The organism is Pantoea sp. BJFS-204 (assembly GCF_049310725.1).
Classification (GTDB): Bacteria; Pseudomonadota; Gammaproteobacteria; order Enterobacterales; family Enterobacteriaceae; genus Pantoea; species Pantoea agglomerans.
The window spans coordinates 228,456-269,213 of sequence record NZ_JBMOWE010000006.1 but is presented as its reverse complement, the minus strand read 5'-3'; the positions used below and the strand labels follow the sequence as shown (position 1 = coordinate 269,213).

Annotated in this window: 61 protein-coding genes and 1 rRNA gene (1 of these 62 cut by a window edge); 8 read left to right on the top strand and 54 right to left on the bottom strand. The window is 51.9% G+C overall.

Features of this window, described 5'->3' with window-relative positions; all coding sequences use genetic code 11:
• Nucleotides 1-45: 45 nt before the first annotated feature.
• Nucleotides 46-1,585 (bottom strand): 16S ribosomal RNA (locus ACO6VX_RS17640).
• A gap of 490 nt (nucleotides 1,586-2,075) precedes the next feature.
• Between ACO6VX_RS17640 and ACO6VX_RS17635 the strand changes: the two genes are divergently transcribed.
• Nucleotides 2,076-2,630 (top strand): gamma carbonic anhydrase family protein, encoded by a 555-nt coding sequence (locus ACO6VX_RS17635; protein WP_022625145.1) that lies wholly within the window; start codon nucleotides 2,076-2,078, stop codon nucleotides 2,628-2,630.
• Here ACO6VX_RS17635 and ACO6VX_RS17630 read toward each other — a convergent pair.
• From ACO6VX_RS17630 to dprA, 6 genes are read right to left on the bottom strand one after another with little or no spacing between them, the layout of a single operon-like run.
• Nucleotides 2,597-2,854: a DUF1488 domain-containing protein gene (locus ACO6VX_RS17630; RefSeq protein WP_061901994.1), complete on the bottom strand. Its 258-nt coding sequence runs from the start codon at nucleotides 2,852-2,854 to the stop codon at nucleotides 2,597-2,599. The two genes, ACO6VX_RS17635 and ACO6VX_RS17630, sit on opposite strands and share 34 nt — an antisense overlap.
• Nucleotides 2,851-3,669: a shikimate dehydrogenase gene (gene aroE / locus ACO6VX_RS17625; protein WP_422458239.1), complete on the bottom strand. Its 819-nt coding sequence runs from the start codon at nucleotides 3,667-3,669 to the stop codon at nucleotides 2,851-2,853. Before aroE ends, ACO6VX_RS17630 begins: the two co-directional genes overlap by 4 nt.
• A gap of 3 nt (nucleotides 3,670-3,672) precedes the next feature.
• Entirely contained in the window at nucleotides 3,673-4,245 is a 573-nt protein-coding gene (tsaC, locus tag ACO6VX_RS17620) for an L-threonylcarbamoyladenylate synthase type 1 TsaC (protein ID WP_010252735.1), read from the bottom strand.
• A gap of 3 nt (nucleotides 4,246-4,248) precedes the next feature.
• Complete coding sequence (locus ACO6VX_RS17615; RefSeq protein WP_010252738.1) at nucleotides 4,249-4,797, bottom strand: topoisomerase DNA-binding C4 zinc finger domain-containing protein; 549 nt, start codon at nucleotides 4,795-4,797, stop codon at nucleotides 4,249-4,251.
• Between the two features lie 24 nt (nucleotides 4,798-4,821).
• Nucleotides 4,822-5,295: a DUF494 family protein Smg gene (gene smg, locus ACO6VX_RS17610; protein ID WP_010252741.1), complete on the bottom strand. Its 474-nt coding sequence runs from the start codon at nucleotides 5,293-5,295 to the stop codon at nucleotides 4,822-4,824.
• A complete protein-coding gene (gene dprA / locus ACO6VX_RS17605; RefSeq protein ID WP_167423950.1) occupies nucleotides 5,267-6,391 on the bottom strand; it encodes a DNA-protecting protein DprA in 1,125 nt (374 codons plus the stop codon). Before dprA ends, smg begins: the two co-directional genes overlap by 29 nt.
• Nucleotides 6,392-6,506: 115 nt before the next feature.
• On the opposite strand from dprA, the gene def reads away from it, so the two are divergent.
• From def to mscL, 5 genes are all read left to right on the top strand, one after another.
• Nucleotides 6,507-7,019 (top strand): peptide deformylase, encoded by a 513-nt coding sequence (gene def / locus ACO6VX_RS17600; protein WP_010252747.1) that lies wholly within the window; start codon nucleotides 6,507-6,509, stop codon nucleotides 7,017-7,019.
• 20 nt (nucleotides 7,020-7,039) lie between these two features.
• A complete protein-coding gene (fmt, locus tag ACO6VX_RS17595) occupies nucleotides 7,040-7,984 on the top strand; it encodes a methionyl-tRNA formyltransferase (RefSeq protein ID WP_158131344.1) in 945 nt (314 codons plus the stop codon).
• 49 nt (nucleotides 7,985-8,033) lie between these two features.
• On the top strand, nucleotides 8,034-9,335 hold the full coding sequence (gene rsmB / locus ACO6VX_RS17590; protein WP_167423949.1) for a 16S rRNA (cytosine(967)-C(5))-methyltransferase RsmB: 1,302 nt from the start codon (nucleotides 8,034-8,036) through the stop codon (nucleotides 9,333-9,335).
• A gap of 18 nt (nucleotides 9,336-9,353) precedes the next feature.
• A complete protein-coding gene (gene trkA, locus ACO6VX_RS17585) occupies nucleotides 9,354-10,730 on the top strand; it encodes a Trk system potassium transporter TrkA (RefSeq protein ID WP_422458238.1) in 1,377 nt (458 codons plus the stop codon).
• A 124-nt stretch (nucleotides 10,731-10,854) separates the two neighbouring features.
• Nucleotides 10,855-11,265 carry a large-conductance mechanosensitive channel protein MscL gene (gene mscL / locus ACO6VX_RS17580; protein ID WP_010671590.1) on the top strand — a complete coding sequence of 137 codons (411 nt, stop codon included), beginning with the start codon at nucleotides 10,855-10,857 and terminating at the stop codon, nucleotides 11,263-11,265.
• Here the strand turns inward: mscL and ACO6VX_RS17575 are convergent, their stop codons facing one another.
• The 32 genes from ACO6VX_RS17575 to rpsJ form a co-directional block, all read right to left on the bottom strand.
• Nucleotides 11,266-11,499, bottom strand: a complete 234-nt coding sequence (locus ACO6VX_RS17575; RefSeq protein ID WP_010252762.1) for an alternative ribosome-rescue factor A — start codon at nucleotides 11,497-11,499, stop codon at nucleotides 11,266-11,268. It abuts the gene before it with no gap.
• A gap of 59 nt (nucleotides 11,500-11,558) precedes the next feature.
• Complete coding sequence (zntR, locus tag ACO6VX_RS17570) at nucleotides 11,559-11,975, bottom strand: Zn(2+)-responsive transcriptional regulator (protein WP_010252765.1); 417 nt, start codon at nucleotides 11,973-11,975, stop codon at nucleotides 11,559-11,561.
• Nucleotides 11,976-12,347, bottom strand: a complete 372-nt coding sequence (locus tag ACO6VX_RS17565) for a DUF1992 domain-containing protein (protein WP_010252768.1) — start codon at nucleotides 12,345-12,347, stop codon at nucleotides 11,976-11,978.
• A 96-nt stretch (nucleotides 12,348-12,443) separates the two neighbouring features.
• Entirely contained in the window at nucleotides 12,444-12,830 is a 387-nt protein-coding gene (gene rplQ, locus ACO6VX_RS17560; RefSeq protein WP_003850180.1) for a 50S ribosomal protein L17, read from the bottom strand.
• A 40-nt stretch (nucleotides 12,831-12,870) separates the two neighbouring features.
• Nucleotides 12,871-13,860 carry a DNA-directed RNA polymerase subunit alpha gene (locus tag ACO6VX_RS17555; protein ID WP_003850179.1) on the bottom strand — a complete coding sequence of 330 codons (990 nt, stop codon included), beginning with the start codon at nucleotides 13,858-13,860 and terminating at the stop codon, nucleotides 12,871-12,873.
• A 25-nt stretch (nucleotides 13,861-13,885) separates the two neighbouring features.
• Complete coding sequence (gene rpsD / locus ACO6VX_RS17550) at nucleotides 13,886-14,506, bottom strand: 30S ribosomal protein S4 (protein WP_008927131.1); 621 nt, start codon at nucleotides 14,504-14,506, stop codon at nucleotides 13,886-13,888.
• Nucleotides 14,507-14,539: 33 nt separating this feature from the next.
• The gene (rpsK, locus tag ACO6VX_RS17545; protein WP_004160563.1) at nucleotides 14,540-14,929 is read right to left on the bottom strand and encodes a 30S ribosomal protein S11; all 390 of its coding nucleotides are present in this window, start codon (nucleotides 14,927-14,929) and stop codon (nucleotides 14,540-14,542) included.
• A 16-nt stretch (nucleotides 14,930-14,945) separates the two neighbouring features.
• Entirely contained in the window at nucleotides 14,946-15,302 is a 357-nt protein-coding gene (gene rpsM / locus ACO6VX_RS17540; RefSeq protein ID WP_003850176.1) for a 30S ribosomal protein S13, read from the bottom strand.
• 146 nt (nucleotides 15,303-15,448) lie between these two features.
• The gene (rpmJ, locus tag ACO6VX_RS17535; protein ID WP_010252805.1) at nucleotides 15,449-15,565 is read right to left on the bottom strand and encodes a 50S ribosomal protein L36; all 117 of its coding nucleotides are present in this window, start codon (nucleotides 15,563-15,565) and stop codon (nucleotides 15,449-15,451) included.
• Nucleotides 15,566-15,597: 32 nt separating this feature from the next.
• Nucleotides 15,598-16,929: a preprotein translocase subunit SecY gene (secY, locus tag ACO6VX_RS17530; protein ID WP_003850175.1), complete on the bottom strand. Its 1,332-nt coding sequence runs from the start codon at nucleotides 16,927-16,929 to the stop codon at nucleotides 15,598-15,600.
• A gap of 7 nt (nucleotides 16,930-16,936) precedes the next feature.
• Nucleotides 16,937-17,371 carry a 50S ribosomal protein L15 gene (rplO, locus tag ACO6VX_RS17525; RefSeq protein ID WP_003850168.1) on the bottom strand — a complete coding sequence of 145 codons (435 nt, stop codon included), beginning with the start codon at nucleotides 17,369-17,371 and terminating at the stop codon, nucleotides 16,937-16,939.
• A gap of 3 nt (nucleotides 17,372-17,374) precedes the next feature.
• Nucleotides 17,375-17,554 carry a 50S ribosomal protein L30 gene (gene rpmD, locus ACO6VX_RS17520; protein ID WP_003850166.1) on the bottom strand — a complete coding sequence of 60 codons (180 nt, stop codon included), beginning with the start codon at nucleotides 17,552-17,554 and terminating at the stop codon, nucleotides 17,375-17,377.
• A 5-nt stretch (nucleotides 17,555-17,559) separates the two neighbouring features.
• Nucleotides 17,560-18,060, bottom strand: coding sequence for a 30S ribosomal protein S5 (gene rpsE, locus ACO6VX_RS17515; RefSeq protein ID WP_003850164.1), 501 nt, complete (start codon nucleotides 18,058-18,060; stop codon nucleotides 17,560-17,562).
• Between the two features lie 14 nt (nucleotides 18,061-18,074).
• Nucleotides 18,075-18,428 carry a 50S ribosomal protein L18 gene (gene rplR / locus ACO6VX_RS17510; RefSeq protein ID WP_003850163.1) on the bottom strand — a complete coding sequence of 118 codons (354 nt, stop codon included), beginning with the start codon at nucleotides 18,426-18,428 and terminating at the stop codon, nucleotides 18,075-18,077.
• A 9-nt stretch (nucleotides 18,429-18,437) separates the two neighbouring features.
• Nucleotides 18,438-18,971, bottom strand: coding sequence for a 50S ribosomal protein L6 (gene rplF, locus ACO6VX_RS17505; RefSeq protein WP_003850161.1), 534 nt, complete (start codon nucleotides 18,969-18,971; stop codon nucleotides 18,438-18,440).
• Between the two features lie 13 nt (nucleotides 18,972-18,984).
• A complete protein-coding gene (gene rpsH / locus ACO6VX_RS17500; RefSeq protein ID WP_003850158.1) occupies nucleotides 18,985-19,377 on the bottom strand; it encodes a 30S ribosomal protein S8 in 393 nt (130 codons plus the stop codon).
• Nucleotides 19,378-19,409: 32 nt separating this feature from the next.
• The gene (gene rpsN / locus ACO6VX_RS17495) at nucleotides 19,410-19,715 is read right to left on the bottom strand and encodes a 30S ribosomal protein S14 (RefSeq protein ID WP_008927132.1); all 306 of its coding nucleotides are present in this window, start codon (nucleotides 19,713-19,715) and stop codon (nucleotides 19,410-19,412) included.
• A gap of 14 nt (nucleotides 19,716-19,729) precedes the next feature.
• Nucleotides 19,730-20,269 carry a 50S ribosomal protein L5 gene (gene rplE / locus ACO6VX_RS17490; RefSeq protein WP_003850155.1) on the bottom strand — a complete coding sequence of 180 codons (540 nt, stop codon included), beginning with the start codon at nucleotides 20,267-20,269 and terminating at the stop codon, nucleotides 19,730-19,732.
• 14 nt (nucleotides 20,270-20,283) lie between these two features.
• Complete coding sequence (rplX, locus tag ACO6VX_RS17485; protein WP_003850150.1) at nucleotides 20,284-20,598, bottom strand: 50S ribosomal protein L24; 315 nt, start codon at nucleotides 20,596-20,598, stop codon at nucleotides 20,284-20,286.
• A 10-nt stretch (nucleotides 20,599-20,608) separates the two neighbouring features.
• A complete protein-coding gene (gene rplN, locus ACO6VX_RS17480) occupies nucleotides 20,609-20,980 on the bottom strand; it encodes a 50S ribosomal protein L14 (RefSeq protein ID WP_006120590.1) in 372 nt (123 codons plus the stop codon).
• A gap of 248 nt (nucleotides 20,981-21,228) precedes the next feature.
• Nucleotides 21,229-22,581: an 8-oxoguanine deaminase gene (locus ACO6VX_RS17475; RefSeq protein ID WP_172608575.1), complete on the bottom strand. Its 1,353-nt coding sequence runs from the start codon at nucleotides 22,579-22,581 to the stop codon at nucleotides 21,229-21,231.
• A 358-nt stretch (nucleotides 22,582-22,939) separates the two neighbouring features.
• Nucleotides 22,940-23,194, bottom strand: coding sequence for a 30S ribosomal protein S17 (gene rpsQ, locus ACO6VX_RS17470; RefSeq protein ID WP_003850147.1), 255 nt, complete (start codon nucleotides 23,192-23,194; stop codon nucleotides 22,940-22,942).
• Complete coding sequence (gene rpmC / locus ACO6VX_RS17465) at nucleotides 23,194-23,385, bottom strand: 50S ribosomal protein L29 (protein WP_003850146.1); 192 nt, start codon at nucleotides 23,383-23,385, stop codon at nucleotides 23,194-23,196. Before rpmC ends, rpsQ begins: the two co-directional genes overlap by 1 nt.
• Nucleotides 23,385-23,795, bottom strand: coding sequence for a 50S ribosomal protein L16 (gene rplP, locus ACO6VX_RS17460; protein ID WP_008927134.1), 411 nt, complete (start codon nucleotides 23,793-23,795; stop codon nucleotides 23,385-23,387). Before rplP ends, rpmC begins: the two co-directional genes overlap by 1 nt.
• A gap of 12 nt (nucleotides 23,796-23,807) precedes the next feature.
• Nucleotides 23,808-24,506 carry a 30S ribosomal protein S3 gene (rpsC, locus tag ACO6VX_RS17455; protein WP_009087585.1) on the bottom strand — a complete coding sequence of 233 codons (699 nt, stop codon included), beginning with the start codon at nucleotides 24,504-24,506 and terminating at the stop codon, nucleotides 23,808-23,810.
• Between the two features lie 17 nt (nucleotides 24,507-24,523).
• Nucleotides 24,524-24,856, bottom strand: a complete 333-nt coding sequence (rplV, locus tag ACO6VX_RS17450) for a 50S ribosomal protein L22 (protein ID WP_008927136.1) — start codon at nucleotides 24,854-24,856, stop codon at nucleotides 24,524-24,526.
• Between the two features lie 13 nt (nucleotides 24,857-24,869).
• Nucleotides 24,870-25,148, bottom strand: coding sequence for a 30S ribosomal protein S19 (gene rpsS, locus ACO6VX_RS17445; protein ID WP_001138115.1), 279 nt, complete (start codon nucleotides 25,146-25,148; stop codon nucleotides 24,870-24,872).
• Between the two features lie 16 nt (nucleotides 25,149-25,164).
• Nucleotides 25,165-25,986, bottom strand: a complete 822-nt coding sequence (rplB, locus tag ACO6VX_RS17440; protein WP_008927137.1) for a 50S ribosomal protein L2 — start codon at nucleotides 25,984-25,986, stop codon at nucleotides 25,165-25,167.
• A gap of 17 nt (nucleotides 25,987-26,003) precedes the next feature.
• Nucleotides 26,004-26,306 carry a 50S ribosomal protein L23 gene (rplW, locus tag ACO6VX_RS17435; RefSeq protein WP_003850708.1) on the bottom strand — a complete coding sequence of 101 codons (303 nt, stop codon included), beginning with the start codon at nucleotides 26,304-26,306 and terminating at the stop codon, nucleotides 26,004-26,006.
• Nucleotides 26,303-26,908, bottom strand: a complete 606-nt coding sequence (rplD, locus tag ACO6VX_RS17430) for a 50S ribosomal protein L4 (protein ID WP_003850711.1) — start codon at nucleotides 26,906-26,908, stop codon at nucleotides 26,303-26,305. The genes rplW and rplD overlap by 4 nt, the downstream gene beginning before the upstream one ends.
• A 10-nt stretch (nucleotides 26,909-26,918) precedes the next feature.
• On the bottom strand, nucleotides 26,919-27,548 hold the full coding sequence (gene rplC / locus ACO6VX_RS17425) for a 50S ribosomal protein L3 (protein ID WP_003850712.1): 630 nt from the start codon (nucleotides 27,546-27,548) through the stop codon (nucleotides 26,919-26,921).
• 32 nt (nucleotides 27,549-27,580) lie between these two features.
• Nucleotides 27,581-27,892 carry a 30S ribosomal protein S10 gene (gene rpsJ / locus ACO6VX_RS17420; RefSeq protein WP_001181005.1) on the bottom strand — a complete coding sequence of 104 codons (312 nt, stop codon included), beginning with the start codon at nucleotides 27,890-27,892 and terminating at the stop codon, nucleotides 27,581-27,583.
• 393 nt (nucleotides 27,893-28,285) lie between these two features.
• On the opposite strand from rpsJ, the gene ACO6VX_RS17415 reads away from it, so the two are divergent.
• Nucleotides 28,286-29,059 carry a prepilin peptidase gene (locus ACO6VX_RS17415; RefSeq protein WP_163799524.1) on the top strand — a complete coding sequence of 258 codons (774 nt, stop codon included), beginning with the start codon at nucleotides 28,286-28,288 and terminating at the stop codon, nucleotides 29,057-29,059.
• On the opposite strand, the gene bfr is transcribed toward ACO6VX_RS17415, so the two are convergent.
• The 11 genes from bfr to fkpA all read right to left on the bottom strand — a co-directional run bounded on the left by bfr (nucleotide 29,046) and on the right by fkpA (nucleotide 37,286).
• On the bottom strand, nucleotides 29,046-29,519 hold the full coding sequence (bfr, locus tag ACO6VX_RS17410) for a bacterioferritin (protein ID WP_010253012.1): 474 nt from the start codon (nucleotides 29,517-29,519) through the stop codon (nucleotides 29,046-29,048). The genes ACO6VX_RS17415 and bfr overlap by 14 nt on opposite strands.
• A 100-nt stretch (nucleotides 29,520-29,619) precedes the next feature.
• Nucleotides 29,620-29,814 (bottom strand): bacterioferritin-associated ferredoxin, encoded by a 195-nt coding sequence (gene bfd, locus ACO6VX_RS17405; RefSeq protein ID WP_010671585.1) that lies wholly within the window; start codon nucleotides 29,812-29,814, stop codon nucleotides 29,620-29,622.
• 171 nt (nucleotides 29,815-29,985) lie between these two features.
• Nucleotides 29,986-31,170, bottom strand: a complete 1,185-nt coding sequence (gene tuf / locus ACO6VX_RS17400) for an elongation factor Tu (protein WP_010253018.1) — start codon at nucleotides 31,168-31,170, stop codon at nucleotides 29,986-29,988.
• Nucleotides 31,171-31,238: 68 nt separating this feature from the next.
• Complete coding sequence (gene fusA, locus ACO6VX_RS17395) at nucleotides 31,239-33,353, bottom strand: elongation factor G (RefSeq protein ID WP_010253020.1); 2,115 nt, start codon at nucleotides 33,351-33,353, stop codon at nucleotides 31,239-31,241.
• A gap of 90 nt (nucleotides 33,354-33,443) precedes the next feature.
• Nucleotides 33,444-33,914, bottom strand: a complete 471-nt coding sequence (gene rpsG / locus ACO6VX_RS17390; protein ID WP_003852909.1) for a 30S ribosomal protein S7 — start codon at nucleotides 33,912-33,914, stop codon at nucleotides 33,444-33,446.
• A 96-nt stretch (nucleotides 33,915-34,010) separates the two neighbouring features.
• Nucleotides 34,011-34,385, bottom strand: coding sequence for a 30S ribosomal protein S12 (rpsL, locus tag ACO6VX_RS17385; protein WP_003852912.1), 375 nt, complete (start codon nucleotides 34,383-34,385; stop codon nucleotides 34,011-34,013).
• 124 nt (nucleotides 34,386-34,509) lie between these two features.
• The gene (gene tusB, locus ACO6VX_RS17380) at nucleotides 34,510-34,797 is read right to left on the bottom strand and encodes a sulfurtransferase complex subunit TusB (RefSeq protein WP_010253026.1); all 288 of its coding nucleotides are present in this window, start codon (nucleotides 34,795-34,797) and stop codon (nucleotides 34,510-34,512) included.
• Between the two features lie 9 nt (nucleotides 34,798-34,806).
• Nucleotides 34,807-35,166: a sulfurtransferase complex subunit TusC gene (tusC, locus tag ACO6VX_RS17375; RefSeq protein ID WP_010253027.1), complete on the bottom strand. Its 360-nt coding sequence runs from the start codon at nucleotides 35,164-35,166 to the stop codon at nucleotides 34,807-34,809.
• Nucleotides 35,166-35,552: a sulfurtransferase complex subunit TusD gene (tusD, locus tag ACO6VX_RS17370; protein WP_010253028.1), complete on the bottom strand. Its 387-nt coding sequence runs from the start codon at nucleotides 35,550-35,552 to the stop codon at nucleotides 35,166-35,168. Before tusD ends, tusC begins: the two co-directional genes overlap by 1 nt.
• Complete coding sequence (locus ACO6VX_RS17365; protein WP_010253029.1) at nucleotides 35,552-36,274, bottom strand: helix-turn-helix transcriptional regulator; 723 nt, start codon at nucleotides 36,272-36,274, stop codon at nucleotides 35,552-35,554. The genes tusD and ACO6VX_RS17365 overlap by 1 nt, the downstream gene beginning before the upstream one ends.
• A 166-nt stretch (nucleotides 36,275-36,440) precedes the next feature.
• The gene (gene fkpA, locus ACO6VX_RS17360) at nucleotides 36,441-37,286 is read right to left on the bottom strand and encodes an FKBP-type peptidyl-prolyl cis-trans isomerase (RefSeq protein WP_010253030.1); all 846 of its coding nucleotides are present in this window, start codon (nucleotides 37,284-37,286) and stop codon (nucleotides 36,441-36,443) included.
• 269 nt (nucleotides 37,287-37,555) lie between these two features.
• Between fkpA and ACO6VX_RS17355 the strand changes: the two genes are divergently transcribed.
• Complete coding sequence (locus ACO6VX_RS17355) at nucleotides 37,556-37,774, top strand: SlyX family protein (protein WP_010253031.1); 219 nt, start codon at nucleotides 37,556-37,558, stop codon at nucleotides 37,772-37,774.
• 95 nt (nucleotides 37,775-37,869) lie between these two features.
• Here the strand turns inward: ACO6VX_RS17355 and slyD are convergent, their stop codons facing one another.
• From slyD to kefG, 4 genes are all read right to left on the bottom strand, one after another.
• Nucleotides 37,870-38,436, bottom strand: coding sequence for a peptidylprolyl isomerase (gene slyD, locus ACO6VX_RS17350; RefSeq protein WP_010671583.1), 567 nt, complete (start codon nucleotides 38,434-38,436; stop codon nucleotides 37,870-37,872).
• 197 nt (nucleotides 38,437-38,633) lie between these two features.
• Nucleotides 38,634-38,828 carry a YheV family putative zinc ribbon protein gene (locus ACO6VX_RS17345; RefSeq protein ID WP_010253033.1) on the bottom strand — a complete coding sequence of 65 codons (195 nt, stop codon included), beginning with the start codon at nucleotides 38,826-38,828 and terminating at the stop codon, nucleotides 38,634-38,636.
• A gap of 23 nt (nucleotides 38,829-38,851) precedes the next feature.
• Nucleotides 38,852-40,657 (bottom strand): glutathione-regulated potassium-efflux system protein KefB, encoded by a 1,806-nt coding sequence (gene kefB / locus ACO6VX_RS17340; protein WP_010253035.1) that lies wholly within the window; start codon nucleotides 40,655-40,657, stop codon nucleotides 38,852-38,854.
• Nucleotides 40,658-40,758 carry the 3' end of a glutathione-regulated potassium-efflux system ancillary protein KefG gene (gene kefG, locus ACO6VX_RS17335; RefSeq protein ID WP_010253037.1) on the bottom strand. The gene runs 451 nt beyond the window's last position, so only the last 101 of its 552 coding nucleotides appear in the window; its start codon lies beyond the right edge, outside the window; the stop codon is at nucleotides 40,658-40,660.

The window sequence follows — 40,758 nt, the reverse complement described above, 5'->3', positions numbered from 1 at the left end:
TATCAGACAATCTGTGTGGACACTGCGCGGGAAGGTATCTTCAGGTAAGGAGGTGATCCAACCGCAGGTTCCCCTACGGTTACCTTGTTACGACTTCACCCCAGTCATGAATCACAAAGTGGTAAGCGCCCTCCCGAAGGTTAAGCTACCTACTTCTTTTGCAACCCACTCCCATGGTGTGACGGGCGGTGTGTACAAGGCCCGGGAACGTATTCACCGTGGCATTCTGATCCACGATTACTAGCGATTCCGACTTCACGGAGTCGAGTTGCAGACTCCGATCCGGACTACGACGCACTTTGTGAGGTCCGCTTGCTCTCGCGAGGTCGCTTCTCTTTGTATGCGCCATTGTAGCACGTGTGTAGCCCTACTCGTAAGGGCCATGATGACTTGACGTCATCCCCACCTTCCTCCGGTTTATCACCGGCAGTCTCCTTTGAGTTCCCGACCGAATCGCTGGCAACAAAGGATAAGGGTTGCGCTCGTTGCGGGACTTAACCCAACATTTCACAACACGAGCTGACGACAGCCATGCAGCACCTGTCTCAGCGTTCCCGAAGGCACCAAAGCATCTCTGCTAAGTTCGCTGGATGTCAAGAGTAGGTAAGGTTCTTCGCGTTGCATCGAATTAAACCACATGCTCCACCGCTTGTGCGGGCCCCCGTCAATTCATTTGAGTTTTAACCTTGCGGCCGTACTCCCCAGGCGGTCGACTTAACGCGTTAGCTCCGGAAGCCACTCCTCAAGGGAACAACCTCCAAGTCGACATCGTTTACGGCGTGGACTACCAGGGTATCTAATCCTGTTTGCTCCCCACGCTTTCGCACCTGAGCGTCAGTCTTTGTCCAGGGGGCCGCCTTCGCCACCGGTATTCCTCCAGATCTCTACGCATTTCACCGCTACACCTGGAATTCTACCCCCCTCTACAAGACTCAAGCCTGCCAGTTTCAAATGCAGTTCCCAGGTTAAGCCCGGGGATTTCACATCTGACTTAACAGACCGCCTGCGTGCGCTTTACGCCCAGTAATTCCGATTAACGCTTGCACCCTCCGTATTACCGCGGCTGCTGGCACGGAGTTAGCCGGTGCTTCTTCTGCGGGTAACGTCAATCGACGCGGTTATTAACCGCATCGCCTTCCTCCCCGCTGAAAGTACTTTACAACCCGAAGGCCTTCTTCATACACGCGGCATGGCTGCATCAGGCTTGCGCCCATTGTGCAATATTCCCCACTGCTGCCTCCCGTAGGAGTCTGGACCGTGTCTCAGTTCCAGTGTGGCTGGTCATCCTCTCAGACCAGCTAGGGATCGTCGCCTAGGTGGGCCATTACCCCGCCTACTAGCTAATCCCATCTGGGTTCATCCGATAGTGAGAGGCCCGAAGGTCCCCCTCTTTGGTCTTGCGACGTTATGCGGTATTAGCCACCGTTTCCAGTGGTTATCCCCCTCTATCGGGCAGATCCCCAGACATTACTCACCCGTCCGCCACTCGTCACCCAAGAGCAAGCTCTCTGTGCTACCGTCCGACTTGCATGTGTTAGGCCTGCCGCCAGCGTTCAATCTGAGCCATGATCAAACTCTTCAATTTAAGTTTGATTTGCTTAAACAAGTTAAGCGGTGCTCATCTGTAAAACGTCATAATGAATTTCATTATGTGTTCACTCGTGAGGCTTGATATTTTTTTACGTCCGGAGACGCTGATATCAATCCTGCGAGTGCCCACACAGATTGTCTGATAAATTGTTAAAGAGCAGTGCGAACAGTGCGTTAGCGTCCTGTCGCGAGGTGGCGTATATTACGCTTTCCTCCTGCAGAGTCAACCTCTATTTCAGAAGTTTTTCTCCGGCGGCGCAGTCTCCTGTGCCTCTCAACCCGCTTCCCGTTGCCGGTGTTCCGTGTCGATGGAGGCGCATTATAGGGATCCCGTTTCAGAGCACAACCCTTTTTTTGGATCTTTTATCTGAACGGTTATAAATGATCCAGATTGATGAGATCGCCAGCGATCCAGGCCAGAATTGGCTTGTCAGCTGCCTGAAATCGCATCAGGCTGCATTGAAAACAGAACAAAGGAGAACATGATGGCTTCCGCCCTACGTCCATATAAAGACCTTTTCCCGCAAACTGGCCAGCGCGTTATGGTCGATCCAAGCAGTGTTGTGGTCGGTGATGTCATAATGGGGGACGACGTGAGCATCTGGCCGCTGGTTGCGATCAGGGGTGATGTGAATCAGGTCCGCATTGGTGCCCGTACTAATGTACAGGACGGCAGCGTTCTGCACGTTACGCATAAATCAGCGTCTAACCCGCAAGGCTTCCCTCTTATTATTGGCGAGGATGTCACGGTCGGGCATAAAGCGATGTTACACGGCTGTACCATTGGCGATCGCGTGCTGGTCGGAATGGGATCGATTCTGCTTGATGGCGTAATAGTAGAAGAAGAAGTGATGATTGGTGCCGGAAGTCTGGTGCCGCCAGGTAAAAGACTGGAGAGCGGCTATCTCTATCTGGGTAGTCCGGTCAGGCAGATCAGGCCGCTGAATGACAATGAGAAGGAAGGTTTACGCTATTCCGCTAATAATTATGTCGCCTGGAAAGATGATTACCTGGCGGGAGATAACCAGATCCAGCCCTGAGCATCAATATTATCCTGACGGATAGCCGCTTCGGCCTCATCTTCCAGATCCCAGCGATGGTGCTGAAACAGCGCCATCGTCTCCCCTTCACCAAAACGTGAAGTCAGCGACTTCCCGCTGATTGCACAGGTCAGCCGCATGCCGTTGACCTGCACCGGGAAACAGACCGCGTTCAGTTCTGCATCGTAGGTTTCATCATCAGGAAACTGTATCGCCTGATTCATGGCTGCATGGCCTGTTTAAGCTGGGTAATCACCGGCGCGATTTCCGGCATCACACCGTGCCACAGATAGAAGGCATGAGCAGCCTGCCCCACCAGCATGCCCAAACCATCTGCCAGATGAGCCGAGCCCTGCGCCTGACACCAGCGCAGGAAAGGCGTCAGCCCGCTTTGATAAAACATGTCATAACAGCGCACATCAGCATGAATGACTGCTGCAGGTAAAGGAGGGGTTTCGCCATTTACACCGCTTGAGGTCGCATTAATGATCAGATCAAAGTGCTGATCTGTCAGCTGCTCAAAACCACATGCGCGGATAGTGCCGCTCGCTGCAAACAGGCCAGCCAGCTCTTCCGCCCGCGCGGCGGTACGGTTAACAACAGTGAGTGTCACGCCTGCTGAGAGAAGCGGCAGAATGACCCCACGTGCAGCACCGCCCGCCCCCACCAGCAAAACCTTGTCACCAGCATTGATCATCTTCAGCCGTTCAAGATCGCTTAACAGCCCGATACCATCCGTGTTGTCACCTAGGATCTGCCCATCGCTGAGTTTTTTCACCGTGTTTACCGCGCCGGACAGGGCTGCACGTTCGCTGAGCTGATCGGCAAATTCCCATGCCTGCTGTTTAAAAGGTAACGTCACGTTGGCGCCACGGCCTCCCTGTTCGAAAAAGGCAGAGAGCGCCTGAGGAAAACCATCTATCGGGGCACAAATCCGACCATAGCGATGTTCAACGCCCGTCTGTTCAGCGAAAGCCTGATGGATCAGCTGAGATTTACTGTGGTTGATCGGATTACCGAAAACGGCGAATTGATCCATGAATTAGCCCTGACGTATAAGTTCGCCGCTGATGACATCGCGGATTTCAGAGGGATTGAGCCGCCCACCCGTTTTTCCCGACAGAACCGGGAACTGCTCACCAAACTGCTGCTTCACTTCTTCAGCCGTTCGGCAGGGAGGCAGGCCTGACAGATTTGCACTGGTTGAGACCAGCGGTTTACCAAATGCGCGGCAAAGGGCCTGCACATCAGGATGGTCACTGACGCGAATGGCCAGTGAATCAAACTGTCCGGTAAGCCAGCGAGGCGTTTGTGGCGGAACGGGTACGACAAAGGTCACCGGGCCGGGCCAGCATGCAAACATCCGCTCACGCTGTATCACAGACAGTTCCCGAGCGGAGATGTAAGGTTCCAGCTGGGTGTAATCAGCCGCAATCAGGATAAGCCCCTTTTCTACCGGACGCTGTTTCAGCGCCAGTAAAGCCATGACGGCAGATTCACTGTCAGGGTCACAGCCCAGACCAAATACGGCTTCAGTAGGATAGGCGATGACCGCCTGTCGATTCAGCTGCTCTAGGCAGGTTTCAAGTGAATCGGCGAGGTGTTGATTTTCCATGGTCTATGAATTCTCTTCAGCAATGGCTTTGCCACAACTTTTACTGGCGCAAAAGCGTTTGATCCCTTGGGCCGTCTTTTTTTCAACTAATAGCGGATACTGGCAATAAGGACAGATTCCGGCAACGGGTGTCAGATTCACAACAAACTGGCAGGCTGGATAGCGATCACAGGAGTGAAACGTTTTGCCGTAACGGGAGCGCCGCTGAACTAACCGGCCTTCATGGCACTGTGGACAGGCCAGCGAGGTTTCATCTGGTTTGTCGATGGTTTCGGTGTATCCGCATTCCGGATAGAGGCTACAGCCAATGAACATGCCAAATCGCCCCTGCCGCAACACTTTATCCGCACCGCATTCGGGACAGGCGTGGCCTTCCAGCACTTTGACCACATGACCATCGGCCTGACCCTTTAAGGGTCGAATGTAGTCGCATGCCGGGTAGTTCGCGCAGCCCAGAAAAGGACCGTGTTTACCGGAGCGGATAACCAGTTCTGCCCCGCAAGCGGGGCAGGGATCCTGTTTACGCACGGTGAAGAGTGCAGCTTTACTCATAGCGATCAATGCATGAAAGGAAATTTAATGCAGCATACCTTCATTGGCGTCGAATAGCAGTTCTTCCATCTGCTGATAGGCATTTTCACATCCGGGAATGTTGAACAACACCATCAGTACCACCCATTTGAGATCTTCCAGGTCAAACTCAGAGGTATCCAGCGCCATAATGCGTTCGATGACCATTTCACGCGTTTCCAGGTTCAACACCTGAATCTGCTCCAGGAACAGCAGGAAACCACGGCTGTCAGCATCTAAACGTTTGCTCTCTTCATCGGTATAAATACGCATGGAGAGCGGATCATTTGTCAGTAAAATTGGCGCAACCAGTCCTTCCTGATAGTCAGCCAATCTTTCTAACCAGTTCAGCGCACTGTAAATATCTTCACGATGGAACCCGGCATCCGTCAGGTCGTCTGTCAATCTGTCCTGATCAACACCCATTTCTGCTTCGTTGTGGATATATGTCTCAAACAAATACATCAGTACGTCGAACATGGCATGCCCTCCTCAATCGGACATAGCCGCCGGGTACAGCTGCGATCCATCCTGCTAACTCCAGTTCCAGCAACTGAGCTGAGATAACTGGCACAGATTGGCCGGCACGTTCAGCGACAACGTCAACAGGTGTAACATCATCACCTACGTTAGCCAACACATCAGCAAATGGCAATGGAGCATCGTCACTCACCTCAGAATAAATTTCACCGCCCGGTGTCATCGGCAGCCAGTTAAGTGCACTTGCCAGATCTTCCACGATGTTATGGGGATGGGCCACCAGCAGCGCCCCCTGCTGAATCAGCCAGTTTACGCCTTCGCTTAACGGGTTACCGAGCGCGCCAGGTAAGGCATAGACATTACGATTTTGCTCCAGCCCATACCGCGCCGTTACCAGGGAACCACTCTTCAGCGAGGCTTCTACCACCAGCACCCCATGGCTCAGGCCGCTGATAATACGATTACGGCGCGGAAAATTAAGCGGATGCGGCAGGGTCGTCAGCGGAAACTCAGAAACTACCGCACCACCCTGTTCAACGATCTCTGCGGCAAGATGGGCATGATTGCTGGGATAGAGCCGCTGCAAACCACTACCTAACACGGCCACCGTTTTACCGCCTACGTTGAGTGCTGCCTGATGCGCAACACCATCAATACCCCTTGCCAGTCCGCTGGTAATGGTCAGACCGCTGAGGCTTAAGTGCTGGGTAAACCAGTCGCACCAGTAGCGGCCATAGTGTGAACAGTTTCGGCTGCCCACCACCGCTAACTGTGGTGTGCTGATAAGCGCAGGATCGCCATCAATATAGAGCAGCGGCGGAAAGCGGTTGGTTTCTTTAAGACGGGCAGGATAGGCCGCGTCCAGAGCAGTCACCAGATGATGAGCCGGACTCTGATCCAGCCAGGAATAGACTTCTGTGAGATTATTTTCATTAAAATCATCATATTGCTGGCACTGGCTCTCATCTAAGCCAAGCCGGATAAGCTGCTCCCTGTCTGTCTGTCCGGCACCTATTTGCTGCGCCACATCAACCCAGCGTTTTCCTGTCATTCCAGTGACGGCGGCCAGCCGTACAGACTGCGCTATTTTGTCCATCTTCAGCTCCCTGATCGCCCTTGCTTCCTGCCGCAGAATGCTGTCAATCAGGCCTCGAAAAGTCTACAATATAAGGTAGTAATCTTTTCTTAACCGAATACAGATCTGGATATTTATGTCAGTTTTGCAGGTATTACATTTCCCTGACGAGCGTCTTCGCAAAGTTGCTGCGCCCGTTAAAGAAGTTAACGCAGACATTCAGCGTATCGTTGATGATATGTTCGAGACGATGTATGCCGAAGAAGGTATCGGTCTTGCGGCTACGCAGGTCGATATTCATCAGCGCATTATCGTGATTGACGTCTCTGAAAGTCGTGAAGAGCGTTTAGTGCTGATTAACCCTGAGCTGCTGGAAAAAAGCGGTGAAACCGGCATTGAAGAGGGCTGCCTCTCTATTCCGGAACAGCGCGCATTTGTTCCGCGTGCCGAGCGGGTAAAGGTCCGTGCACTGGATCGCGAGGGTAAAAGTTTCGAACTGGAAGCCAGCGAGTTACTGGCCATCTGTATCCAGCATGAGATCGATCATCTGGAAGGCAAACTGTTTATCGATTATCTGTCGCCTTTAAAGCGGCAACGGATCAAAAATAAATTAGAGAAACTGGCGCGTCAGAACGCGCAGGCTTCCTGAGATCTTAATAAGGGATAAACGTGTCTGCCCCGCTAAAAATCATCTTTGCCGGCACACCTGACTTTGCAGCGCGTCATCTTGACGCGCTGCTTGCTTCTGAACATCAGGTTATCGGCGTATTCACCCAACCCGACCGTCCTGCTGGTCGCGGTAACAAATTAACGCCAGGCCCGGTCAAAACGCTGGCGATGGCACATGACATTCCGGTTTATCAGCCTAAGTCACTGCGACCTGAAGAAAATCAGCAACTGGTTGCTGACCTCAAGGCCGATGTGATGGTGGTTGTGGCCTACGGATTAATTCTGCCCAAGGCCGTGCTTGATATGCCACGTCTGGGATGCATCAATGTCCATGGCTCACTGCTGCCACGCTGGCGTGGAGCTGCGCCTATTCAACGTGCGCTCTGGGCTGGCGACAGCGAAACCGGCGTGACCATCATGCAGATGGACGTGGGACTGGATACCGGCGATATGCTGCATAAGCTGGCCTGTCCGATTACTGCCCAGGATACCAGTGCCACGCTGTATGACAAGCTGGCACAGCTTGGCCCACAGGGGCTGCTGGATACGCTGACATTACTGACCACTCAGCAGGCTTCACCTGAAAAACAGGATGAAACGCTGGCCAACTATGCTGAGAAACTCAGTAAAGAGGAGGCACGTCTTGACTGGACACTCTCTGCAGAACAGCTTGAGCGTTGTATTCGCGCTTTTAACCCGTGGCCGATGAGCTTTTTCACCATTGAAGATCAGCCGGTTAAAGTCTGGCAGGCAAGCGTTCTGCCCCACAGCGATCGTGCGCCTGGTGAAATTATTCATGCTGACAAGCATGGCATCCAGGTGGCGACGGCTCAGGGCGTACTGAACCTGCTCCAGTTGCAGCCCGCCGGTAAAAAACCGATGTCGGCTCAGGATCTTCTCAACTCGCGCCGGGAATGGTTTGAACCTGGAACCCTTCTGGACTGACTCTCAGGCCCGGTCCCTCACCGGGCCTTTTGTTTGATGACAAAACCCTATGACTAAATCTATCAACCTGCGTAGCCTCTCGGCTCAACTTATTGAGCGTGTGGTCGACAAGGGCGAATCCCTGAATACGGCACTGCCAGCCGCCCAGAAAAAGCTCTCTGACAAAGATAGCGCATTAGTGCAGGAGATCTGTTTTGGCGTATTGCGCACATTACCGCAGCTGGAAGCGCTGATTGGCAAACTGATGGAGCGTCCACTTACCGGCAAACAGCGGGTTCTGCACTATCTGATCATGGTCGGGCTTTATCAGCTGGAATATACCCGTGTGCCTGCCCATGCCGCACTGGCAGAAACCGTCGCGGGCGCCGAAGTACTGAAGCGCACCAGTATGAAAGGCTTATTAAATGGCGTATTACGCCAGTTTCAGCGTCAGCGGGAAGAGCTGCTCGCCACTGTTCAGGATGGCCCGCAACGCTATCTGCATCCCGGATGGCTGCTAAAGCGTTTACAGCATGCCTGGCCGGAACAATGGCAACAGATTGTCGAAGCAAATAATCTGCGTCCGCCGATGTGGCTGCGGGTTAATCGCCAGCACCACGATCGTGACACGTGGCTGGCTATGCTGGCCGAAAGCGGCAGGAATGCACAGCCTGCTGTCGATGTGCCGGATGCGCTGCGGCTTGACGCCCCTGCCCCGGTCAGCCAGCTACCAGGCTTTGATCAGGGTTGGGTTACCGTGCAGGATTTATCTGCTCAGCGCTGTGCCTTGCTGCTTGAGCCCCAAAACGGCGAACAGATTCTGGATTTATGCGCTGCGCCCGGCGGTAAAACGACCCATATCCTTGAAATCGCGCCTCAGGCCGAAGTTATGGCCGTCGACGTGGATGCGCAGCGTCTTAAACGCGTAAATGAGAATCTGCAGCGACTGGGTATGAAAGCAGACGTGAAACAGGGTGATGGACGAACGCCGCAACAGTGGTGCGGCGTTCGTCAGTTTGACCGTATTCTGCTGGATGCGCCCTGCTCTGCTACCGGTGTGATCCGACGCCATCCTGATATTAAGTGGCTGCGTCGCGATCGGGATATCGCCGAGCTGGCAAAGCTTCAGGGTGAAATTCTTGATGCTATCTGGCCGCACCTGAAACCTGGCGGTACACTGATTTATGCCACCTGCTCCATCCTGCCTGAAGAGAATCATCAGCAGATAGATGCTTTCCTGCAGCGCCAGCATGATGCGCAGGCAGAGCCCCTCAGAGATGCGCCCGCGAACGGCTTACAGGTATTCCCGGAAGCCGAGGGCGGAGATGGTTTCTTCTACGCTAAGCTGATAAAAAAATCGGGTACAAACTGAAATGAGTATTGATAAGCGATGAAAATAATCATTCTGGGCGCAGGACAGGTTGGCGGAACCCTGGCAGAAAATCTGGTGGGTGAAAACAACGATATCACGGTGGTTGATACCGACTCTTCACGCCTGCGTCACCTGCAGGATAAGTTCGATCTTCGCGTCGTGCAGGGTCATGGTTCTCATCCACGCATTTTACGTGAGGCGGGTGCAGAAGATGCCGACATGCTGGTTGCCGTAACCAACTCCGATGAAACCAACATGATTGCCTGTCAGATTGCTTATTCGCTTTTCAATACGCCGAATCGTATCGCCCGTATTCGCGCGGCCGATTATCTGCGTGATGCGGACAAATTATTTATTCCTGAAGCGGTGCCTATCGATCACCTGATCTCGCCTGAACAGCTGGTGATCGACAATATCTATCGTTTAATCCAGTACCCTGGCGCATTGCAGGTCGTCAACTTTGCTGAAGGCAAAGTCAGCCTCGCCGTGGTGAAAGCTTATTATGGCGGGCCACTGGTAGGAAATCCGCTATCGATCATGCGTGAGCATATGCCATACATTGATACCCGCGTAGCCGCTATATTTCGTCAGGATCGCCCCATTCGCCCGCAGGGTTCAACCATCGTAGAAGCGGGTGATGAAGTCTTTTTCATTGCAGCCAGTCAGAACATTCGTGCGGTAATGAGTGAAATGCAGCGGCTGGAGAAACCTTATAAACGGATTATGCTGGTAGGTGGCGGTAATATCGGTTTCGGTCTGGCACAAAAACTTGAGAAAAATTACAGCGTGAAGCTGATTGAACGTAACCCCCAGCGCGCAGCAGAACTGGCAGAGCATCTTCACGACACAGTCGTCTTTTATGGCGATGCGTCAGATCAGGAACTTCTCGCTGAAGAACATGTTGATCAGGTTGATCTCTTTATCGCCGTCACCAACGATGATGAAGCCAATATTATGTCAGCCATGCTGGCAAAAAAGATGGGGGCGAAGAAGGTTATGGTGCTGATTCAGCGCCGCGCCTACGTCGATCTGGTACAAGGCAGCGTTATCGATATCGCTATTTCACCTCAGCAGGCCACGATTTCTGCCCTGCTGGGTCATGTGCGCAAAGCGGATATCGTGGGCGTTTCATCGCTACGACGCGGTATTGCAGAAGCGATCGAAGCGATAGCGCACGGAGACGAATCAACTTCACGCGTGGTCGGCCGCTCCATTGATGATATCAAACTACCGCCAGGCACCATTATTGGCGCAGTGGTTCGTGGAGACGATGTGATGATTGCCAATGATAACCTGCGAATTGAACAAGGTGATCATGTCATCATGTTCCTGACCGACAAGAAGTTTGTATCAGATGTGGAACGTCTCTTCCAGCCGAGTCCATTTTTCCTGTAAATGCCGCGTTTATAGGCGAACAGAACACAAAGAACGCAAAACTGCCGCTTAATTCGCTGTGTTGATGGCAAAACCAGTAGGGTTTGTTAGACTTTATGGCATTGGCTTGGGCAAGGAGATAAGTATGAGTTTAATCAAAGAGTTTCGCGATTTCGCAATGCGCGGCAATGTGATGGATTTAGCCGTCGGTGTCATCATCGGTGCTGCATTCGGTAAAATTGTTTCATCGTTAGTCGCCAACATCATTATGCCGCCTTTAGGCTTACTGATTGGTGGTGTCGATTTTAAATCATTCGCCTGGGTACTTAAGCCTGCAGTTGGTGATGCTCCAGCCGTTGTAATGCAGTACGGTATCTTCCTTCAGACCATCTTCGATTTCGTCATCATCGCTTTCGCAATCTTTATGGCGATCAAGCTAATGAATCGTCTGTACAAGAAAAAAGAAGTAGAGAAGCCAGTGGCTAAACCGTCAAACGAAGAAGTTCTGCTGACTGAAATCCGCGATCTGCTGAAACAGCAGAATAGCCGGGTCTAGTTAATAAGCCGCCGCACAGGCGGTTTTTTTAACCGTAAAAGCAGAAGGGCAGTGATAAGACGCTTTCTTATCACTGCCCTCCCATCCAGTCCCCTTGCCATGTTTCTCTTTCCGCTTGAAACTACCTTTACCCTTTTGCTTCTGCTCTATGCGTTGCCGAAATAGTGGGTCGTGTAACAGAGCCTGAATCGCGTTATCGCGGATTTGCCCTTTGGTGTGCTGATATTTACTCATGACGCCTCCTATTGAGATGGTCTGATACTCTATTCCTTTGCAGCAAAATAACAATATGCTTATTTGCTCGAAGCCTCTCCCCGCTCCAGCGCCTCAAGAATTGAGCACGAAATGCTACTGTGACTGTCACCACAACAGGCATCGGAAAGGTGTCGCAGGGAACGCTGCATCGTTTCTAACTCTGCGATCATCTGAGCAACTTCACTCAGCCGTTTTTCAACGATCGCTTTTGATTCCTGACAGGTGTGATGCGCAGGATCAACCCGGATCGAAAGTAGCTCTCTGATCGCTTCCAGACTGAAACCCAGTTTACGACCATAACGAATAAATTTCAGACGCTGAAGATCGCCCTCGCTGTAAAGGCGAAAGCCACCTTCAGTACGACCATCATGATCCATCATCTGCTGCTTTTCATAAAAACGGATAGTGTCTGGCGTCACCTCCGCAAGCTTAGCTAACTGACCGATGCGAAACATTTACTCCTCCTCGCGGAAACGATGCTGAATAGCAGTGGAATAACTGCCATGGAGAAAATCGGTACTGATACCCGCCTGGCGTAATCTTAGCTCCAGCACCTGAAGCCGATGGCAATGATCCTGATAATTTTGATCCGCAGGATCGAGGTTGCGAATAAGATCGTTCACTTCCATGGCTTCACGTCTGAGCTCAAGCTCCGGCGGCAGAAAGCCCGCATTTTTCAGTAAACGGTAGCCCGCTCTTAACTCAGGCGGAACATGACTGTCATCATCCAGCTGCAGCGGCTTACCGGAGCCGGGAAGATTACTCAGCTCGCCTTTTTCCAGCGCCGCTTTGATGTGCTGTTCAGCAAGTTCATCAACCAGCCACATAGTTGGCTCCTTTGAACATGAAAAGAGTAAGTTCTAAGGTAGTAAATTTCAGGCAATAAAAAACCCGCCGAAGCGGGTTTTTTACGTTGCTACAGATTACTCTGCGGCTGCTTCTGCTTGAGCTTCTGGACGATCAACCAACTCGATGTAAGCCATCGGAGCGTTGTCACCAGCACGGAAGCCACACTTCAGAATACGAGTGTAACCACCGGCACGGCTCGCGAAACGCGGGCCCAGCTCATTAAACAGTTTTGCCACGATCTCGTTATCACGAGTACGGGCGAATGCCAGACGACGATTAGCTACGCTGTCGGTCTTGGCAAGAGTAATCAGCGGCTCAACTACGCGACGCAGTTCTTTGGCTTTCGGCAGAGTCGTTTTGATGATCTCATGACGAACCAGAGAACCGGCCATGTTGCGGAACATAGCCTGACGATGGCTGCTGTTGCGGTTCAGTTGACGACCACTCTTACGATGGCGCATGACCTTATCCTTCTCAGTGAAACCTTAACCTGTGATCTGATTATTCATCAGCAATGCTTGCTGGCGGCCAGTTCTCGAGGCGCATGCCCAGAGAAAGACCACGCGAAGCCAGCACATCTTTAATCTCGGTAAGAGATTTTTTACCAAGGTTAGGCGTTTTAAGCAGCTCAACCTCGGTACGCTGTACCAGATCACCGATGTAGTGGATAGCTTCTGCCTTAAGGCAGTTAGCAGAGCGGACAGTCAATTCCAGATCGTCAACAGGGCGCAGCAGGATCGGATCGAATTCTGGTTTCTCTTCTTTAACTTCCGGCTGACGTACATCACGTAAGTCAACGAAAGCTTCAAGTTGTTCTGCCAGAATGGTTGCCGCACGACGAATCGCCTCTTCAGGATCGATTGTGCCGTTGGTTTCCATTTCGATGACCAGCTTGTCCAGGTCGGTGCGCTGCTCTACACGCGCTGCTTCAACATTGTAGGCGATACGGTCTACAGGGCTGTAGCAAGCGTCAACTAACAGGCGGCCGATTGGGCGCTCATCTTCTTCCGAATGAATTCGGGCAGAAGCCGGCACATAGCCACGACCACGCTGAACTTTGATACGCATGCTGATAGCAGCGTTCTCATCGGTCAGATGGCAAATGACATGCTGAGGCTTGACGATTTCGACATCACCATCATGGGTAATGTCGGCTGCAGTCACAGGGCCAATGCCAGATTTATTCAAGGTCAGAATAACTTCATCTTTCCCCTGAACTCTTACCGCCAGCCCTTTCAGGTTGAGCAGGATTTCCAGGATATCTTCCTGTACTCCCTCTTTGGTGCTGTACTCATGAAGTACACCATCAATTTCAACCTCGGTCACCGCGCAACCCGGCATGGATGAAAGCAGAATACGGCGCAGTGCGTTACCAAGAGTATGGCCAAAGCCACGCTCTAAAGGCTCAAGGGTCACCTTGGCGTGCGTCGAACTCACTTGCTCGATATCTACCAGGCGCGGTTTTAGAAACTCTGTCACAGAACCCTGCATTGTGTCCTCTCTTTGGTACTAAGCCTTACTTGGAGTAAAGCTCGACGATCAGGTGTTCGTTAATGTCCGCAGACAGATCAGTACGTTCAGGAATACGCTTGAACACACCTTCCATCTTAGTCGCATCAACTTCCAGCCAGGTTGGCTTTTCACGCTGCTCAGCCAGCTCCAGAGCGGCCTTCACGCGAGATTGCTTTTTGGCTTTCTCACGGATGCTAACGACATCATTCGGAGATACCTGATAAGAAGCGATGTTAACAACGCGGCCATTTACCAGAACAGACTTATGGCTAACCAGCTGACGTGCTTCTGCACGAGTGGCACCAAAGCCCATACGATAAACTACGTTGTCCAGACGACCTTCCAGCAGAGCCAACAGGTTTTCACCGGTGTTGCCTTTCAGACGAGCTGCTTCTTTATAATAGTTACGGAACTGACGCTCCAGCACGCCGTAGATACGACGAACTTTTTGCTTTTCACGTAACTGACCGCCGTAATCAGACAGACGCGGTTTACGCGCACCATGCTGACCAGGGGCTTGTTCAATCTTACACTTGGAATCAATCGCGCGAACGCCAGACTTAAGGAATAAGTCAGTGCCCTCACGACGGCTCAGCTTGAGCTTAGGACCCAAATATCTTGCCATTTTCTTTCTCCAACTATCCTAAAAAAACGGGCGTTATACGCGACGTTTTTTCGGCGGACGACAACCGTTATGAGGGATCGGAGTCACATCAGTAATATTAGTGATGCGGAAACCAGCGGCGTTCAAAGCACGAATCGTAGATTCGCGACCTGGACCCGGACCCTTTACCATAACTTCCAGGTTCTTAATTCCGTAATCTTTTACCGCTTCTGCACAGCGCTCTGCAGCGACCTGAGCAGCAAACGGAGTGGATTTACGTGAACCGCGGAAACCGGAACCACCGGCGGTTGCCCAACCCAGTGCGTTACCCTGACGATCAGTAATGGTAACGATGGTGTTGTTAAAAGAAGCATGGACATGAGCCACGCCATCTGAGACTTGTTTTCTTACACGCTTACGTGCACGAACTGGTGCCTTTGCCATTATTTACTCACCCCGATTATTTCTTGATCGGTTTACGCGGACCCTTACGGGTACGTGCGTTGGTCTTAGTACGCTGACCGCGAACCGGAAGACCACGACGATGGCGCAAACCACGGTAGCAACCAAGGTCCATAAGACGCTTGATGCTCAGGGTGATTTCACGGCGCAGATCACCTTCTACAACGAATTTCGCAACTGCATCACGCAGCTGATCAATTTGTTCTTCAGACAGCTCACTGATCTTAACATTTTCAGCAATACCCGTTGAAGCGCAGATGGCTTTAGAACGAGTTTTACCGATACCGAAGATCGAAGTTAATGCGATAACGGTATGTTTTTGATCAGGAATGTTAATGCCTGCTATACGGGCCACTATGCACTCCTATAATTAAACAAGCACGTCCCATGCTGAAAAGCCCGTTTTCAGGATACTCAAATGGAAACGCACTGACATACAAAAGATTGGCTGGCTAATCTAGCCAGCTCAACCCGACTTTGCAAGAAAAATATGTGACAAAATCAGCCTTGGCGCTGTTTATGCTTTGGCTCGGCGCTGCAGATCACACGGACGACACCGTCGCGACGAATGATTTTGCAGTTACGACATAATCTCTTGACGGAAGCACGAACTTTCATTTTTACTCTCCGTAACTTCTCAACCAACTGAATTAACGGCCGTAGCCTTTCAGGTTAGCTTTCTTCAGTGCCGACTCGTACTGACTTGACATCATCAGAGTTTGCACTTGAGCCATAAAGTCCATGATGACGACAACTACGATAAGCAGTGAAGTACCGCCAAAGTAGAAGGGGACCTTCATCGCATCACGCATGAACTCCGGGATAAGGCAGATAAACGTAATGTAGAGAGCGCCGATTAAGGTCAATCGCGTCATTACTTTATCAATATACTTCGCCGTTTGCTCTCCCGGACGAATTCCCGGTACGAATGCACCAGACTTCTTCAGGTTATCTGCTGTTTCACGTGGGTTGAAAACCAACGCCGTATAGAAGAAACAGAAGAAGATGATTGCAGTCGCATAGAGTAGCACATAAAGCGGCTGTCCTGGCTGCAAATACAGCGAAATTGTTGTCAGCCAGTTCCAACCGGTACCGCCCCCAAACCACGATGCAATCGTTGCCGGGAACAGAATAATGCTGGAAGCAAAGATGGCTGGAATGACGCCTGCCATGTTCACTTTCAACGGTAAATGTGTGCTCTGTGCAGCGTAAACGCGACGACCTTGCTGACGTTTTGCGTAGTTCACCACAATGCGGCGTTGACCACGTTCAACAAAGATAACAAAGAAGGTCACTGCGAATACGAGTACTGCAACCAACAGCAACAGAAGGAAGTGCAGGTCGCCTTGCCGCGCTTGCTCGATGGTATGGCCAATGGCCGGCGGGAGACCCGCAACGATACCTGCGAAGATAATGATCGAAATACCGTTACCGATACCACGTTCAGTAATCTGTTCGCCCAGCCACATCAGGAACATCGTTCCTGAGACCAGACTCACAACAGCGGTAAAGTAGAAAGCAAAGCCTGGATTCATTACCAGGCCTTGCATCCCTGGCATATTCGGCAGACCGGTAGCAATACCGATCGACTGAAATATGGCCAATACCAACGTACCGTATCGGGTGTACTGGCTAATCTTACGACGGCCAGCCTCCCCTTCTTTCTTAATTTCCGCTAACGCTGGATGAACCACCGTTAATAACTGGATGATAATCGATGCCGAAATATACGGCATGATGCCCAGTGCGAAAATAGAAGCACGGCTCAGAGCACCACCAGAGAACATGTTAAACATTTCAATGATGGTGCCACGCTGTTGCTCAAGCAGTTTGGCAAGTACAGTGGCATCAATACCAGGGATTGGAATAAAAGAGCCAATACGGAAGACAATGAGTGCGCCGATTACAAACAGCAGTCTGCGTTTCAGCTCACCAAAGCCACCCTTGGCACTTTGAAAATCTAATCCCGGTTGTTTAGCCATCTGCTACTTATTCCTCGATTTTACCGCCAGCAGCTTCGATTGCAGCACGTGCACCTTTGGTGACACGCAGACCGCGAACCGTTACCGGTGTAGAAACTTCACCAGACAGAATTACTTTAACGAATTCAATCTGAACACCGACAATGTTGGCTGCTTTCAGCGCGTTCAGGTCGACGATACCGCCTTCAACTTTCGCCAGATCAGACAGACGAATCTCTGTGGTGATCATTGCTTTGCGAGAGGTGAAACCGAACTTCGGCAGACGACGGTACAGAGGCATCTGACCACCTTCGAAACCGCGACGTACGCCACCGCCAGAACGTGAGTTCTGACCTTTGTGACCACGACCACCGGTTTTTCCGAGGCCAGAACCGATACCACGACCCAGACGCTTGGTAGCGTGCTTAGACCCTTCGGCCGGAGACAGAGTATTTAAACGCATCTCTTACTCCTCCACTTTAACCATATAGGAAACCGCGTTAACCATACCGCGTACTGCAGGCGTGTCTTCACGCTCAACGGTGTGGCCAATACGACGCAGACCCAGGCCAACCAGAGTGGCTTTATGCTTAGGCAAGCGGCCGATTGAACTACGGGTTTGAGTGATTTTAATAGTCTTAGCCATCGTGATTACCCCAGAATTTCTTCAACGGATTTACCACGCTTAGCAGCGACCATTTCCGGAGATTTCATATTGCCCAGGCCGTCGATAGTTGCACGAACCACGTTAATCGGGTTAGTAGAACCATAGGCTTTTGCCAGTACGTTATGAACTCCAGCGACTTCCAGAACGGCGCGCATTGCACCACCGGCAATAATACCGGTACCTTCTGAAGCCGGCTGCATGAACACGCGGGAACCCGTGTGTGCACCTTTAACTGGGTGCTGCAGGGTGCCGTTGGTCAGCGCGACGTTAACCATGTTGCGACGGGCTTTCTCCATCGCTTTCTGGATCGCTGCTGGAACTTCACGCGCTTTACCGTAACCAAAACCTACGCGACCATTACCATCGCCTACCACAGTCAGTGCTGTGAAGGAGAAGATACGACCACCTTTAACAGTTTTAGAAACACGGTTTACCGCGATCAGTTTTTCCTGCAGTTCGCCAGCTTGTTTCTCGATGTGTGCCATCTTAGACCTCTACCTTAGAACTGAAGGCCAGCTTCACGGGCAGCATCTGCCAGTGCCTGGACGCGACCATGATATTGGAAACCGGAACGGTCGAAAGAAACACCAGTGATGCCTTTTTCGATTGCGCGTTCTGCGATAGCTTTACCTACTGCAGCTGCGGCTTCTTTATTACCGGTATACTTCAGTTGTTCAGTGATAGCTTTTTCTACAGTAGAAGCAGCGACCAGAACTTCGGAACCGTTCGGGGCGATTACCTGTGCGTAAATATGACGCGGGGTACGATGTACCACCAGGCGAGTAGCACCCAGCTCTTTGAGCTTGCGACGTGCACGGGTCGCACGACGGATACGAGCAGATTTCTTATCCATAGTGTTACCTTACTTCTTCTTAGCCTCTTTGGTACGCACGACTTCGTCGGCGTAACGGACACCCTTGCCTTTATAAGGCTCAGGACGACGGTAGGCGCGCAAGTCCGCTGCAACCTGACCAATCAGCTGTTTATCAGCGCCTTTCAGCACGATCTCAGTCTGAGTTGGACATTCTGCAGTGATACCCGCGGGCAGCTGGTGATCGACTGGATGAGAAAAGCCCAGAGACAGGTTAACCACGTCGCCTTTAACGGCTGCACGATAACCTACACCAACCAGCTGCAGCTTCTTAGTGAAGCCTTCGGTAACACCGATTACCATTGCGTTCAGCAGCGCGCGAGAAGTACCCGCCTGCGCCCAGCCGTCAACGAAACCTTCGCGCGGAGCGAAAGTCAGAGCGTTGTCAGCATGCTTAACTTCAACAGCATCATTGATAGTACGAGTCAGCTCGCCGTTTTTACCTTTAATCGAAATTACCTGACCGTTGAGTTTTACCTCTACGCCGGCAGGAACAACGACAGGTGCTTTAGCAACACGAGACATATGTATCCTCCGATTACGCTACGTAGCAGATAATTTCGCCACCAAGACCTGCCTGGCGCGCTGCACGATCAGTCATGACACCTTTAGATGTAGAAACTACAGCGATGCCCATACCAGCCATTACCTTTGGCAGCTCATCTTTTTTCTTATAGATGCGCAGACCAGGACGGCTTACTCGCTGAATGCTTTCTACAACAGCTTTGCCCTGGAAATACTTGAGAGTAAGTTCCAGTTCCAGCTTGATGTCGCCTTCGATTTTGAAATCTTCAATATATCCTTCTTCCTTCAGAACGTTGGCAATTGCCAATTTCAGCTTGGAGGAAGGCATGGTGACCGCAACTTTGTTTGCGGCCTGACCGTTACGGATACGGGTCAGCATATCCGCGATCGGATCTTGCATGCTCATCTGTGTTACTCCCGTGATTCAATTGGTGACAATTACCAGCTAGCCTTTTTCAGGCCCGGGATTTCACCGCGCATGGCGGCTTCGCGGACCTTGATACGGCTCAACCCAAACTTCCGCAGGAAACCGTGCGGACGACCTGTTTGACGGCAGCGGTTACGCTGACGCGAAGGGCTGGAATCACGCGGCAGACTCTGCAGCTTCAGAACAGCATCCCAACGATCTTCGTCGGAAGCGTTCACATCAGAGATGATCGCTTTCAGTTCAGCGCGTTTAGCGAAGAATTTGTCTGCTAATTTTGCACGCTTAACTTCGCGTGCTTTCATAGATTGCTTAGCCATTAAGTAACCCTACCTTACTTACGGAACGGGAAGTCAAAGGCAGCCAGCAGAGCACGGCCTTCATCATCAGATTTCGCAGTAGTGGTAATGGTGATATCCAAACCACGAACGCGATCGACTTTGTCGTAGTCGATTTCTGGGAAGATGATCTGCTCACGTACACCCATGCTGTAGTTGCCACGACCATCGAATGACTTAGCGGACAAGCCACGGAAGTCACGGATACGTGGAACAGCAATGGTGACCAGACGCTCAAAGAACTCCCACATGCGCTCGCCACGCAGAGTTACTTTACAGCCGATCGGATAGCCCTGACGGATTTTGAAGCCTGCAACTGATTTGCGTGCTTTGGTGACCAGCGGTTTTTGACCGGAGATTGCTGCCAGGTCAGCTGCTGCGTTATCCAGCAGTTTCTTGTCAGCGATCGCTTCACCAACACCCATGTTCAGGGTGATCTTCTCGACCCGAGGGACTTGCATGACAGAATTGTAGCCAAACTCTGTCATGAGTTTCTGGACTACTTCGTCTTTGTAGTAATCATGCAGTTTCGCCATCGTACTACTCCAAATTACTTGATAGTTTCGCTGTTAGACTTGAAGAAACGGACTTTTTTGCCGTCTTCGAATCTAAAGCCTACACGGTCAGCCTTACCAGTTGCCGCGTTGAACAGTGCAACGTTAGAAACCTGAATAGCAGCTTCTTTTTCAACGATGCCACCTGGTTGGTTCAGAGCCGGAACCGGCTTCTGATGTTTCTTCACCAGGTTGATACCTTCAACGATGACCTTACCAGAAGACAGGACATTCTTAACTTTACCGCGCTTACCTTTATCTTTACCGGTTAACACGATAACTTCGTCGTTACGACGGATTTTAGCTGCCATTGTTCGCTCCTTAGAGTACTTCTGGTGCCAGAGAGATAATTTTCATGAACTTTTCAGTACGAAGTTCACGAGTTACCGGCCCAAAAATACGCGTACCGATAGGCTGCTCACTGTTATTGTTCAGAATAACGCATGCATTACCATCGAAGCGAATGACAGAACCGTCCGGGCGACGAACACCCTTCCTGGTGCGCACCACTACCGCCTTCAGGACATCACCTTTTTTGACTTTACCACGCGGAATTGCTTCCTTGATGGTAACTTTGATGATGTCACCGACGCCTGCGTAGCGACGGTGCGAGCCACCCAGAACCTTGATACACATTACGCGACGTGCACCGGAGTTGTCGGCGACGTTCAGCATAGTCTGTTCTTGGATCATTTTAGTGCTCCGCTAATGTCAACTACTACTTCGGGACCTAAACCTCAGGTCGTTAGAAAGCCCCATAATTGAGGGCGCGGCATTGTAACACCGGTTCTCACAGATGGGTAGAAAAAATAAACGGCTCTCAATCGAGCCGCTGATTTCCCCTGATGACAGGGAGGGCGTATTCTAGGGAATAGTGCGAACAGTAGCAAATGTAATCTGCCTTATTTTTCGTCGCCTCCCAAATAAAGTGCCCTTCTGACTCAACCAGCCAGTTTCCTGGCCAGTTGGTTATGCTGACGCAACACGGCTGGCAGTTCAATTCCGGCCACTTGTCCGTCCCGTACCCGGACTTTTCCGTTAATGATGCTATAGGCAACCTGTCCCGGATTACAGAACACCAGGGCGGCGACAGGATCGTGCCCTGCCCCGGCAAGTCCAATTCGATTCAGGTCAAAAATGGCCAGATCGGCCATCATGCCCGGCGCAATGGTGCCCACATCATCGCGGTTTAGCACCTTTGCTCCACCCAGCGTCGCCAGTTCCAGTGCCTGACGTGCCGTCATCGCATCCGGGCCGAAGCCAACGCGTTGCAGAAGCATCGCCTGACGAACTTCGGCCATCATGTCTGAGCTGTCATTGGAGGCTGAGCCATCCACACCCATACCCACGTGTACGCCGGCATCACACATATGGCGTATCGGCGCAATACCGGAACCGAGACGCATGTTCGAGCAGGGACAGTGCGCGACGCCGGTACCGGTACGTGCAAAGAGTTCTATGCCATGCTGATCCAGTTTGACGCAGTGTGCATGCCAGACATCCGGTCCTACCCAGCCGAGGTCTTCAACATACTGTGCTGGCGTCATATTGAATTTGTCACGGCTATAACGAATATCGCTGTCGTTCTCCGCCAGATGGGTATGCATAGAGACATTGAAGCTGCGTGCCATCGCTGCGGATTGCTTCATCAGCTCACGGCTGACTGAAAACGGCGAACATGGCGCAACCACGATGCGTAACATCGAACCGTGGCTGTCATCATGGTAGCGCTCAATCACACGCTGCGTATCTTTAAGAATGGCGGCTTCATCCTCTACCAGCGCATCGGGTGGTAAGCCACCCAGGGACTTACCGACGCTCATGCTGCCCCGGCTCGCATGGAAACGCATGCCCATTAAGGCTGCAGCCTCAATACTGTCGTCAAGCTTACAGCCATTCGGGTAGACGTAGAGATGGTCACTGGTGGTGGTGCAGCCGGAGAGCATTAACTCGGCCATGGAGATCTGTGTTGAGATATGAATCATCTCAGGCGTCAGATTCTGCCACAGTGGATAGAGGTGGGTCAGCCAGTTAAAGAGCTCGCCGTTTTGCACTGCAGGAATAGCGCGGGTCAGGCTCTGATACATGTGGTGATGCGTATTGATCAGGCCAGGGATGACAATGTGTCCTCGCAGATCGATGATCTCATCCGCGCTATCAGGTAACGAGCGTGCTTCCCCGACTGCAACGATCTTATTTCCTTTTATCAGAATAGAGGCGTTACCTATTTCCCGACGGTCAGCATCCATGCAGACCACACATTCAGCATTCTTCAGTAACAGAGTTCGTTCCATGCTATTGCCTGTGGGTAGTGGTTGTGTGTTACCCGATAATAGCGGCAAGCTTTTGGCAGAGCTAATCGCAGGTAACGCAGCTAACAGTGGCAATTTTAACAGTGACCGGCGTAAGCGGTCATGACTCTCCATTTTCACGGCACATTTCCTTGTACAGTTATGATAACCCCGGCGTTTATAGCCTGGCGCTTTCAGGCCACCTCGCCTGAAGAGAGGCAGCTTAATCCCTGCAAATCCCTGAATTTGTGAGCACCATCAAATCCGTATTGCCACGGGCACAAATGGATCAAGCCCGAATCGCAGGCAAAAAAAAACCCCCTGCCGAAGCAGAGGGTTTCCTCAGAAAAAACGATTCTTATTACAGAACAGCTTTCTCGATTACGCGAACCAGGGTCCAGGATTTAGTCTTGGACAGTGGACGGCATTCGCGGATTTCTACCACGTCACCAATTCCACATTCATTGTTCTCGTCATGGATGTGCAGCTTGGTCGTACGTTTAATGAATTTGCCGTAGATCGGGTGTTTCACGAAACGTTCGATAGCAACAACTGCAGATTTCTGCATTTTGTCACTTACTACACGACCCTGCAGAGTACGGATTTTATCGGTCATTACGAACCCGCCTTCTCAGTCAGTAAAGTCTTAACGCGTGCAACATCACGGCGAACCTGTTTCAGCAGATGAGTCTGCTGCAGTTGGCCAGATGCTGCCTGCATGCGCAGGTTAAATTGCTCACGCAGCAGATTAAGCAGCTCAGTGTTCAGCTCTTCAACGCTTTTTTCACGCAGCTCAGTTGCTTTCATTACATCACCGTCTTAGTTACAAAGGTGGTTTTGATAGGCAGTTTTGCTGCTGCCAGCTTGAATGCTTCACGGGCCAGCTCTTCTGGTACGCCGTCCATTTCATACAGGACTTTACCAGGCTGGATCAGGGCAACCCAATACTCTACGTTACCCTTACCTTTACCCATACGCACTTCCAGCGGCTTCTCGGTGATCGGTTTGTCCGGGAATACTCGGATCCAGATCTTACCTTGACGCTTAACTGCACGGGTCATAGCACGACGTGCTGCTTCGATCTGACGAGCAGTCAGACGACCACGGCCAACAGCTTTCAGACCGAAAGTACCGAAGCTGACATCCGTACCCGCAGCCAGACCGCGGTTACGGCCTTTGTGCACTTTACGGAATTTCGTACGCTTTGGTTGTAACATCAGCGACTCTCCTTACTTACGGCCTTTACGCTGCTGCTTTTTAGGTTGAGCAGCCGGTTCCGGTTGTTCAACAGCAGCCATACCACCCAGGATCTCACCTTTGAAGATCCATACCTTAACGCCGATTACACCATAAGTGGTGTGCGCTTCAGAGGTGTTGTAGTCAATGTCAGCACGCAGTGTGTGCAATGGCACGCGACCTTCACGATACCATTCGGTACGTGCGATCTCGGCGCCACCCAGACGGCCGCTAACTTCGACTTTAATACCCTTCGCGCCAAGACGCATGGCGTTCTGAACTGCACGCTTCATAGCACGACGGAACATCACACGACGCTCCAGCTGTGAAGTGATGCTGTCAGCTACCAGTTTCGCGTCCAGTTCCGGCTTGCGGACTTCGGCGATATTAATCTGTGCAGGAACGCCAGCGATATTCGCGACGACCGTGCGCAGTTTTTCTACATCTTCGCCTTTCTTACCGATAACGATGCCCGGACGAGCGGTGTGAATAGTCACACGGATGCTCTTCGCTGGACGCTCGATAACGATACGAGAGACAGATGCTTTAGCCAGTTCTTTAGTCAAAAACTGACGTACTTTAAAATCGCTGTCCAGGTTGTCAGCGAATTCTTTGGTGTTCGCAAACCAGGTAGAGTTCCATGGTTTTACAATACCCAGGCGAATACCATTAGGATGTACTTTCTGACCCATTGCTAGTCTCCAGAGTCTCAGCGATCGGACACAACCACAGTAATGTGGCTGGTGCGCTTCAGGATGCGATCTGCACGACCTTTGGCACGCGGCATAATGCGTTTCATGGTCGGACCTTCATCAACGAAAATTTTCGTGATTTTCAGATCGTCGATATCAGCGCCATCGTTGTGTTCGGCGTTAGCAATGGCAGATTCCAGAACTTTTTTGACCAGTACAGCCGCTTTCTTATTGGTGTAGGTCAAAATGTCCAGTGCCTGCGACACTTTCTTACCGCGAATCAGGTCAGCAACAAGGCGAACCTTCTGAGCAGAAGAACGAGCGTGGCGATGTTGAGCTAAAGTTTCCATCTCTTCCTCCTACTTATTTCTTCTTGGCTTTTTTATCAGCCGCGTGACCGCGATAAGTACGTGTCGGCGCGAATTCACCCAGTTTGTGACCAACCATTTCGTCGGAAACAAAGACAGGAACGTGCTGACGACCATTATGGACAGCGATGGTCAAACCGATCATGTTAGGAAAGATCGTTGAACGACGGGACCAAGTGCGCAAAGGCTTCTTGTCACCGCTTTCCACCGCTTTCTCTACCTTCTTCAGCAAGTGCAGGTCAATAAAAGGACCTTTCTTGAGAGAACGTGGCATGGCTTATCCTCTAATATTATTTGCTACGGCGACGTACGATAAACTTATCGGTACGCTTGTTGCTACGGGTCTTCTTACCTTTGGTCTGAACGCCCCACGGAGTTACCGGGTGCTTACCAAAGTTACGACCTTCACCACCACCGTGCGGGTGATCAACTGGGTTCATCGCGGTACCACGAACGGTAGGACGAACACCACGCCAACGGGCTGCACCAGCTTTACCCAGAACGCGCAGCATATGCTCAGCGTTGCCGACTTCGCCCAGTGTTGCGCGGCAGTCCGACTCGACTTTACGCATTTCACCTGAACGCAGACGCAGGGTAACGTAAGAACCTTCACGCGCAACGATCTGCACGTAAGCACCGGCTGAGCGAGCAATCTGACCGCCTTTGCCTGGTTTCATTTCTACGTTATGCACGGTTGAACCCACCGGGATGTTACGCATCGGCAGAGTGTTACCTGCTTTAATCGCAGCATCAACGCCAGATTGGATCTGGTCGCCGGCTTTCAGGCCTTTAGGGGCCAGGATGTAACGGCGCTCGCCGTCTTTGTACAGAACCAGTGCGATGTTCGCAGAGCGGTTCGGATCGTACTCAAGACGTTCAACAACTGCCGGGATACCGTCTTTGTTGCGTTTGAAGTCAACAATACGATAAGCCTGCTTGTGACCACCACCGATATGACGGGTAGTGATACGACCATTGTTGTTACGGCCACCGGATTTGCTGTTTTTTTCTACCAGCGGGGCAAATGGTTTGCCCTTGTGCAGCTCCGCGTTTACCACTTTAACTACATGGCGACGACCCGGAGATGTCGGTTTACATTTAACAACTGCCATTGTCTTTCTCCTCCGACTTACTCAGCGCCGCCAGCGAAGTCCAGATTCTGGCCTTCTTTCAGGGTGACGTAAGCTTTTTTCCAGTCGCTACGACGACCGATACGCTGTCCTTGACGCTTAACTTTGCCCTTAACTACCAGGGTGTTTACGTCTTTAACTTCTACTTCGAACAGTTTCTCAACAGCAGCAACGATCTCTGCTTTGGTCGCGTCATTAGCAACTTTGAGAACGATGGTATTGGTTTTTTCCATCGCGCTAGATGCTTTTTCAGATACGTGCGGCGCGCGCAGTACTTTCAGCAGACGTTCTTCACGGATCATGCCAGCATCTCCTCAACTTGCTTAACTGCATCAGCAGTCATAACGACTTTGTCGAAGGCGATCAGGCTAACTGGGTCGATACCGGATGCATCACGTACGTCAACCTTGTACAGGTTGCGCGCAGCCAGGAACAGATTCTCATCCAGTTCACCGGTGATGATCAGCACGTCTTCCAGAGCCATGTCTTTCAGTTTCTGTACCAGCAGCTTGGTTTTCGGTGCTTCTACAGCAAATGATTCGACAACGATCAGACGATCTTGACGTACCAGTTCGGACAGGATGCTTTTCAGCGCGCCGCGGTACATCTTTTTGTTAACTTTTTGACTGTGGTCCTGCGGCTTCGCAGCAAAGGTCACACCACCTGAACGCCAGATTGGGCTCTTTACAGAACCTGCACGCGCACGGCCGGTGCCTTTTTGACGCCATGGCTTTTTGCCTGAACCGGTTACTTCGGCGCGAGTTTTCTGCGCGCGAGTACCCTGGCGGGCGCCAGATGCGTAAGCAACAACAACCTGGTGAACCAGCGCTTCGTTGAAATCACGACCGAAGGTAGTTTCGGAAACAGTCAGCGCGCTCTGCGCGTCTTTCAATACTAATTCCATTGCTATCCCCTTACGCCTTCACAGCTGGTTTAACGATCAGGTCGCTACCGGTAGCACCGGGAACTGCACCTTTAACCAGCAGCAGGTTGCGCTCAGCGTCAACACGTACTACGTCCAGACTCTGAACGGTTACGCGCTCATTACCCAGCTGACCTGCCATTTTCTTGCCTTTGAACACTTTGCCCGGAGTCTGGTTCTGACCGATAGAACCCGGAACGCGGTGAGACAAGGAGTTACCGTGAGTAGCGTCCTGGGTACGGAAGTTCCAGCGCTTAACGGTACCGGCGAAACCTTTACCTTTAGAGGTACCGGTTACGTCAACTTTCTTAACTTCAGCGAAAATCTCAACGCTGATGCTCTGACCTACAGAGTATTCTTCACCTTCAGCAGTGCGGAATTCCCACAGGCCACGGCCAGCTTCAACGCCAGCTTTAGCAAAATGACCAGCTTCAGGTTTGGTCACACGGTTTGCTTTTTTAGCACCGGTGGTAACCTGAATTGCCTGGTAACCATCGTTTTCCAGGCCTTTGACCTGAGTAACGCGGTTCGCTTCAACTTCGATTACGGTGACGGGGATAGAAACGCCATCTTCAGTGAAGATGCGGGTCATGCCCACTTTTTTACCGACTAAACCAATCATTGTTTCAACCTCTCAATCGCTCGATGACCTGATTAACCCAGGCTGATCTGCACGTCAACACCGGCAGCCAGATCCAGACGCATCAGAGCATCAACGGTTTTTTCAGTTGGCTCAACGATGTCTACCAGACGCTTGTGAGTGCGGATTTCGTACTGATCACGCGCATCTTTGTTAACGTGCGGAGAGATCAGAACAGTAAAACGCTCTTTGCGGGTTGGCAGCGGGATTGGACCACGAACCTGCGCACCAGTGCGCTTGGCGGTCTCAACGATTTCCGCGGTTGATTGATCGATCAGACGATGATCAAACGCTTTAAGACGGATACGGATTCTTTGGTTCTGCATGAGACCAGAGCTCCAAACTTTTTATAGACGAAAAAAATTACTACTCGAGCCCATTACGATTGATGGGAGAGTGTAATCGTTCAGCATATAACTCCACAATTGGGAGTATTGTCAGGCGGCCTAAATTTCAGCCGTCTGCGATTCTGCTCGAATCGCGCCTGCAATATCTGCAGGCCCGCGCATTATACGTAAATCTGTTCAGGAAGCAACCCGTGTTGAGGTTTTACCCATTAAATTGTGGCCGGTTCGTGAAGCGTGCGTCGCATTGCACTGCCGTATCGCTGATAAATCAGTTATTCAGTTGTGAGTCTGTTTCCGCCCTTCTTCATTCATAGGTGACACAGAACCCGTTGCCCACGAGAGTGCATCTAACCTTTCGTCCGGAGCATAATCATGTCGCCCACTCTGATAACTCACATTGCTGCACTCGCAGGCGGAGGTGCATTGGGAAGCTTTCTTTCGCTGACCAGCCAGCGCTTCACCCCCGCCCTCTCACCCGCTCAATGGTTTGCCCTACTCTGCTTTCCGGGTTCGCACTGTAATCATTGCCAGCAGCGCCTGCTGTGGCGAGATGCGCTGCCGTTAATAAGCTGGCCTGGCTTAAAAGGGCGGTGTCGCTTCTGTCATCGCGCGTTCGGCGCAGAAAGCGTTGTCATTGAATGGCTGTTTGCCCTTCTGTGCCTGCTGGTGCTGCAGAGTTTTGACCACTCTGCGGAGGCTATTTTTATTATTACTGCCTCCGGCCTCTTGCTGCTCGTGGCTGCCATCGATCGTCGCCACTTCTGTATACCTGACCCGCTCAATTATCTGCTGATCTGGTCTGGATTATTCCATGCCACGCTGTCCGGAACCGAAACAACGGCGATATGGGGTGCTGTGGCGGGCTACTGTGCGTTGTGGCTGCTCGCCTGGAGCTATCGGCAGATGCGGGGGTACGAGGGATTAGGTTATGGCGATATCAAGCTCTTCGCAGCGTTAGGTGCCTGCTGTGGCTGGCAGGCATTACCCTGGATTGCGTTGGGTGCCACCGTTATGGCGCTGACGTCGATCGTGATGCTGCAACTGCGGGGTTTTATTCAGGGGGACAGCCCGCTGCCGTTTGGCCCTTTCCTGGCCATTGCGGGCTGGGTAGCGATAGTACTGCAGACCCGATTCACTCTTGTTTGATTTGAGCCTGCAGATAGTTCTGGATGCCCATCTTCTGGATTAACTCAAGTTCCGTCTCAATCCAGTCGATGTGATGTTCCTCATCAGCCAGGATTTCAATCATCATGTCACGGCTGACATAGTCATGCACTTTGTCAGCATAGGAGATAGCTTCACGAAGGTCTTTCGCGCCCTCCAGCTCCAGATTCAGGTCTGAACTCAGCATCTCTTCAACATCTTCACCGATACGGAGCCGTCCCAGATCCTGAAGATTTGGGATCCCTTCAAGGAAAAGAATACGCTCAATATATTTATCGGCATGTTTCATCTCATCGATTGATTCATGGTATTCCACATCATTGAGGCGCGTCAGACCCCAGTTTTTGAACATGCGCGCATGAAGAAAGTACTGATTGATAGCAACCAGTTCATTTCCAAGCAGTTTGTTGAGATGACTGATAACTTTGATATCGCCCTTCATTGTTAACCCTCCGCGTCTGGTTTATTAGAGCGTAGATGCGGTTAAAAAGAAGTCAAAAAAACTCGACAGATATTGTGGGTATTCACGCACCGATCGTCGGTCAGGCTATCTCTTTGTAGAGTGGTGCATGCTGCATCTCTTCATCCATAATTTCACGCGCAGCACGAATACATTTGCCGCATTGCTTGCCGACCGGCACAAGCTGGCGCAGTTGCTGAATAGATTTGGGCTGATAGCGACGCACGACTTCACGAAGGGTTTTATCACTGATGGCATTACACAGGCAGACGTACATTGATTCATCACTCGGGTACATTTTCTGTACACAGTGTAAATGCGAATCGTTTTTATTTCAAACCCACCCTTTGCAGGGTTATGGCGTTTTCAGAGCAAAAAAAAAGAGCACCGAAGTGCTCTTTTTACTGTGTTGCAGTGGCCATTTACACAGCCACAGCAGATATCACAATTAAGCGATAACTTTAGCAACAACACCCGCGCCAACGGTACGGCCGCCTTCGCGGATTGCGAAGCGCAGACCTTCGTCCATTGCGATTGGGTGGATCAGGGTAACAACCATTTTGATGTTGTCGCCTGGCATTACCATTTCAACGCCTTCTGGCAGCTCTACTGAGCCGGTTACGTCAGTTGTACGGAAGTAGAACTGTGGACGATAGCCTTTGAAGAACGGAGTATGGCGACCACCTTCGTCTTTAGACAGAACGTAAACTTCTGACTCGAACTGGGTGTGCGGCTTGATTGAGCCTGGCTTAGCCAGAACCTGGCCACGCTGGATGTCTTCACGCTTGATACCGCGCAGCAGAACACCACAGTTTTCGCCTGCCTGACCCTGGTCCAGCAGCTTACGGAACATCTCAACACCGGTACAGGTTGATTTCACAGTATCTTTGATACCCACGATTTCAACTTCGTCGCCGACTTTAACGATGCCGCGCTCAACACGACCGGTAACAACGGTACCACGGCCAGAGATTGAGAATACGTCTTCGATTGGCAGCAGGAACGGCATGTCGATCGCACGCTGTGGCTCTGGGATGTAGTTGTCCAGATGCTCAGCCAGTTCGATGATTTTCGCTTCCCACTCTGGGTTGCCTTCCAGCGCTTTCAGAGCAGAACCACGAACGATTGGAGTATCGTCGCCTGGGAAGTCATATGCTGACAGCAGGTCACGAACTTCCATCTCTACCAGTTCCAGCAGCTCTTCATCATCAACCATGTCACACTTGTTCAGGAACACGATGATGTAAGGAACGCCAACCTGACGACCCAGCAGGATGTGCTCACGGGTCTGTGGCATTGGGCCATCAGTCGCAGCAACAACCAGGATCGCGCCGTCCATCTGCGCAGCACCGGTGATCATGTTTTTCACATAGTCGGCGTGGCCTGGGCAGTCAACGTGCGCATAGTGGCGAGTCGGGGTTTCATACTCAACGTGTGAAGTGTTGATGGTGATACCACGTGCTTTCTCTTCTGGTGCGTTATCGATCTGATCGAATGCACGAGCCTGGCCGCCGTAAGTTTTAGACAGTACGGTGGTGATAGCTGCAGTCAGGGTGGTTTTACCGTGGTCGACGTGACCGATGGTGCCCACGTTTACGTGCAGTTTGTTACGCTGAAATTGCTCTTTCGCCATGGCGATAATTCCTTACGTTGTGCCTTCACCATCTGGGTGAAGGCATCAGTTCAAATTTAAACCGTAGCTTATTTGCTACGAGCTTCAATAACGGCCTGCGCTACGTTGTTTGGCGCATCGTCATACTTCAGGAACTCCATGGAGTAAGAAGCACGACCTTTGGTCAGAGAACGCAGCTGAGTTGCGTATCCGAACATCTCAGACAACGGAACTTCAGCGTGAATCTGAACGCCAGTAGCGTTAGATTCCTGCCCTTTGAGCATACCACGACGACGGCTAAGGTCACCGATGACATCACCCGTGTTCTCTTCTGGCGTTTCAACTTCAACCTTCATGATAGGCTCAAGCAGAACAGGTGTCGCTTGTTTAAAGCCTTGTTTGAAGGCAAGAGACGCGGCCAGTTTAAACGCCAGTTCTGAGGAGTCGACATCGTGGTAAGAACCGAAGTGCAGACGCACGCCCAGATCCACAACCGGGTAACCAGCCAGAGGGCCTGATTTCAGCTGCTCCTGGATACCTTTGTCAACCGCAGGGATGTATTCACCAGGAATCACACCACCTTTGATGTCGTTGACAAATTCGTAGCCTTTCGGGTTCGAACCTGGCTCCAGTGGGTACATGTCGATAACAACATGGCCATACTGACCACGACCACCAGACTGCTTGGCGTGTTTACCTTCAACATCGGTAACTTTGTTGCGAATCGCTTCACGGTAAGCAACCTGTGGTTTACCCACGTTTGCTTCAACGTTGAACTCACGCTTCATACGGTCAACGATGATGTCGAGGTGCAATTCACCCATACCGGCGATGATGGTCTGGTTAGATTCTTCATCAGTCCATACGCGGAATGATGGGTCTTCTTTTGCCAGACGGCCCAGAGCCAGACCCATTTTTTCCTGGTCAGCTTTGGTTTTTGGCTCAACGGCGATAGAGATTACCGGCTCCGGGAACTCCATGCGCTCAAGGATGATGACGTTATCTGGGTCACACAGGGTGTCACCAGTGGTCACATCTTTCAGGCCGATCGCAGCTGCGATATCACCCGCACGAACTTCTTTAATCTCTTCACGCTTGTTAGCGTGCATCTGAACGATACGGCCCAGACGCTCACGGTTTGACTTAACCGGGTTGAACACGGTGTCACCCGTGTTAACAACACCAGAGTAAACGCGGAAGAAGGTTAAGTTACCCACGAACGGGTCGGTAGCGATTTTGAACGCCAGTGCAGCAAACGGCTCGTTGTCATCAGAGTGACGAACAGCCGGCGTGTCTTTACCGTCGTCCAGCATACCGTTGATCGCGGTAACGTCAGTCGGTGCTGGCAGATATTCAACAACTGCATCCAGCATCGCCTGAACACCTTTGTTCTTAAATGCAGAACCACAGGTTACCAGGATAATTTCGTTGTTCAGAACACGCTTACGCAGAGATGTTTTGATCTCTTCTTCAGTCAGTTCTTCACCACCGAAGAATTTCTCCATCAGCTCATCAGAGCCTTCAGCAGCGGCTTCAACCAGCTTCGCATGCCATTCTTCAGCCAGTTCCTGCATATCAGCTGGGATATCTTCGTAGACGAAGGTTACACCCTGGTCTGCGTCGTTCCAGTTGATTGCTTTCATTTTCACCAGGTCAACAACACCGGTGAATTTCTCTTCTGCGCCGATAGCCAGCTGCAGAGGAACTGGAGTTGCGCCCAGACGAACTTCCATCTGTTTAACAACTTTCAGGAAGTTAGCACCCATGCGGTCCATTTTGTTAACGAACGCAATGCGTGGAACTTTATATTTGTTAGCCTGACGCCATACGGTCTCAGACTGTGGCTGAACGCCACCAACTGCACAGTAAACCATTACCGCGCCATCAAGCACACGCATAGAACGTTCAACTTCGATGGTGAAGTCAACGTGCCCTGGGGTGTCGATAATGTTTACGTGGTGTGGTTCAAACTGCTTGGCCATACCAGACCAGTAACAGGTGGTCGCAGCGGAGGTGATGGTAATACCACGTTCCTGTTCCTGCTCCATCCAGTCCATGGTTGCTGCGCCGTCATGTACTTCACCGATTTTGTGGTTTACACCGGTGTAGAACAGAACGCGTTCGGTAGTGGTAGTCTTACCGGCGTCGATGTGCGCACTGATACCGATATTACGGTAGCGGGCAATGGGTGTTTTACGAGCCATTTGATTCCTCTGATTCTCGGACGTTCAAGGTAAGTCGACCCCAGCGGGTTGGCTGATTGAGCGCCCGCTGGTTTAACAACTACGTGGTGATTACCAACGGTAGTGTGCGAACGCCTTGTTGGCTTCTGCCATGCGGTGAACGTCTTCACGTTTCTTAACTGCTGTACCTTTGTTCTCTGCAGCATCAGAAAGTTCGTTCGCCAGGCGAAGAGCCATTGATTTATCACCGCGTTTACGAGCAGCATCTACGATCCAGCGCATTGCCAGAGCATTACGACGAACCGGACGGACTTCTACTGGTACCTGATAAGTAGAACCACCAACGCGACGTGACTTAACTTCGACAGTCGGACGCACGTTTTCCAGGGCTACTTCAAAAGATTCCAGCGCGTTTTTACCTGAACGCTGAGCCAGGGTCTCAAGCGCGGTATAAACGATTGATTCTGCAGTAGATTTTTTACCATCTACCATCAGGATATTTACAAATTTGGCCAGCAGCTCTGATCCGAACTTAGGATCTGGCAGAATTTTACGCTGACCAATGACGCGACGACGTGGCATGGAAATACTCCGTTGTTAATTCAGGATTGTCCAAAACTCGATGAGTTTATTTTGACATTTAATTTAAAACGTTTGGCCTTACTTAACGGAGAACCATTAAGCCTTTGGCTTCTTCACGCCGTACTTGGAGCGAGCCTGCTTACGGTCTTTAACACCTGAGCAGTCAAGCGCGCCACGAACGGTGTGGTAACGCACACCTGGCAGGTCTTTTACACGACCGCCACGGATCAGGATCACGGAGTGTTCCTGCAGGTTATGACCTTCACCACCAATGTAGGAGGTAACTTCAAAACCGTTGGTCAAACGCACACGGCAGACTTTACGCAGTGCGGAGTTTGGTTTCTTAGGAGTGGTGGTGTACACACGAGTACAAACGCCACGTTTTTGCGGGCAAGCTTCCAGCGCCGGCACGTTGCTCTTTGCAACTTTGCGGACGCGTGGTTTGCGAACCAGCTGGTTAACTGTTGCCATTAAATAGCTCCTGGATTTGCTTTTGCTTCGTAAACACGTAATAAATCGCCTCGTAGAATTACGAGGAGGCAGAATTTTAGGGCTGAGTCAAAGGGGTGTCAAGAAATAACCAGGTTTTAGCCGATTACCAGACCATTTGTTGCTGATGCCTGATCGTTAGCGTGACAAACCCAGTATAGTCTACTGACTGCACACGGGTCGAAATTTGTCCAGCGAGACCGCGAGCCTGGACATCTTCGTCCAGCACCCAGAGCGTCGCTTCGCTCTCTGACAGTCGCATCAATGCGTGGCTGCCAGCTAAAGCGGCCAGCACGCCATCCTGCAATAGCAGCAGGTCATCACCCGCACCCGCCATTAAAAGCAGGCTCTCAAGGTCACAGTGTGCCGGTGAGTGCAGTAACGTATGCAGCATTAACGTCTCTTAAAAAGTAAGAATGCGATCGTAGCTGGCCAGCGTCTGTCGCAGCGCCGGCGCGTCCAGTAGCGTAACATCCAGCAACCGGTCAGCGTCAACCTCTAATCCACGCGCTATCAGCGATGTCCGGCAGAGATAGCAGTGTTCAATCTCATACAGTGCCAGCACGCCAAAGGTCGCGGCATAGTGACGGCTCTTAATCGTCTCAGGTTGCTGGTGCAGATTAAGTTGCAGCACGCCATCACCGATAAAAAACAGGCCGATATCCTCACTGAGCGCGCCCGTGGCCAGCGCGGCATCCAGCCCCTCACGTCCTGCGCTGCTGCCGTGCGGCGCCCGGGTAAAGACAAACGCGACCCGATTCATCAGAACTGCACCATGCGTTCACAGCTCAGCGCCGCTTCCGCCAGCGCGCCCAGCCCACTCAGGGTAAAGCCCGGCTGCAGGTTACTGCCCGCCAGCTGGAGTCGTGCCGCTTCCTGCTGGTCGCTGACGCCACGACGCAGCGCGGCCGCCACACAAATATTCAGTGCCACACCCTGCTCCTGATGCAATGTCTGCCACGCGCGCACCAGATCAAACTCATCACTGGCGGGCGACGTCAGTTGGTTAGCGTTCAGCACCCCTTCGCGATAGAAGAAAACGCTGTCAAGCTGATGGCCTGCCGTCAGCAGTGCGCGGGCAAACAGCCAGGCACTGGTCGCCTGTTGCGTACCGTAAGCCGGTCCGGTGACCAGCAGGGTGTAACGCATTACCGCTCCTGCCCCTGGAAGTCGCCATTTTTAAACTGACGGATGTAGAGATAGACGGTGTGTTTGGAAATATTCAGCCGATCGGCCACCTGGTTGATGGCATCCTTGATGTCGAAGATCCCCTTCTCATACAGGTTCAGCACAATCTGACGATTCTTGGCGTTGTTCGATACATTACGATCAGCACTCACCTCTTCAATGGTGAACTCCAGCGTCTGCATCACCAGATCGTCTACCGAACTGGCGAAGTTGACGTTGGAGTCAACCTGCTGCATCTCGGGCGGCATAAAGGTCGACATGATCTGTGAGAACGGCACATCAAGGTTCATGTTGATGCAGAGCAAGCCAATGACCCGCTGCTGACGGTTACGAATCGCAATCGTGACTGATTTCATCAGCACGCCGCTTTTGGCACGTGTGAAGTAGGCACGGGAGACATTACTGTCCGCGCCATGCATATCATGCAGCATACGCAGGGCTAAATCGGTAATAGGCGAACCGACTTTACGTCCAGTGTGTTCACCATTAGCGATACGCACGGCCGAACACTTAAGATCTTCAAGCGAATGCAGGACAATTTCACAATGCGAACCGATCAACATCGCCAGGCCATCCACGACAGCCTCGTACGATTTCAGAATATCGTAATCACTTTGTTCGAACGGGCGCTGCTCCAGAAGATCGAAGTCGCTCAGTTCACCCGGATTGAATGGATTAGACATTGAAGAGTATCACCCTGAATGGCTGGAGCCTGTCACAGCGGCTTATGGGCAGACTCAATATTGGGATAATTAGGCAGGCATTAGTCTGGCAAATGTCGTCGGCTTATGCCAGAGGTTTGTCGTGAAGCCGAAATGAAACCGCCGCCCGGAGGCGGCGGTCAGCAGATTACTGCGCTTTTTCTGCAGCAGCAGGCGCTGGAGCCTGTGCTTTTTCATCTGCCTTTGGCGCTGGTTTGATATCAAGCAGCTCGACATCAAACACCAGGGTGGAGTTAGCCGGGATGCCCGGAACGCCATTTTTGCCGTAAGCCAGATTTGGTGGGATAACCAGCTTGATCTTGCCGCCTTTCTTCACGTGCTTCAGACCTTCAGTCCAGCCAGGGATGACACCATCCAGACGGAATGAAAGTGGCTCGCCACGGGTATAAGAGTTGTCGAATTCAGTACCGTCAATCAGCGTACCTTTGTAGTTTACCACTACAGTATCGCTGTCTTTAGGTGCGTCGCCGGTACCCTCTTTCTCAACTTTATACAGCAGGCCGCTTTCGGTTTTCTTCACGCCGCTCTCTTTAGCAAATTTGGTTGCGTAAGCTTCGCCCTTTTCAGAGTTCTCTTTCGCATCTTTTTCCATTTTCGCTGAGGCTGCGCCTTTCACGCGGCCTTCAAAGGATTGCAGCGTCTGCTCAATCTCTTCATCAGAGAGTTTGCTCTTGCCACCAAATGCATCCTGAACACCAGCGATCAGCTGCTGCTTATCCAGTTTGATGCCCAGTTTTTCCTGCTCCTTCAGGGAGTTGTCCATGTAGCGACCCAGCGAAGCACCCAGCGCGTAGGCAGACTGCTGGTCTTCATCTTTGAAGGCAGCATTTTTCGGTGCCTGAGGCGCAGACTGTGGCGCGGCGGCTGGTGCAGCCTGTGGCGCCGCAGCGGTATCTGCCGCCATTGCCAGCGGAGCATTCAGCGCAACAGCCATGGTGGTAGCTAACAATGTGACTTTAAACAGTGATTTCATCCATTCTCCAAAACCGAAGCGTCTAACCTCGGGAAACATTGCGGACTTCAGGGTCCACACTATAACTTTACGTGGCAGTGTCGAACACTCCCACAATGTAATTACCCGGTTAACCTCCGACCTTTATAACATCGGGAAGTTTCATCAGAGATGATGCCGCGCTGCCTTTTTTCAAGCGCAACGCCTCCGGGCGTGAAAAAAACAGGTGATTCCTGGCATTCAGATCGTAGAATCACGCCCCGAGTCGCACCTTAACAGAGGAACAGGTCATGCAACAATCTGAGTGGGAACAGCGTCTGGAGACGCTGGAGAGCAAACTGGCCTTTCAGGAGATGACTATCGATCAGCTGAACAGCGCGGTCGTTCAGCATGAGCTGGAGATGAATAAGATGCGTGAGCAGATGCGCATTTTAACCGACAAGCTCAAAGCGAATGCGCCATCGATCGTCGCCTCACAATCTGAAGAGACGCCACCACCGCACTACTGATCGCGGGCTATCTGGCCCCGGCTTACCCGGGCAGAACCAGAATACGCGCCAAAAGAAAGGCCACCCGAGGGTGGCCTTGAAAGGTCTGTTGAGACTTAGTGGCTGCAGCCGCAGCCGCCAGTGCCACAACCGCCTTTACCCTGATCATGGTCGTGGTCGTGATCATGGCCGTGATCGTGGTCATGATGATGGCCATCTGCACCGTGAACATGGCCATGAGCCAGTTCTTCCGGCGTGGCTTCGCGGATAGCAACCACTTCAACGTTGAAGTTCAGGTTCTGACCCGCCAGCATGTGGTTACCATCAACCACGACGTGATCATCTTCCACTTCGGTGATTTCTACCGGTACCGGGCCCTGATCGGTTTCTGCCAGGAAGCGCATGCCAACCTGCAGTTCGTCAACGCCCATGAAGACGTCTTTAGGAACGCGCTGCACCAGGTTATCGTCATACTGACCGTAGGCATCGTTTGCCGGGATATGCACGTCAAACTTGTCGCCGGCAATGTGGTTTTCCAGCGCATTTTCCAGACCAGAAATCAGGGAACCATGACCGTGCAGGTAGTCTAACGGTGCACTCACCGGTGACTCGTCAACTAACACGCCGTCTTCTGTACGTACCTGATAGGCCAGGCTTACCACCAGGTCTTTTGCTACTTTCATGATATCTCCTAACCGTTGAGAGCTGAGATCCCGTCTCATTGGTCTATTCTTTCGTGCAATAACACCAACCAGAAAGGTTCGGGGCTGAGTACAAGAGGGTTTTCACTTTCTCTTGCGACTACAGCGTTAATGGCGACAATTGTAACGGAATTCAATCCCGCTGTAAGTCCAGGCGTAAAAAAAGCTGCGCCATTCCGCTACTCAGGATGAAAAATACCGATAACCTGCTCATTAGTGCGAACCTGATCGCGCGCCTGCTTATCGGCCTCACGCATCTGGTGACCACACTTCACGCACTCCACCACATCGACATTATTTTCACGCCACATTGCCAGCGTGTCCTTCTCCTGGCAGTGCGGGCATGTCGCACCAGCAATAAAACGTTTACGCATTAGCTTCTGCCTGTTTAAAGAGGTTATTCATCATCGTCCCAGCCGTCGATCTGCCGCTTTTCGCGCTGCATTTCGCGCTGGAAGATATCTTCCAGTTCGCGCCGCGCTTCACGGACGCGCGAAGCCTGCGCGCTTTCAGAGAGATTGGGCATCAGCTCGCGCAGCATCCGCATATCAAGATGGCGGAAATACTGCTGGGCGCGGTGCGCCTGATGCGGATGCATCCCCAGCGTCATCAGCGTTTTACGTCCCAGCTCCAGCGCACTGGAGAAGGTCTCACGCGAGAACTGCGTGACGCCCGCCTGAAGCAGTTCATGCGCTTCTACACGGCCCCGGGCGCGCGCCTGAATCTGCAACTGCGGAAAATGCTGCTGGCACAGATGTACAATCGTCATCACATCTTCGGGCTCGTTACAGGTGATCACAATCGCCTGAGCGCTGGCCGCACCGGCTGCCCGCAGCAACTCCAGTTCAGTAGCATCGCCGTAATAGACCTTATAGCCATATTTCCGCATCAGACTGACTGCACTGATGTCGCGCTCAAGCACGGTGATGCGTTTGTTATTCGCCATCAGCAAACGACCCACCACCTGCCCGAAGCGACCAAAGCCCACCACAATCACCTGCGGCTGATCGTCTTCGACAAAGTGTTTCTCTGCCTCGTCATCCGGCTCATTGAAGCGGCGTGCCAGCAGACGATCGATTCCCTTCATCAGCAGCGGTGTGGTCATCATCGACAGGGTCACCGTCACCAGCAGCATCGGCAGTTGATCGCCAGAGAACAGCTTTGCCGAGGAGGCCGCTGAAAAGAGCACAAAGGCGAACTCGCCCCCCTGACTCAGCACGCCAGCAAACTGCTGCCGCTCAGAGCTGCGCAAGCCATAAATGCGCGCCAGCAGATAGAGCACCAGCGTTTTCACCGCCACCAGCGTCACGACACCCAGCAGGATGGTCACAATATGGGTATAGAGCACACCGAGGTTGAGCGCCATGCCAACCGAAATAAAGAACAGGCCCAGCAGTAAACCTTTAAACGGGTCGATGGCGACTTCCAGCTCATGCCGGTACTCGCTCTCTGCCAGCAGGATCCCGGCAATAAAGGTCCCCAGCGCCATCGACAGACCCAGCGCATCCATAAACAGCGCGGAGCCCAGCACCAGCAGCAGCGAAGCGGCGGTAAAGACTTCGCGCACGCCCGACGCAGCGATGTAACGGAAGATAGGCCGCAGCAGATAGCGTCCGCCTACCAGCATGCCGGCAAACGCCAGTACTTTCATGCCGACCTTCATCCAGTCGATATGACCGCTGTCGGTTCCGGCCAGCAGCGGGATCAGCGCCAGGGCTGGGATCACCGCGATATCCTGAAACAGCAACACCGAAAAGCCCAGTTGCCCCGCTTCGCTGCGGTTCATGCCTTTATCCATCATCAGCTGCAGGGCCATAGCGGTCGAGGACATCGCCAGACCAATCCCGCCAATTATCGCCGCCTGCCAGCTAAAGTTGGTCAGCCACAATAAGCCGCCCAGAATCGCCGCTGAGAAGATCACCTGCGCCGCGCCGACGCCAAAAATGGAGCGGCGCAGCGCCCACAGCTTTGCCGGGTTCAGCTCCAGCCCGATAATAAACATCAGGAACACCACGCCGAGCTCAGAGAAGTGCAGAATCTCGTCGACGTCGCTGATAAAGCCTAATCCCCACGGGCCGATAGCGATACCCGCCACCAGATAGCCCAGAACTGCACCAATACCGAGGCGCGCCGCCACCGGTACAATCAATACCGCCGCGACCAGATAAATCACCCCGGCGGTCAGCAGCGTTTGCCCTTCCATCTATACCCCTCCATTCGGCAGCGGTGCCGCCAGCCAGTCGCCATAGGCGCGGGCGTAATTTTTCATTAATTCAGGACTCTGACGACGCGCCCAGTAGACGA

What these genes read in the sequence shown, in the direction of transcription:
- ACO6VX_RS17635 (WP_022625145.1), top strand. Translation starts at nt 2,076, where the DNA reads ATGGCTTCCGCCCTACGTCCATATAAAGACCTTTTCCCGCAAACTGGC.
- ACO6VX_RS17630 (WP_061901994.1), bottom strand. Translation starts at nt 2,854, where the DNA reads ATGAATCAGGCGATACAGTTTCCTGATGATGAAACCTACGATGCAGAA.
- aroE (WP_422458239.1), bottom strand. Translation starts at nt 3,669, where the DNA reads ATGGATCAATTCGCCGTTTTCGGTAATCCGATCAACCACAGTAAATCT.
- tsaC (WP_010252735.1), bottom strand. Translation starts at nt 4,245, where the DNA reads ATGGAAAATCAACACCTCGCCGATTCACTTGAAACCTGCCTAGAGCAG.
- ACO6VX_RS17615 (WP_010252738.1), bottom strand. Translation starts at nt 4,797, where the DNA reads ATGAGTAAAGCTGCACTCTTCACCGTGCGTAAACAGGATCCCTGCCCC.
- smg (WP_010252741.1), bottom strand. Translation starts at nt 5,295, where the DNA reads ATGTTCGACGTACTGATGTATTTGTTTGAGACATATATCCACAACGAA.
- dprA (WP_167423950.1), bottom strand. Translation starts at nt 6,391, where the DNA reads ATGGACAAAATAGCGCAGTCTGTACGGCTGGCCGCCGTCACTGGAATG.
- def (WP_010252747.1), top strand. Translation starts at nt 6,507, where the DNA reads ATGTCAGTTTTGCAGGTATTACATTTCCCTGACGAGCGTCTTCGCAAA.
- rsmB (WP_167423949.1), top strand. Translation starts at nt 8,034, where the DNA reads ATGACTAAATCTATCAACCTGCGTAGCCTCTCGGCTCAACTTATTGAG.
- trkA (WP_422458238.1), top strand. Translation starts at nt 9,354, where the DNA reads ATGAAAATAATCATTCTGGGCGCAGGACAGGTTGGCGGAACCCTGGCA.
- mscL (WP_010671590.1), top strand. Translation starts at nt 10,855, where the DNA reads ATGAGTTTAATCAAAGAGTTTCGCGATTTCGCAATGCGCGGCAATGTG.
- ACO6VX_RS17575 (WP_010252762.1), bottom strand. Translation starts at nt 11,499, where the DNA reads ATGAGTAAATATCAGCACACCAAAGGGCAAATCCGCGATAACGCGATT.
- zntR (WP_010252765.1), bottom strand. Translation starts at nt 11,975, where the DNA reads ATGTTTCGCATCGGTCAGTTAGCTAAGCTTGCGGAGGTGACGCCAGAC.
- ACO6VX_RS17565 (WP_010252768.1), bottom strand. Translation starts at nt 12,347, where the DNA reads ATGTGGCTGGTTGATGAACTTGCTGAACAGCACATCAAAGCGGCGCTG.
- rplQ (WP_003850180.1), bottom strand. Translation starts at nt 12,830, where the DNA reads ATGCGCCATCGTAAGAGTGGTCGTCAACTGAACCGCAACAGCAGCCAT.
- ACO6VX_RS17555 (WP_003850179.1), bottom strand. Translation starts at nt 13,860, where the DNA reads ATGCAGGGTTCTGTGACAGAGTTTCTAAAACCGCGCCTGGTAGATATC.
- rpsD (WP_008927131.1), bottom strand. Translation starts at nt 14,506, where the DNA reads ATGGCAAGATATTTGGGTCCTAAGCTCAAGCTGAGCCGTCGTGAGGGC.
- rpsK (WP_004160563.1), bottom strand. Translation starts at nt 14,929, where the DNA reads ATGGCAAAGGCACCAGTTCGTGCACGTAAGCGTGTAAGAAAACAAGTC.
- rpmJ (WP_010252805.1), bottom strand. Translation starts at nt 15,565, where the DNA reads ATGAAAGTTCGTGCTTCCGTCAAGAGATTATGTCGTAACTGCAAAATC.
- secY (WP_003850175.1), bottom strand. Translation starts at nt 16,929, where the DNA reads ATGGCTAAACAACCGGGATTAGATTTTCAAAGTGCCAAGGGTGGCTTT.
- rplO (WP_003850168.1), bottom strand. Translation starts at nt 17,371, where the DNA reads ATGCGTTTAAATACTCTGTCTCCGGCCGAAGGGTCTAAGCACGCTACC.
- rpmD (WP_003850166.1), bottom strand. Translation starts at nt 17,554, where the DNA reads ATGGCTAAGACTATTAAAATCACTCAAACCCGTAGTTCAATCGGCCGC.
- rpsE (WP_003850164.1), bottom strand. Translation starts at nt 18,060, where the DNA reads ATGGCACACATCGAGAAACAAGCTGGCGAACTGCAGGAAAAACTGATC.
- rplR (WP_003850163.1), bottom strand. Translation starts at nt 18,428, where the DNA reads ATGGATAAGAAATCTGCTCGTATCCGTCGTGCGACCCGTGCACGTCGC.
- rplF (WP_003850161.1), bottom strand. Translation starts at nt 18,971, where the DNA reads ATGTCTCGTGTTGCTAAAGCACCTGTCGTTGTTCCTGCCGGCGTAGAG.
- rpsH (WP_003850158.1), bottom strand. Translation starts at nt 19,377, where the DNA reads ATGAGCATGCAAGATCCGATCGCGGATATGCTGACCCGTATCCGTAAC.
- rpsN (WP_008927132.1), bottom strand. Translation starts at nt 19,715, where the DNA reads ATGGCTAAGCAATCTATGAAAGCACGCGAAGTTAAGCGTGCAAAATTA.
- rplE (WP_003850155.1), bottom strand. Translation starts at nt 20,269, where the DNA reads ATGGCGAAACTGCATGATTACTACAAAGACGAAGTAGTCCAGAAACTC.
- rplX (WP_003850150.1), bottom strand. Translation starts at nt 20,598, where the DNA reads ATGGCAGCTAAAATCCGTCGTAACGACGAAGTTATCGTGTTAACCGGT.
- rplN (WP_006120590.1), bottom strand. Translation starts at nt 20,980, where the DNA reads ATGATCCAAGAACAGACTATGCTGAACGTCGCCGACAACTCCGGTGCA.
- ACO6VX_RS17475 (WP_172608575.1), bottom strand. Translation starts at nt 22,581, where the DNA reads ATGGAACGAACTCTGTTACTGAAGAATGCTGAATGTGTGGTCTGCATG.
- rpsQ (WP_003850147.1), bottom strand. Translation starts at nt 23,194, where the DNA reads ATGACCGATAAAATCCGTACTCTGCAGGGTCGTGTAGTAAGTGACAAA.
- rpmC (WP_003850146.1), bottom strand. Translation starts at nt 23,385, where the DNA reads ATGAAAGCAACTGAGCTGCGTGAAAAAAGCGTTGAAGAGCTGAACACT.
- rplP (WP_008927134.1), bottom strand. Translation starts at nt 23,795, where the DNA reads ATGTTACAACCAAAGCGTACGAAATTCCGTAAAGTGCACAAAGGCCGT.
- rpsC (WP_009087585.1), bottom strand. Translation starts at nt 24,506, where the DNA reads ATGGGTCAGAAAGTACATCCTAATGGTATTCGCCTGGGTATTGTAAAA.
- rplV (WP_008927136.1), bottom strand. Translation starts at nt 24,856, where the DNA reads ATGGAAACTTTAGCTCAACATCGCCACGCTCGTTCTTCTGCTCAGAAG.
- rpsS (WP_001138115.1), bottom strand. Translation starts at nt 25,148, where the DNA reads ATGCCACGTTCTCTCAAGAAAGGTCCTTTTATTGACCTGCACTTGCTG.
- rplB (WP_008927137.1), bottom strand. Translation starts at nt 25,986, where the DNA reads ATGGCAGTTGTTAAATGTAAACCGACATCTCCGGGTCGTCGCCATGTA.
- rplW (WP_003850708.1), bottom strand. Translation starts at nt 26,306, where the DNA reads ATGATCCGTGAAGAACGTCTGCTGAAAGTACTGCGCGCGCCGCACGTA.
- rplD (WP_003850711.1), bottom strand. Translation starts at nt 26,908, where the DNA reads ATGGAATTAGTATTGAAAGACGCGCAGAGCGCGCTGACTGTTTCCGAA.
- rplC (WP_003850712.1), bottom strand. Translation starts at nt 27,548, where the DNA reads ATGATTGGTTTAGTCGGTAAAAAAGTGGGCATGACCCGCATCTTCACT.
- rpsJ (WP_001181005.1), bottom strand. Translation starts at nt 27,892, where the DNA reads ATGCAGAACCAAAGAATCCGTATCCGTCTTAAAGCGTTTGATCATCGT.
- ACO6VX_RS17415 (WP_163799524.1), top strand. Translation starts at nt 28,286, where the DNA reads ATGTCGCCCACTCTGATAACTCACATTGCTGCACTCGCAGGCGGAGGT.
- bfr (WP_010253012.1), bottom strand. Translation starts at nt 29,519, where the DNA reads ATGAAGGGCGATATCAAAGTTATCAGTCATCTCAACAAACTGCTTGGA.
- bfd (WP_010671585.1), bottom strand. Translation starts at nt 29,814, where the DNA reads ATGTACGTCTGCCTGTGTAATGCCATCAGTGATAAAACCCTTCGTGAA.
- tuf (WP_010253018.1), bottom strand. Translation starts at nt 31,170, where the DNA reads ATGGCGAAAGAGCAATTTCAGCGTAACAAACTGCACGTAAACGTGGGC.
- fusA (WP_010253020.1), bottom strand. Translation starts at nt 33,353, where the DNA reads ATGGCTCGTAAAACACCCATTGCCCGCTACCGTAATATCGGTATCAGT.
- rpsG (WP_003852909.1), bottom strand. Translation starts at nt 33,914, where the DNA reads ATGCCACGTCGTCGCGTCATTGGTCAGCGTAAAATTCTGCCAGATCCT.
- rpsL (WP_003852912.1), bottom strand. Translation starts at nt 34,385, where the DNA reads ATGGCAACAGTTAACCAGCTGGTTCGCAAACCACGCGTCCGCAAAGTT.
- tusB (WP_010253026.1), bottom strand. Translation starts at nt 34,797, where the DNA reads ATGCTGCATACGTTACTGCACTCACCGGCACACTGTGACCTTGAGAGC.
- tusC (WP_010253027.1), bottom strand. Translation starts at nt 35,166, where the DNA reads ATGAATCGGGTCGCGTTTGTCTTTACCCGGGCGCCGCACGGCAGCAGC.
- tusD (WP_010253028.1), bottom strand. Translation starts at nt 35,552, where the DNA reads ATGCGTTACACCCTGCTGGTCACCGGACCGGCTTACGGTACGCAACAG.
- ACO6VX_RS17365 (WP_010253029.1), bottom strand. Translation starts at nt 36,274, where the DNA reads ATGTCTAATCCATTCAATCCGGGTGAACTGAGCGACTTCGATCTTCTG.
- fkpA (WP_010253030.1), bottom strand. Translation starts at nt 37,286, where the DNA reads ATGAAATCACTGTTTAAAGTCACATTGTTAGCTACCACCATGGCTGTT.
- ACO6VX_RS17355 (WP_010253031.1), top strand. Translation starts at nt 37,556, where the DNA reads ATGCAACAATCTGAGTGGGAACAGCGTCTGGAGACGCTGGAGAGCAAA.
- slyD (WP_010671583.1), bottom strand. Translation starts at nt 38,436, where the DNA reads ATGAAAGTAGCAAAAGACCTGGTGGTAAGCCTGGCCTATCAGGTACGT.
- ACO6VX_RS17345 (WP_010253033.1), bottom strand. Translation starts at nt 38,828, where the DNA reads ATGCGTAAACGTTTTATTGCTGGTGCGACATGCCCGCACTGCCAGGAG.
- kefB (WP_010253035.1), bottom strand. Translation starts at nt 40,657, where the DNA reads ATGGAAGGGCAAACGCTGCTGACCGCCGGGGTGATTTATCTGGTCGCG.